Source organism: Microbacterium schleiferi (assembly GCF_020781975.1).
Taxonomy (GTDB): domain Bacteria; phylum Actinomycetota; class Actinomycetes; order Actinomycetales; family Microbacteriaceae; genus Microbacterium.
Genome location: NZ_JAJGNI010000013.1, coordinates 1 through 57671, shown reverse-complemented (window position 1 = coordinate 57671; position 57671 = coordinate 1). Strand labels below are relative to the sequence as shown.

At 67.9% G+C, this 57671-nt stretch carries 54 protein-coding genes; 27 read left to right on the top strand and 27 right to left on the bottom strand.

Translation table 11 applies throughout. From position 1 onward, the window contains the following. Positions 1–165 precede the first annotated feature (165 nt). Both purQ and purS read right to left on the bottom strand, forming a co-directional pair. Entirely contained in the window at positions 166–873 is a 708-nt protein-coding gene (purQ, locus tag LL236_RS13635) for a phosphoribosylformylglycinamidine synthase subunit PurQ (RefSeq protein ID WP_228179374.1), read from the bottom strand. Beyond that, positions 870–1118, bottom strand: coding sequence for a phosphoribosylformylglycinamidine synthase subunit PurS (gene purS / locus LL236_RS13630; RefSeq protein ID WP_228179373.1), 249 nt, complete (start codon positions 1116–1118; stop codon positions 870–872). Before purS ends, purQ begins: the two co-directional genes overlap by 4 nt. Positions 1119–1368: 250 nt before the next feature. Here purS and LL236_RS13625 point away from each other — a divergent pair, with 250 nt between their 5' ends. From LL236_RS13625 to LL236_RS13605, 5 genes are all read left to right on the top strand, one after another. After that, positions 1369–2649 (top strand): ABC transporter substrate-binding protein, encoded by a 1281-nt coding sequence (locus tag LL236_RS13625; protein WP_228179372.1) that lies wholly within the window; start codon positions 1369–1371, stop codon positions 2647–2649. A gap of 72 nt (positions 2650–2721) precedes the next feature. Further along, positions 2722–3822, top strand: a complete 1101-nt coding sequence (locus LL236_RS13620) for a carbohydrate ABC transporter permease (RefSeq protein ID WP_228179371.1) — start codon at positions 2722–2724, stop codon at positions 3820–3822. Next, entirely contained in the window at positions 3819–4727 is a 909-nt protein-coding gene (locus LL236_RS13615) for a carbohydrate ABC transporter permease (RefSeq protein ID WP_228179370.1), read from the top strand. Before LL236_RS13620 ends, LL236_RS13615 begins: the two co-directional genes overlap by 4 nt. A 1-nt stretch (position 4728) precedes the next feature. Beyond that, positions 4729–6213: a GH1 family beta-glucosidase gene (locus LL236_RS13610; protein ID WP_228179369.1), complete on the top strand. Its 1485-nt coding sequence runs from the start codon at positions 4729–4731 to the stop codon at positions 6211–6213. Between the two features lie 46 nt (positions 6214–6259). Continuing rightward, complete coding sequence (locus tag LL236_RS13605) at positions 6260–7303, top strand: LacI family DNA-binding transcriptional regulator (protein WP_228179368.1); 1044 nt, start codon at positions 6260–6262, stop codon at positions 7301–7303. Positions 7304–7328: 25 nt separating this feature from the next. On the opposite strand, the gene LL236_RS13600 is transcribed toward LL236_RS13605, so the two are convergent. Both LL236_RS13600 and purD read right to left on the bottom strand, forming a co-directional pair. Then, positions 7329–8225, bottom strand: a complete 897-nt coding sequence (locus LL236_RS13600) for a phosphoribosylaminoimidazolesuccinocarboxamide synthase (RefSeq protein WP_228179367.1) — start codon at positions 8223–8225, stop codon at positions 7329–7331. Positions 8226–8287: 62 nt separating this feature from the next. Further along, positions 8288–9553, bottom strand: coding sequence for a phosphoribosylamine--glycine ligase (gene purD / locus LL236_RS13595; RefSeq protein ID WP_228179366.1), 1266 nt, complete (start codon positions 9551–9553; stop codon positions 8288–8290). 34 nt (positions 9554–9587) lie between these two features. On the opposite strand from purD, the gene LL236_RS13590 reads away from it, so the two are divergent. From LL236_RS13590 to purF, 5 genes are read left to right on the top strand one after another with little or no spacing between them, the layout of a single operon-like run. Then, entirely contained in the window at positions 9588–9941 is a 354-nt protein-coding gene (locus LL236_RS13590) for a sterol carrier family protein (RefSeq protein ID WP_228179365.1), read from the top strand. Beyond that, positions 9938–10483, top strand: a complete 546-nt coding sequence (locus LL236_RS15070) for a hypothetical protein (RefSeq protein WP_308017285.1) — start codon at positions 9938–9940, stop codon at positions 10481–10483. The genes LL236_RS13590 and LL236_RS15070 overlap by 4 nt, the downstream gene beginning before the upstream one ends. Positions 10484–10507: 24 nt before the next feature. Then, positions 10508–10912: a hypothetical protein gene (locus tag LL236_RS13580; RefSeq protein WP_228179364.1), complete on the top strand. Its 405-nt coding sequence runs from the start codon at positions 10508–10510 to the stop codon at positions 10910–10912. A 23-nt stretch (positions 10913–10935) separates the two neighbouring features. Further along, positions 10936–12060, top strand: coding sequence for a phosphoribosylformylglycinamidine cyclo-ligase (gene purM / locus LL236_RS13575; RefSeq protein ID WP_228179363.1), 1125 nt, complete (start codon positions 10936–10938; stop codon positions 12058–12060). Positions 12061–12066: 6 nt separating this feature from the next. Next, on the top strand, positions 12067–13527 hold the full coding sequence (gene purF, locus LL236_RS13570; RefSeq protein WP_228179362.1) for an amidophosphoribosyltransferase: 1461 nt from the start codon (positions 12067–12069) through the stop codon (positions 13525–13527). A 30-nt stretch (positions 13528–13557) separates the two neighbouring features. Here purF and LL236_RS13565 read toward each other — a convergent pair whose 3' ends face one another. Then, the gene (locus LL236_RS13565; protein WP_228179361.1) at positions 13558–13743 is read right to left on the bottom strand and encodes a DUF3073 domain-containing protein; all 186 of its coding nucleotides are present in this window, start codon (positions 13741–13743) and stop codon (positions 13558–13560) included. A 175-nt stretch (positions 13744–13918) separates the two neighbouring features. Between LL236_RS13565 and LL236_RS13560 the strand changes: the two genes are divergently transcribed. Next, positions 13919–14461 carry a universal stress protein gene (locus LL236_RS13560; RefSeq protein ID WP_228179360.1) on the top strand — a complete coding sequence of 181 codons (543 nt, stop codon included), beginning with the start codon at positions 13919–13921 and terminating at the stop codon, positions 14459–14461. A gap of 99 nt (positions 14462–14560) precedes the next feature. Here LL236_RS13560 and LL236_RS13555 read toward each other — a convergent pair whose 3' ends face one another. Beyond that, a complete protein-coding gene (locus LL236_RS13555; protein WP_228179394.1) occupies positions 14561–15175 on the bottom strand; it encodes a PadR family transcriptional regulator in 615 nt (204 codons plus the stop codon). Continuing rightward, complete coding sequence (locus LL236_RS13550; protein ID WP_228179359.1) at positions 15175–16026, bottom strand: DUF4097 family beta strand repeat-containing protein; 852 nt, start codon at positions 16024–16026, stop codon at positions 15175–15177. The genes LL236_RS13555 and LL236_RS13550 overlap by 1 nt, the downstream gene beginning before the upstream one ends. Before the next feature lie 139 nt (positions 16027–16165). Between LL236_RS13550 and LL236_RS13545 the strand changes: the two genes are divergently transcribed. Then, positions 16166–16939, top strand: coding sequence for a MerR family transcriptional regulator (locus tag LL236_RS13545; protein WP_228179358.1), 774 nt, complete (start codon positions 16166–16168; stop codon positions 16937–16939). Positions 16940–17016: 77 nt separating this feature from the next. On the opposite strand, the gene LL236_RS13540 is transcribed toward LL236_RS13545, so the two are convergent. Beyond that, positions 17017–17178 (bottom strand): hypothetical protein, encoded by a 162-nt coding sequence (locus tag LL236_RS13540; protein ID WP_228179357.1) that lies wholly within the window; start codon positions 17176–17178, stop codon positions 17017–17019. A gap of 176 nt (positions 17179–17354) precedes the next feature. On the opposite strand from LL236_RS13540, the gene LL236_RS13535 reads away from it, so the two are divergent. The 3 genes from LL236_RS13535 to LL236_RS13525 all read left to right on the top strand — a co-directional run bounded on the left by LL236_RS13535 (position 17355) and on the right by LL236_RS13525 (position 21908). Further along, complete coding sequence (locus LL236_RS13535; protein WP_228179356.1) at positions 17355–17756, top strand: fluoride efflux transporter FluC; 402 nt, start codon at positions 17355–17357, stop codon at positions 17754–17756. Then, on the top strand, positions 17753–18127 hold the full coding sequence (locus LL236_RS13530) for a CrcB family protein (protein ID WP_228179355.1): 375 nt from the start codon (positions 17753–17755) through the stop codon (positions 18125–18127). Before LL236_RS13535 ends, LL236_RS13530 begins: the two co-directional genes overlap by 4 nt. 103 nt (positions 18128–18230) lie before the next feature. Beyond that, positions 18231–21908, top strand: a complete 3678-nt coding sequence (locus LL236_RS13525) for an efflux RND transporter permease subunit (RefSeq protein ID WP_228179354.1) — start codon at positions 18231–18233, stop codon at positions 21906–21908. Here the strand turns inward: LL236_RS13525 and LL236_RS13520 are convergent. Further along, entirely contained in the window at positions 21896–22816 is a 921-nt protein-coding gene (locus LL236_RS13520; protein WP_228179353.1) for an aldose 1-epimerase family protein, read from the bottom strand. The genes LL236_RS13525 and LL236_RS13520 overlap by 13 nt on opposite strands. 296 nt (positions 22817–23112) lie before the next feature. Between LL236_RS13520 and LL236_RS13515 the strand changes: the two genes are divergently transcribed. Further along, positions 23113–25245 (top strand): DEAD/DEAH box helicase, encoded by a 2133-nt coding sequence (locus LL236_RS13515; protein ID WP_228179352.1) that lies wholly within the window; start codon positions 23113–23115, stop codon positions 25243–25245. 139 nt (positions 25246–25384) lie between these two features. Here the strand turns inward: LL236_RS13515 and LL236_RS13510 are convergent, their stop codons facing one another. Further along, a complete protein-coding gene (locus tag LL236_RS13510; protein WP_228179351.1) occupies positions 25385–27499 on the bottom strand; it encodes an intein-containing Rv2578c family radical SAM protein in 2115 nt (704 codons plus the stop codon). 236 nt (positions 27500–27735) lie between these two features. Here LL236_RS13510 and LL236_RS13505 point away from each other — a divergent pair, with 236 nt between their 5' ends. Further along, positions 27736–28899, top strand: coding sequence for an acyl-CoA dehydrogenase family protein (locus LL236_RS13505; protein ID WP_228179350.1), 1164 nt, complete (start codon positions 27736–27738; stop codon positions 28897–28899). Between the two features lie 161 nt (positions 28900–29060). Here the strand turns inward: LL236_RS13505 and LL236_RS13500 are convergent, their stop codons facing one another. From LL236_RS13500 to LL236_RS13480, 5 genes are all read right to left on the bottom strand, one after another. After that, positions 29061–29885: an energy-coupling factor transporter transmembrane component T gene (locus LL236_RS13500; protein ID WP_228179393.1), complete on the bottom strand. Its 825-nt coding sequence runs from the start codon at positions 29883–29885 to the stop codon at positions 29061–29063. A gap of 14 nt (positions 29886–29899) precedes the next feature. Then, the gene (locus LL236_RS13495; protein WP_267189877.1) at positions 29900–31612 is read right to left on the bottom strand and encodes an ABC transporter ATP-binding protein; all 1713 of its coding nucleotides are present in this window, start codon (positions 31610–31612) and stop codon (positions 29900–29902) included. 196 nt (positions 31613–31808) lie between these two features. Further along, on the bottom strand, positions 31809–32354 hold the full coding sequence (locus LL236_RS13490; RefSeq protein ID WP_228179348.1) for an ECF transporter S component: 546 nt from the start codon (positions 32352–32354) through the stop codon (positions 31809–31811). 39 nt (positions 32355–32393) lie between these two features. Next, complete coding sequence (locus tag LL236_RS13485; RefSeq protein WP_228179347.1) at positions 32394–33389, bottom strand: pirin family protein; 996 nt, start codon at positions 33387–33389, stop codon at positions 32394–32396. Then, complete coding sequence (locus tag LL236_RS13480; protein ID WP_228179346.1) at positions 33386–33709, bottom strand: GNAT family N-acetyltransferase; 324 nt, start codon at positions 33707–33709, stop codon at positions 33386–33388. The genes LL236_RS13485 and LL236_RS13480 overlap by 4 nt, the downstream gene beginning before the upstream one ends. A 105-nt stretch (positions 33710–33814) precedes the next feature. On the opposite strand from LL236_RS13480, the gene LL236_RS13475 reads away from it, so the two are divergent. The 4 genes from LL236_RS13475 (at position 33815) to LL236_RS13460 (ending at position 41270) form a co-directional block, all read left to right on the top strand. Next, positions 33815–36424, top strand: coding sequence for a DEAD/DEAH box helicase (locus tag LL236_RS13475; protein ID WP_228179345.1), 2610 nt, complete (start codon positions 33815–33817; stop codon positions 36422–36424). A 53-nt stretch (positions 36425–36477) separates the two neighbouring features. Beyond that, a complete protein-coding gene (gene recQ / locus LL236_RS13470; RefSeq protein ID WP_228179344.1) occupies positions 36478–38433 on the top strand; it encodes a DNA helicase RecQ in 1956 nt (651 codons plus the stop codon). Between the two features lie 65 nt (positions 38434–38498). Next, a complete protein-coding gene (locus LL236_RS13465) occupies positions 38499–39050 on the top strand; it encodes a gluconokinase (protein WP_228179343.1) in 552 nt (183 codons plus the stop codon). A 168-nt stretch (positions 39051–39218) separates the two neighbouring features. Beyond that, entirely contained in the window at positions 39219–41270 is a 2052-nt protein-coding gene (locus LL236_RS13460; RefSeq protein WP_228179342.1) for an acyl-CoA dehydrogenase family protein, read from the top strand. 37 nt (positions 41271–41307) lie between these two features. On the opposite strand, the gene LL236_RS13455 is transcribed toward LL236_RS13460, so the two are convergent. Further along, positions 41308–42009 carry an alpha/beta hydrolase gene (locus LL236_RS13455; protein WP_228179341.1) on the bottom strand — a complete coding sequence of 234 codons (702 nt, stop codon included), beginning with the start codon at positions 42007–42009 and terminating at the stop codon, positions 41308–41310. 89 nt (positions 42010–42098) lie between these two features. Here LL236_RS13455 and LL236_RS13450 point away from each other — a divergent pair, with 89 nt between their 5' ends. Together LL236_RS13450 and LL236_RS13445 are read left to right on the top strand one after the other, a co-directional pair. After that, complete coding sequence (locus tag LL236_RS13450; protein WP_228179340.1) at positions 42099–42872, top strand: AraC-like ligand-binding domain-containing protein; 774 nt, start codon at positions 42099–42101, stop codon at positions 42870–42872. A gap of 2 nt (positions 42873–42874) precedes the next feature. Then, positions 42875–43468: a DNA-3-methyladenine glycosylase I gene (locus tag LL236_RS13445; protein ID WP_292727389.1), complete on the top strand. Its 594-nt coding sequence runs from the start codon at positions 42875–42877 to the stop codon at positions 43466–43468. Between the two features lie 17 nt (positions 43469–43485). On the opposite strand, the gene LL236_RS13440 is transcribed toward LL236_RS13445, so the two are convergent. From LL236_RS13440 to LL236_RS13415, 6 genes are all read right to left on the bottom strand, one after another. After that, positions 43486–43974 carry a recombinase family protein gene (locus LL236_RS13440; protein WP_228179339.1) on the bottom strand — a complete coding sequence of 163 codons (489 nt, stop codon included), beginning with the start codon at positions 43972–43974 and terminating at the stop codon, positions 43486–43488. Between the two features lie 58 nt (positions 43975–44032). Beyond that, on the bottom strand, positions 44033–45787 hold the full coding sequence (locus LL236_RS13435; RefSeq protein ID WP_228179338.1) for a cation:proton antiporter: 1755 nt from the start codon (positions 45785–45787) through the stop codon (positions 44033–44035). Next, positions 45784–46794 carry a malate dehydrogenase gene (locus LL236_RS13430; RefSeq protein WP_228179337.1) on the bottom strand — a complete coding sequence of 337 codons (1011 nt, stop codon included), beginning with the start codon at positions 46792–46794 and terminating at the stop codon, positions 45784–45786. Before LL236_RS13430 ends, LL236_RS13435 begins: the two co-directional genes overlap by 4 nt. A gap of 52 nt (positions 46795–46846) precedes the next feature. After that, positions 46847–48529 (bottom strand): GMC family oxidoreductase, encoded by a 1683-nt coding sequence (locus tag LL236_RS13425; protein ID WP_228179336.1) that lies wholly within the window; start codon positions 48527–48529, stop codon positions 46847–46849. Then, positions 48526–50271 carry an aldehyde dehydrogenase family protein gene (locus LL236_RS13420; protein ID WP_228179335.1) on the bottom strand — a complete coding sequence of 582 codons (1746 nt, stop codon included), beginning with the start codon at positions 50269–50271 and terminating at the stop codon, positions 48526–48528. Before LL236_RS13420 ends, LL236_RS13425 begins: the two co-directional genes overlap by 4 nt. Positions 50272–50361: 90 nt before the next feature. Beyond that, a complete protein-coding gene (locus LL236_RS13415; RefSeq protein ID WP_228179334.1) occupies positions 50362–50628 on the bottom strand; it encodes a glutaredoxin family protein in 267 nt (88 codons plus the stop codon). A 226-nt stretch (positions 50629–50854) separates the two neighbouring features. On the opposite strand from LL236_RS13415, the gene LL236_RS13410 reads away from it, so the two are divergent. After that, the gene (locus tag LL236_RS13410; protein WP_228179333.1) at positions 50855–52006 is read left to right on the top strand and encodes a glycosyltransferase; all 1152 of its coding nucleotides are present in this window, start codon (positions 50855–50857) and stop codon (positions 52004–52006) included. A 29-nt stretch (positions 52007–52035) separates the two neighbouring features. Here the strand turns inward: LL236_RS13410 and LL236_RS13405 are convergent, their stop codons facing one another. Then, positions 52036–53160 carry a polysaccharide deacetylase family protein gene (locus LL236_RS13405; RefSeq protein ID WP_228179332.1) on the bottom strand — a complete coding sequence of 375 codons (1125 nt, stop codon included), beginning with the start codon at positions 53158–53160 and terminating at the stop codon, positions 52036–52038. 122 nt (positions 53161–53282) lie between these two features. Between LL236_RS13405 and LL236_RS13400 the strand changes: the two genes are divergently transcribed. Both LL236_RS13400 and LL236_RS15065 read left to right on the top strand, forming a co-directional pair. Next, a complete protein-coding gene (locus LL236_RS13400; RefSeq protein ID WP_228179331.1) occupies positions 53283–53681 on the top strand; it encodes a (deoxy)nucleoside triphosphate pyrophosphohydrolase in 399 nt (132 codons plus the stop codon). 9 nt (positions 53682–53690) lie between these two features. Continuing rightward, a complete protein-coding gene (locus LL236_RS15065; protein ID WP_228179330.1) occupies positions 53691–54203 on the top strand; it encodes a glycine cleavage system protein R in 513 nt (170 codons plus the stop codon). Positions 54204–54223: 20 nt separating this feature from the next. On the opposite strand, the gene LL236_RS13390 is transcribed toward LL236_RS15065, so the two are convergent. The 3 genes from LL236_RS13390 to nrdI all read right to left on the bottom strand — a co-directional run bounded on the left by LL236_RS13390 (position 54224) and on the right by nrdI (position 55975). After that, positions 54224–54532, bottom strand: coding sequence for a hypothetical protein (locus LL236_RS13390; RefSeq protein ID WP_228179329.1), 309 nt, complete (start codon positions 54530–54532; stop codon positions 54224–54226). Positions 54533–54580: 48 nt separating this feature from the next. Further along, on the bottom strand, positions 54581–55432 hold the full coding sequence (locus tag LL236_RS13385; protein WP_267189869.1) for an oxygenase MpaB family protein: 852 nt from the start codon (positions 55430–55432) through the stop codon (positions 54581–54583). 102 nt (positions 55433–55534) lie between these two features. After that, positions 55535–55975, bottom strand: a complete 441-nt coding sequence (gene nrdI, locus LL236_RS13380) for a class Ib ribonucleoside-diphosphate reductase assembly flavoprotein NrdI (RefSeq protein ID WP_228179327.1) — start codon at positions 55973–55975, stop codon at positions 55535–55537. Between the two features lie 130 nt (positions 55976–56105). On the opposite strand from nrdI, the gene LL236_RS13375 reads away from it, so the two are divergent. Next, on the top strand, positions 56106–56888 hold the full coding sequence (locus tag LL236_RS13375) for an alpha/beta fold hydrolase (RefSeq protein WP_228179326.1): 783 nt from the start codon (positions 56106–56108) through the stop codon (positions 56886–56888). Between the two features lie 7 nt (positions 56889–56895). Here LL236_RS13375 and LL236_RS13370 read toward each other — a convergent pair whose 3' ends face one another. Beyond that, entirely contained in the window at positions 56896–57435 is a 540-nt protein-coding gene (locus tag LL236_RS13370) for a YaeQ family protein (protein WP_228179325.1), read from the bottom strand. Between the last annotated feature and the right edge of the window lie 236 nt (positions 57436–57671).

The window sequence follows — 57671 nt, the reverse complement described above, 5'->3', positions numbered from 1 at the left end:
CGCAGTCCGGCGCGATTCGGTAGCGCCGATGTGTGGGTCCTACGGTGCTCGACCCGCAGCATGACGCGACTGAACGATGGACCTCCAGTTTCGGTCGCGTCGTTGTGCGAGTTGCCCGGTGTGGGAGCCGCAGGAAGGCGCGACTGAAGCTCCGACGGACCGAGCTCAGGCCGCGGCGTTGACGACTGCCGAGATCGCCGAGGTGAAGAACGTGAGGCCGTCGGTGCCCGAACGCATCGCCGCGCGGGTGTCGGGGCCGAAGCCGGGCTCGACGGCGTGTTCAGGATGCGGCATCAGGCCCACCACGTTGCCGCGCTCGTTCGTGAGCCCGGCGATATCGTCGAGAGAGCCGTTCGGGTTGACCCCGAGGTAGCGGAACGCGACCAGGCCTTCGCCCTCGATGCGTTCGAGGGTTTCGGTCGAGCAAATGTAGCCGCCGTCAGCGTTCTTGAGCGGGATGACGATCTCTTGGCCCGCCTCGAAGCCGCTCGTCCATGCGGTGTCGGCGTTCTCGACGCGCAGCCGCTGATCGCGACGGATGAACTGCTGGTGCGCGTTGCGGATCAGGCCGCCAGGAAGCAGGTGAGCCTCGACGAGCATCTGGAAACCGTTGCAGATGCCGAGGATCGGCATCCCCGTCGCCGCGGCATCCGCGACCTCGCGCATGATCGGCGCGTGGGCCGCGATAGCGCCGGCACGCAGATAGTCGCCGTAGCTGAAGCCGCCGGGAAGCACGAGGGCATCGACGCCCGCGAGGTCGTGGTCGCCGTGCCAGAGCGCAACGGGCTCGCCGCCGGCGACACGGATGGCGCGCTGAGCGTCGCGATCGTCGAGCGAACCGGGGAACGTGATGACCCCGATGCGAACGGTCACTCGATGACCTCGATCCCGACGACATCCTCGATCACGGAGTTCGAGAGGATCTCGTCGGCGATTCGCTGAGCGGACTCGAGGAGAGCGTCGTCGACCTCGCCCTCGACCGTCAACTCGAAGCGCTTGCCGATGCGCACACCGGCGAACCCGTCGATTCCGAGCCGGTTCAGGGCGCCGGCGACGGCCTTCCCCTGGGGGTCGAGCAGCTCGGCCTTGGGCATGACGTCGACGACGATGGTCGGCATGGGGCGCTCCGGATGTCGAGGGAGGGGGCGCTCTCAGTCTACCGAGGCGCCTGGATGCCGCGCTGACGCGCCGTGATCAAACCGTTACCCGATCATTTGGGAGCGCTCCCTTGACCTCGTGGGAGCGCTCCCGTACCGTGTTCCGCAGTCGTGGGAGCGTTCCCACGATGGCCAGGGTCCCGCCCTCCCTCGGTACCCAGGCACAAGCCAACGGGTGCCCGTCCGGCATCCATCACACAAAGGAGTGACTGTGTCATCACGTGCCTTCCGTCGGAGCGCGATCGTCGCCGCCGCTTTCGGCGCCTCCGCGCTCGTCCTCGCCGGCTGCTCGGGCAGCGGCGGGGGATCGGAAACCGTCAACCCCGACGAGCCGATCACCCTCACCATCTCGACCTTCAACGACTTCGGGTACACCGATGAGCTCCTGCAGGAGTACATGGACGAGAACCCGAACGTCACGATCGTCCACAACATCGCCGCCACGTCGAACGACGCTCGCGCGAACTACTTCCAGAAGCTCGGCAACACCGGCCTCGCCGACATCGAGGCGATCGAGGTCGACTGGCTGCCCGAGGTCATGGAGTACTCCGACCTGCTCGCGCCGGTTCCCGCCGACCTCGAGAGCCGCTGGCTCGACTGGAAGGTCGAGATGGCGACCGACCCCAACGGCGCACTCATCGGTTACGGCACCGACATCGGGCCCGAGGCGGTCTGCTACCGCACCGACCTGCTCGAAGCCGCCGGCATGCCGACGGACCCGGATGCCGTCGCTGAGCTCCTCACGGGCGACTGGGACACCTACTTCACGGTCGGTCAGCAGTACGTCGACGCGACCGGCAAGGCCTGGTTCGACTCGGCCGGCGCCACCTACCAGGGCATGATCAACCAGGTCGAGGCAGCCTACGAAGACCCGGAGACCGGCGAGATCATCGCCACCACCAACCCCGAGGTCCAGGACATCTACAACGCCGTCCTCGACGCCAGCTCGACGCAGTCCGCTCACCTGCAGCAGTGGGGCGACGACTGGTTCGCAGGGCTCGCCAACGGCGACTACGCCACGATGCTCTGCCCCGGCTGGATGCTCGGTGTCATCTCGGGCAACGCGCCTGACGTCACCACCTGGAACGTTGCCAACGTCTTCCCGGGCGGCGGTGGCAACTGGGGCGGTTCGTACCTGACCGTTCCCGCCAACGGTGCAAACGTCGCCGCAGCTCAGCAGCTGGCCGACTGGCTGACCGCTCCGGCGCAGCAGATCAAGGCGTTCGAGAACGCCGGCACCTTCCCCAGCCAGGTCGAGGCTCTCGCCGACCCGATCCTGCTGGACTCCACCAACGAGTACTTCAACAACGCGCCCGTCGGTTCGATCTTCACCGATCGCGCCAACGCCGTTGACGTCGTGCCGTTCAAGGGCCAGTACTACTTCCAGATCAACGACGCCATGCAGCAGGCGCTGACCCGTGTCGAAGACGGCACGCAGAACCCGCAGCAGTCGTGGGACCAGTGGGTGTCTGAAGTCGACCTGATCGGCTGATAAACCCCGCCGCGGACCCGGCGCCCTTCCGCCGGGTCCGCGGCACCTCCCCCTCGATCTCAGGAAGCTCTCGTGACCAGCACACTCGCTCGCCCGGCATCTGACGCCCCGGCGAAGAACCCCGACCGGCCCCCGCGCCGCATCGGTTTCGGGCACCGCCTCAGCCGGTGGGACCTGAAGCTCTCGCCCTACCTCTACATCTCGCCGTTCTTCATCCTCTTCTTCGTGGTCGGACTCTTCCCGATCGCCTACACGGCAGTGATCTCGTTCATGGACTGGGATCTGGTCCGCAACTCCGGCGAGTTCATCGGCTTCGAGCAGTACACGTGGGTTCTCTCGAACCCCAAGTTCTGGATTGCTCTGCGCAACACCTTCAGCATCTTCTTGCTCTCGAGCGTGCCGCAGCTGATCATCGCGATCTTCATCGCGGCGATGCTCGACCAGAACATCCGCGCCAAGACGTTCTGGCGCATGGGCGTTCTCGTCCCCTACGTCATGGCCCCGGTCGCGGTGGCCCTCATCTTCAGCAACATGTTCGCCGACCAGTACGGCCTGGTGAACAACTTCCTCGCCTCGATCGGTATCCCGGCGGTGCCGTGGCACTCGGATGCCTTCGCCAGCCACATCGCAATCGCCACAATGGTTAACTTCCGCTGGACCGGGTACAACACCCTGATCCTGCTCGCCGCGATGCAGGCGATCCCGCGGGACTACTACGAAGCGGCGACCGTGGACGGTGCCGGACGCATCCGTCAGTTCTTCTCCATCACGGTGCCGAGCCTGCGACCGACCCTGATCTTCGTCATCATCACCTCGACGATCGGTGGCCTGCAGATCTTCGACGAGCCGCGCATGTACGACCAGTACGGCACCGGCGGTGCGAACTCGCAGTGGCTGACGATCACCCTCTGGCTTTACAACATCGGCTGGGGTGAGTGGAACTTCGGTCGTGCGGCAGCTCTTGCCTGGATCTTGTTCATCATCATCCTCGTGATCGGTGTCATCAATCTGCTGGTCACCCAGAGCGTCGTGCGCACCGAAGGCAGCCGCGGCGAGCTGACGCGCCGACAGCGCCGGGAACAGAGCCGCGCTGCCCGCGAACGGCTCGCGGCCGAATCCGCCGCAGCCCGGTCATCCGAGGCAGCATCGACACCCAAGGAGGACGTGCGATGACCGCCGTCGAGCCGATCCCGGTAGCCCCGCGGGACGAATTCCCGCCCGAGGAGCGCAAACCGCGCCGCCGCCGCGGGATCCGCGGTCAGCGTCCCGGCTGGGTTACCTACGCCGTGCTGGGCGTCTTCCTGCTCGGATGCTTCTTCCCCTACTACTGGTCGATCCTCATCGGCTCGGGGGATTCGAGCACCATCCGAGACCCCAACATGTCGTGGATTCCCGGCGGCAACTTCTTTGCGAACGCCGCTGCCGTGGTGTCCAACCCCGCGGTGAACTTCTGGCTGGCCCTGTGGAACAGCATCTGGAGCTCGGTGGTCATCGCGGCATCCGTGGTGTTCTTCTCGACACTCGCCGGGTGGGCCTTTGCGAAGCTGCGTTTCGCGGGAAGCCGCTGGCTGCTGGTCTTCGTGATCGCGACCATGGCAGTTCCCACGCAGCTCGGTGTCGTGCCGCTGTACATCCTGTTCGCCGACCTCGGATGGACCGGCCAGATCGGCGCGATCATCATTCCCGCGCTCGTGACGGCGTTCGGGGTGTTCTGGATGACGCAGTACCTGCAGCAGGCGGTGCCCGATGAGCTGATCGAGGCCGCCCGTGTCGACGGTGCCAGCTCGTTCCGCACGTTCTGGACCATCGGCATCCCGGCGGCCCGTCCCGCCGCCGCGATGCTCGGACTGTTCACGTTCGTGACGGCCTGGAACAACTTCTTCTGGCCGTTCATCGTGCTCGACCGGCAGAACCCGACCCTTCCCGTCGCGCTCTCGCTCTTGCAGTCCAACTACTTCGTCGACTACTCGATCGTTCTCGCCGGAGTGATCCTCGCTACGATTCCGCTCCTGATTCTCTTTGTTTTCGCGGGCAAGCAACTCGTGAGCGGCATCATGGCAGGAGCAGTGAAAGGCTGAAATGACCACTGATTTCTCGACCGAAGCCGTGGCTACGGCATCCGCGTCGGCGCGCCCGTTCCCGACCAACTTCCTGTTCGGTGCAGCGACCGCGGCCTATCAAATCGAGGGCGCTGCCCACGAAGACGGGCGACGCGATTCGATCTGGGATGCCTTCAGCCGCGTCCCGGGAGCGGTGATCAACGCCGACAACGGCGACGTCGCGTGCGACCACTATCACCGGTATCGCGAGGATGTCGCGCTGATGCGCGACCTCGGGCTGCAGACGTACCGCTTCTCGACCTCGTGGTCGCGGATCCGCCCCGACGGCGGCGCGATCAACCCCGCGGGGCTCGACTTCTACAAGCGCCTGGTCGACGAGCTGCTGGATGCCGACATCCTGCCGTGGCTCACGCTCTACCACTGGGACCTGCCGCAGGCGTTGCAGGAGCGTGGCGGTTGGGCCGCGCGCGAGACCGCTGACCTGTTCACCGAGTACGCGCTTGACGTGCACGATGCGCTCGGCGACCGCGTCAAGGTCTGGACCACCCTGAACGAGCCGTGGTGCTCGTCGTTCCTCAGCTACACCGCCGGCATCCATGCCCCCGGTCGATTCAGCATCGCCGAAGGGATGCTCGCCTCGCACCACCTGCTGCTCGGTCACGGCCAGGTCGTGCGGGAATTGCGCGCGCGCGATGAGTCGCTGAACCTCGGGATCACGCTGAACCTCACCGTTGCCGAGCCCGTCACCGACGCACCAGCCGACCTCGACGCCGCCCGTCGGATCGACGGCCAGTTCAACCGGTGGTTCCTCGACCCGATCTTCCGCGGTTCGTACCCGGCCGACATCGTCGAAGACATCCGTGCCGTCGACGGGGCCGCGGTAGCTGAGTGGGAGGGGGCTGTCTCGGATGCCGACCTCGCCGTGATCTCGACACCGATCGACAGCCTCGGGGTGAACTACTATCACGGCGAACTCGTCGGCGGCACTCCTCCCGTGGTCAGTCCCGGCGGCGGCGAGGCGCCCACCGAACGCGAGACGGCATCGCCGTTCCCCTCGCACGAGGACATCTTCTGGCACGATCGGGGCCTGCCTCGCACGGCTATGAACTGGGAAATTCAGCCCTCGGGACTGACAACGCTCCTGCGGCGGGTGTGGGACGAGTACGCCGAGCCCGCGGGTGTCACGCTGTATGTCACCGAGAACGGAGCGGCCTTCGACGACGTCCGCGTGGAAGAGAACGGCGTCCCGCACGTGCATGATGCGGCCCGCACCGCCTTCCTCGAGAACCACCTCGCGGCGATCCTCGACGCCGCGGCTGCCGGCGTCGACGTGCGCGGGTATTTCTACTGGTCGCTCATGGACAACTACGAGTGGGCGTGGGGATACGAGAAGCGGTTCGGTATCGTACGAGTCGAGTACGACACGCAAGAGCGGGTCGTCAAAGACAGCGGTGCCCGGTACCGCGAGATCATCGCATCGCGGGCGCTCCCCGAATCGCCCTAGGCGAAGCGCCCCGTCGAGGGAGGATACCCACGTGGACGGTGGAACGATGAGCGAGGCCGTCGTGGGCGAAGAGCTTGTGCGGGCTACTCCGTATCGCGGTGCTGTGACGATCGAAGAGGTAGCTGCGGCCGCCGGTGTGTCGCGATCGACGGTCTCGCGCGTTGTGAATGGCTCGACTGCCGTGAGCCCCGCGGCGCTGGATGCCGTCAACCGCGCGATCGCCGAGTTGAACTATGTGCCCAACCGCGCCGCCCGGTCGCTCGCGAGCAGGCAGACGCGTGCGCTGGCACTGGTCGTGCCCGAAGACACGACCCGCTTCTTCGGGGACCCGTTCTTCGCGGCCATCGTCTCGGGGATCAACGCGGGGCTGCGCTCGTCCGACTACGTGCTGAACCTCTTCATCGCGAGCGACGACCCGGGCGACAAGACGACGAGCTACCTGCGGTCGGGAAGCGTCGACGGCGCCCTGATCGCATCCCACCACACGAGCGACACGTTCATCGATCGCATCGCAGCCGCCGTGCCCGTCGTCTATGGTGGCCGCCCGGTGCGTGAGCGTGCCACTGACTACTACGTGGATGTCGACAACGTCCGGGCCGGATACGACGCCACCCGGTACCTCATCGAGCGGGGATACACCGACATCGGCACGATCACCGGCCCTCTCACGATGCCCGGCGGTGTGGACCGCCTCGCCGGATACCGGCGAGCGCTCGCGGAGGCCGGCCTTCCGGAGGGTGCGCACGCCGACGGCGGGTTCACCACCGACGGTGGCGCGAGCGCGATGCGCCGCATCCTGAGCGCCGGGCCCGCACCGCGCGCGCTGTTCATCGCGAGTGACCTCATGGCCCAGGGTGCAATCTCGGTGCTCGCCGGCGCGGGGCTGAAGGTGCCGGCGGATGTCGCGATCATCGGCTTCGACGACTCACCGGTAGCCGAGACCGTGGACCCGCCGCTCACGACGATTCGTCAGCCGTCGTTCGAGCAGGGAGAACACATGGTGAGTGTGCTGCTCGACCTGCTCGCCGGGGGCACGCCGCCGCACGCGACGATCCTCGAAACGAAACTGATCGTTCGCGAAAGCTCTTAGCCCCAGCGTCGGAGCCGCGACCGGGTCAGGCGAGTGTCAGACGGTCGATGAGCTCGCGGTACTTCTCGGCAGTCCGCTCGACGACCTCGGCCGGCAGCTCGGGGGGCGTGCCGGTCTTGTCCCAGGCTGCAGCGAGCCAGTCGCGCACGATCTGCTTGTCGAAGCTCGCCATGCGCTCGGCGGGGGTCGTTCCGGTACGCCAGGTTTCGGCATCCCAGTACCGGGATGAATCGCTCGTCAGTACCTCGTCGGCCAGCGTGATCTCGCCCTCGCGGATGCCGAACTCGAACTTCGTGTCAGCGAGGATCAGTCCGCGCGCGGCGGCGGTGTCGGCGGCGCGGCGGTAGGTCTCCAGCGACAGGTCGCGCAGCTGTGCCGCACGGTCGGCGCCGACGAGTTCGACGGTCTGATCGAACGTGATGTTCTCGTCGTGCTCGCCGAGCGGCGCCTTGTAGGCGGGGGTGAACAGGGGTTCGGGAAGTCGGTCGCCATTGCTGAGGCCGTCGGGCAGTGGGATGCCGCACACTGTCCCGCTCTCGGTGTACTCCGCCCAGCCGGAGCCGGTGAGGTAGCCGCGAACGACGCATTCGACGGGGAGCATCTCGAGGCGGTGCACGAGCATCGCCCTGCCGCGCACGGCATCCGGAACTTCTCCCTGATCGCCCGCGAGATGATTCGGAACCGGCGCGCCGCCGTCGGCTCCCGCGAGTTGCTTGAACCACCAGAGGCTCAGCGTGGTCAGCAACGTCCCCTTGCCGGGGATGCTCGGCTCAAGCACATGGTCGAAAGCGCTGACGCGGTCGCTCGCGACAACCAGCATTCGGGGATCGGTCTGGTCGTCAGGGCGGTAGAGGTCACGGACCTTGCCCGAGTAGACGGAATGCCATCCAGGCAGCGAAGCGGGAACGCCGTGATCTGTCACCCGAGCATTGTCGCAGGTCCCCAACCGGCCCCGCGGTATCCACCGCGAGCCGCGCGATCGAGCTAGCTGACGCGTGCGGCGATGTCGGTGCGGAACTGGCCGCCCTCGAGCGTGATCCGCAACAGCGCCTCATAGGCACGCGCGCGGGCCTGGGCGAAGTTCTCACCGGTTGCCACGACGTTCAGCACGCGACCCCCGGTAGCGACGAGGCCCTCCGGGCCGTGGGCCGTGGCGGCGTGCGCCAGGTGCACGCCCTCGATGGATGCCGCGGCATCCGTTCCCGTGAGGGGTCGGCCCACCTGGGGAGCTGACGGATAGCCCTCGCTCGCGAGCACGACGGTGACCGCCGCGGTGTCGCGGAAGGTCGGCTGCGCCACATCCTCCAGGTTCCCGGAAGCCGCCGCCAGCAGAAGCCCTGACAGCGGCTCGACCAGGCGCGGCAGGACGACCTGCGTCTCGGGGTCACCGAAACGCGCATTGAACTCGATGACACGCACGCCCCGGTCGGTCAGGATGAGGCCCGCGTAGAGCAACCCGATGAACGGGGTGCCCTCGGCATCCAGCTGACGGATGACGGGCTCGGCGACCTCGCGGGTGACCTGCTCGACGAACGCGGCTTCGCCGCCCCAGCCCTCGTCGAGCCAGGGGAGGGGTGAGTAGGCGCCCATGCCACCGGTGTTCGGTCCCTCGTCGCCGTCGCGCAGGCGCTTGAAGTCCTGCGCCGGGCTCAGCGCGCGCACGGTGTCGCCGTCGCTGAGGAAGAAGAGCGACACTTCGGGTCCCGACAGGAACTCCTCGACCAGTACGCCACCGGTGCCGAGGTATTCGGCAGCGTGGGCGAGGGCTGCTTCGCGGTCGTCGGTGACGATGACGCCCTTGCCCGCCGCGAGACCGTCGGCCTTTACGACGTGTGGAGCGCCGAACTCGTCGAGCGCTGCGGCAACCTCGTCGAGGGTGGCGGCGTGGGTTGCGCGTCCGGTCGGGACGCCGGCTGCCTGCATGATGCGCTTGGCGAACGCCTTGGATCCCTCGAGCTGCGCGGCGGCCTTGCCCGGACCGAACGTCGGGATGCCGCGCTCGCGCAGCGCATCGGCGACACCGGCGACAAGGGGCGCCTCGGGTCCGATCACGACGAGTCCGATCGACTCGGTCTGCGCGAACGATGCCACCGCGACGGGGTCATTCGGATCGAGCGCGACAACCGTGACGTCCTGGGCGATGCCCGCGTTTCCGGGGGCCGCGAAGATCTCGTGCGCCTCCCCTTCGCTTCGCAGCGACGTGATGATCGCGTGTTCACGGGCACCGGAGCCGAGGACGAGGATTCGCACCCGGTCAGCCTACCGACCGGCGTAGCGTGGGACCGTGCCTCCCAGAATCACGACCGAAGCCGGACGCGCCGCTCTCGGAGCCGTCGCGGAAGGGACCGCCGGCCGGCCCGAGACCGCGACGGCCGTGCGCTACTTACTTCAGTTGCTCGCCGAGAAGGCGCCGGGCGCGACTGTCGAGGTCCGCGTTCCCCCATTCGGGGCGACACAGATCATCGAGGGGCCACGTCACACCCGCGGGACCCCGCCCAACGTCGTCGAGATGGATGCCGCGACCTTCATCGACCTCGCGACGGGGGTGCGCGGGTGGTCGGATGCCGAAACCTCCGGGGCGCTGCGGGCCTCTGGCGTCCGCGCTGATTTCTCGCACCTCCTTCCCCTTCGGCCATGAGCGCGGCATCCGCGCCGACCTGGGCCGACTACCGGGGATCGATCGGCGTTCGGTCGTCCCTCTTCGCTGCTCTGGCCCAGCGCTGGCCGATCGAGCGGTGCTCGTCGCCCGTCGCCGCGGGTCGGATGCCGCGCCGGGCGCCCACAACGACTGAGGCATCCCGCTCTCGCACCCTCTCGCCCGCGGACCGCGCTGGGCGAGAGGGTGCGAGAATGGAGATCATGTCCCCGACGAGCGATGACCACCTCGAGCAGGTGACGGTGCGGCGCAGCCCGAAGTACTCCGTCTTCCTGCTGCTCGGCGGTGCCGTCGGCCTGCTCGTCGCCATGATCCTGACGTTCCTGTTCGACGGGACGACGCAAGAGAGCCCCAACACGGGCCTGGTCTACTCCCAGATGCAGGTCTTCGGGTTCCTGCTGCTGATCTTCGTTTCGATCGGCGTCGCCCTCGGCGGAGCGGTGGCCCTCATCTTCGACCGGGTCTACGCGCGCCGCGCCCGCACGCTGCGGGTCGAGCACGACCGCATCATCTCGGCCGACTGAGCGGAACCGGGTGAGGGCAGTCACATGGCAGTCCGGCAAGAGCCATCCTCACCCGATCCCCACGAGCACGTCATCGACGTTCAGGTGCAACGCGTGTTCGTGCGCCGGTCGCCACGATACGGACGCATCCTCGGCGCCGGCATCACCGTCGGCCTTGTCATCGCTGCAGCCCTGACCACATTCGGCGCCGTCTCGGGCGACGGTGTTGCTTCTTCCGGCGAAGCCGGGGTCGTGTGGGCCTTCGGGCTGAACGCCATGGTGTCGGTGGCGGTGTGCCTGTTGATCAGCGCCAGCATCATCCTCATCGCCGAGCGACGCACCCTCCGCCGCATCCGTGACGCCCGCGCCGCGCAGGAGGTCACGTTCGTCGACGACCTCGCGCGGCCGATGACCGATCAGCCGCCTCCCTGGATGCGCGACGAGAGCTGAGGGCGCGCCGGTAGTCTGTTCGGGTGGACTCCCACAACGCCCCCAGTAATCCGTACACCGCGGCCGGTGTCGACACGGCAGCGGGTGACCTCGCCGTCGAACTCATGAAGGCTGCGGTCCGTCGCACCCAGGGCCCCGAAGTCCTCGGCGGTGTCGGTGGCTTCGCCGGCCTGTTCGATGCATCCACGCTCCGTGCCTACCGGCGTCCGCTGCTCGCGACAAGCACCGACGGTGTCGGTACCAAGGTCGCGATCGCGCAGGCCATCGACAAGCACGACACGATCGGCCAAGACCTCGTCGGCATGGTTGTCGATGACATCGTCGTCGTCGGTGCGCGACCCCTGTTCATGACTGACTACATCGCGTGCGGCAAGGTTGTACCCGAGCGCATCGCCGACATCGTCGCCGGCATTGCGCGCGGCTGCGAAGAGACCGGGACTGCGCTGGTCGGCGGCGAGACCGCCGAGCATCCGGGCCTGCTCGGGATCGACGACTACGATGTCGCGGGCGCGGCCACCGGCGTCGTCGAAGCCGACGCCGTGCTCGGCGCCGATCGTGTCGAGAACGGCGATGTCGTTCTCGCGCTCGCCTCGAGCGGACTCCACGCCAACGGCTACTCGCTCGTTCGTCACATCGTCTCGTCATCCGGTTTGTCGTATACGGATGCCGCGGCCGAGTTCGGTGGCGCCACCTGGGGCGAGGTTCTGCTCGAGCCCACCCGCCTGTACACGGCGCCGCTGCTGCGGCTGATCGCGCAGTCCGGCGGCGGGGTCCATTCCCTCAGCCACGTCACCGGCGGGGGGATCGCGGCAAACCTGGCGCGGGTGCTGCCCGCTGGCACGTGGGTCGATGTCGACCGCGCGACGTGGACGCCGCCGACAGTGTTCCAGACGCTCGCCGCCCGCGGCGGTATTCCCCTCTCCGATACAGAAGGAACGTGGAACCTCGGCATCGGCTTTGTCGCGGTCGTCGCGGCAGACCGGGCAGCGGATGCGGCATCCGCCCTGACCGCCGAAGGTATCGCCACGTGGCAGGTCGGCGTCGTCTCGGATGGCCCGAGGCCGAACGGCGACTATGTGGAAGGGGCGAAGGGCGTTGACGGCGGTGCCGTGCGCCTGGTCGGATCGTTCGCCGAAGGAGCGCAGTAACACCCCATGTGTGGAATCGTCGGCATGGTCGGGCGGGGCTCGGTCAACCAGGAGATCTACGACGCGCTGCTGCTGCTGCAGCACCGCGGGCAGGACTCGACCGGAATCGCCACAGCGGAACCGAGTGGCGTCTTTCACATCACCAAGGCGCGGGGGCAGGTCCGTGAGGCGTTCCGCACGCGCGACATGCGGTCGCTGCTCGGCACGATCGGGCTCGGTCACGTCCGGTACGCCACCAAGGGCACGGCATCCAGCGAAGAAGAAGCCCAGCCCTTCTACGTCAACGCGCCCTACGGCATCGTGCTGGTGCACAACGGCAACCTCACGAACACCCGCGAACTCACCGACGAGCTCTTCCACAAAGACCGTCGCCACCTGAACACGAGCTCTGACACCGAACTCCTGGTCAACGTCCTCGCCGGAGAGCTGCAGGCGACGGTATCGGGGCTCGACCTCGAGCCCGACGAGATCTTTGAAGCCGTCTCCCGTGTCCACGCTCGCGTGGAGGGCTCGTACGCTGCCATCGCCCTCATCGCGGGCCACGGCCTGCTCGCGTTCCGCGACCCGTTCGGCATCCGCCCCCTGATCTTGGGGACGCGCAAGGCCCCCGACGGATCGTACGAGTGGGTTGTTTCGTCCGAGTCGCTCGTGCTCGAAAACGGCGAGTTCGAGGTAGTCCGCGACGTCATGCCGGGCGAGGCGGTGTTCATCGACCTCGACGGACACCTGCACACCAAGCAGTGCGCCGAGGCTCCGCAGCTCGTGCCGTGCTCGTTCGAGTACGTCTATCTCGCCCGCCCGGACTCGATCATGAACGGGATCTCGGTCTATGAGGCGCGGCTGCGCATGGGCGACCGCCTGGCCGACACCATCGCGAAGTACACGCCCGCAGGTGCCATCGACGTCGTCATGCCCATCCCGGATTCATCCCGGCCCGCCGCGATGCAGGTCGCGCGCAAGCTCGGCATCGAATACCGCGAGGGGTTCTACAAGAACCGCTACGTCGGACGGACATTCATCATGCCGGGTCAGTCTGCCCGCAAGCGCAGCGTGCGTCAGAAGCTCAACGCGATGTCGAGCGAATTCAAGGGCAAGAACGTGCTGCTCATCGACGACTCGATCGTGCGGGGAACTACCTCGAAGCAGATCATCCAGATGGCCCGGGATGCCGGCGCGACATCCGTGACCTTCGCCTCCGCTGCCCCGCCGGTGCGCTACCCACACGTCTATGGCATTAACATGCCGACCCGGCACGAGCTCGTCGCGCACGGCCGATCCATCCCCGAGATCGCCGAAGAACTCGGTGCCGATTACGTCGTCTATCAGGAGGTAGCCGACCTCAAGGCTGCGATCCTCGAAGGCTCGGATGTCGACGACCTCGACATGAGCTGCTTCGACGGACGCTACGTCACCGGAACAGTGACGGAAGAGTATCTCGACTGGGTCGAGAGCAGTCAGGAGTCCTGAACGGGAGCGCGGTGAAGGGACGAGCCGCGCTCAGGCGGTCTCGTCTAGTTCGTCATCCTCGTCGTCGAACTCATCGGCCCACTTGTCGACGTACAGATCATCGTCGGACGGGTGACCCAGTTCCTTCTCGAGCGCCGCATAGTTGACGCTCGGGCTGTAGGACTTGAGTTCGCGGGCGATCTTGGTGTGTTTCGCCTTTTGACGGCCACGCCCCATGCGAGACCCCCTCATTTCTGACCCGCGGGCTGAAGCGCGGGTCTCCGCACTCCGCAGCCCGTGCATTCACGAATCCGGTCTTTCGCCGGGAAGAGTAGCATTCAGAATATCACGGAGCCCTCGAGGGCCCGCGGCTGTGCGCCCCTCGGCTCCGCATGTCGAGGAGGGAATCCAGATGGCGGACGAACGACCGGAGCTCACAACGGCACCCCTGGACGCGGAGGCGGTCCGCGGCGCGGTGATCGTCGGGGTCGTCCCCGACCAGAATCCTCGGGTCGTGAAGGAAGCCGCGAAGTACGCCGCCATGATGAAGGCCCCCCTCGTTGTGGCGCACGTCGATGTCACCAGGTTCGTCACGTACGAGGATCCCGACGGATACGTGCACTCCGCACCGATCGATGTGAACATCGCTCCCGGTGAGGCCGACTTCGACCTCGTGCGCGCGTCAGTCGCTCACGCGCTGGAGGGAATCGACGTCGAGTGGCGTATCCATCAGCTCGTCGGCGACCCGGCGCTGGCCCTCAAGCATCTTGCGGAGCAGATCGATGCCCGGTTGCTCGTTGTCGGAACCCGCAAGCGCGGCATCGGCGAGTCGATCCGAGAGTTCTTCACGGGATCGGTCGCTGCCCGCCTCGCGCATCGGCAGGCGCGCCCCATCCTCGTCGTTCCGCTGGGGGAGCCGGCGCCTGACGACGAGGACCTCTGGCCGACCAGCTGACCGGCCCGAACGCAGGATCGACCGGCCTTTCACGGCCCCCCACGCGCGGGGAGGCGGATTCATCCTGCAAGCGGGTCGCGTGCGCTGCCCCTGTGAGCTTCAGCCGCGGAGTGAGCGGGTGATGGCGCGGGTCACCTCGTCGAGGCCGGTTGCCAGTTCGTCGACGACGGATGCCGTGAGGGTGCCGCCCTTGGCGACGTGCGTCCGCAGATCGGTTCGTACCTGGGCGCGGAACTCGCTGATGGCAACCTCTGCGCGGTGCAGTTGCTCCCGCGAGATCGAACGCAGGTCGTCGGTGACATCCCGCACCTGCTCGCTGCGGTCCTGCCGCTCGGCCCGGCTTGCGGCGGCGAGGTCGGCGCGCAGGCTCTTCATCGCCTCGCGTACCGATCCGCGCACCTCGTCGGCGATCAGGCGCACCGAATCGGCAAGCCCCTCCTCGATGCTTCTGAGGTCACCGGCGCGGGAGGCCACCTCGGCGCGGCCGGCATCCGTGATCTCGTAGATCGTCTTGCGACCGTCGACGGTCTTGGTGACCAGACCCTCTTCCTCGAGCTTCGCGAGCCGCGGATAGACGGTGCCGGCGCTGGGTGTGTACGTCCCACCGGTGCGATCCGACAAGGCCTGCATGATGTCGTAGCCGTGCCGCGGCCCCTCGTCCAGGAGCGAGAGCAGGTACAGGCGCAGGTCGCCGTGAGAGAAGACCGGGGCCATCACAGGCCCTCCGCCTCGCTCGCGGCATCCGCCGGCTCCGACGCGGCGGAACGGCGCAGCACCGTGAGTCCGCCGGCAACGGAGTTCGTGCGCACATCGACGAACGACCCGCTGAGCTCGCCAGTCGAGCCGCTGTAGTTGGTCACGCCGCTTCCCGACCGCATGACGCCATCGATCTGGACGCGACCGCTCACGCTGCGCACGACGAAGTTCGCCGGCAGCCCCTCATCGAGCCGAATGGTAGCGCCGCCGCTCACCGTGTTGAGACTGATGGCGTGCGCATTGCCGGTCGTGTCAACGAGCATGTCGCCCGAGACCGTGTCGATCGTCGCCTTGCGGATGCTGCCGGTCGCAGCGACATCTCCCGAGACACTGTTCGCCGACAGGGTGCCCGTGAGGTCCCGGATCTGGACATCCCCCGACACTGCGTTGACCGTCACGTCGCCGCTGAGGCCATCGACGATGATGTCGCCCGACACCGTGTTGAGGCGAGCCCCGGCCTCGAGACCGGATACGAGCGCGCTCGCGTTCACGACCCCGAGGTTCAAAGCCACCGATCGGGGGACAGCGACGCTGACCTCTGCCTTCGGGCCGCCGGAACCGAAGTTGCGAAACGCCTCGAGGAAGTTGTCCCAGCGCAGCTGTGGATGGTCGATCTCGACGAGGTCGCCGGTTGCTTCGATGCGCAGGTCTTTGACGGTCACCCCGTAGACCTCGATTCGCACCCCGGGTTCGTCGTGGGCGACGACATCAACCTGGCCACCGACGAGGCCGATCTTGAGGGTGCGCACGTCGTCGAGGTCGATGACGCGCGTCTCTCCCGGGTGAATGAGCCACTTCTCAAGGGTCACGGTCCGCTCCGTTCAGGGTCACATGAAAGATCAAACGCGATATAACGCGATTTGAGAATAACGCGTTATATCGCGTTGCACAAGTGTCCACGAGCGACGAGTTGACATTGACGCAACGTCAACTTCTACCGTGGATGCCATGACGGAATGGAGCATCCACGAGGTAGCACAGCGGTCGGGCGTGACGACGCGAACCCTGCGGCATTACGACGCCATCGGCATCCTGTCTCCCACGCGCACGGGAGCGAACGGATACCGCTACTACGGACCCGAGGCGCTCGTGAGACTGCAGCGGATTCTGCTTCTGCGAGACCTCGGTCTCGCGCTCAGCGACATCGCCGAGGTGCTTGACGCGCAACAGGACCCCGCGGAGGCATTGCGCACCCACATCGGGTGGCTCCGTTCCGAGCAGGAAAGGCTCGCGCGGCAGATCGCCGCGGTGGAGTCCACGATCACGGCATGGGAGGGAGGTGAATCGATGATGAACGACGACATGTTCGACGGCTTCGACCACACCGTCTACAAGGACGAGGTCGAGCAGCGCTGGGGCGCGGAAGCGTATTCGCGCTCAGACTCATGGTGGCGCTCGCTCGGCACTGAGCAGCAGGCTGCGTGGAAGAACACGAGCGCCGAGCTCGCCGGGGACTGGGTTGCGGCGGCTGAGTCTGGCATCGAGCCAGGCTCGACCGAGGCACAGGCTCTCGCGGAGCGCCATGTTGCATGGTTGCGCGCCATTCCCGGCACCCCGGCCCATCAGGGCGAAGCCGGGCTGAAGCCCTACGTCCTGGGGCTCGCGGAGATGTATGTAGCCGACCCCCGTTTCGCGGCCAACTACGCGACATCCGGCGGCGGAAACGGCGGAGCCGAGTTCGTGCGAGACGCGCTGGCGGAGTACGTGAACTCCCGCCTGTAGACGTGCACGGCCGACACGAAAAACGGATGCCGCTCCCCTCCCCCGAGGAGCGCGGCATCCGTTTTCGGGCTACGCGGTCAGCTTCTGCCGCCGCTGATCACCCTGAAGAGGAAGGCGATGAGAGCGATGACGCCGACGATCAGGGCAACCCACAGCAGCCAGCTCAGGGCGCTGTTGAGGCCGCCGACGATTGCCAACACGACAGCAATGATGATGACAAGGAGCAGTGCGATGTTCATGGGGCACCTTTCGTTAGACGTCCGGGAGCATGCCCGACGCGTGTCGGGCGCACTCGCCACGCCGTGACGATTTCACTGTCGCGGCCGCACCACAATGGGGTTGTTTCCCGGCGGCGAACCCGGTATGGACGCCCTGCGGAACGTGACACGACGCGGGGGAGCGTTAGCCTGGGCCGATGGCGACCAGACCGCGCTTCTCGGGGGTCCACCTCTGGCTGGTGTTCGCCGGGGGCACGATCGGAACTGCGGCGCGACTTGCCGTTCTGCTCGTCGAGGATCCGTCGATCCAGTGGCTCTCCATCCCTCTCATCAACATCGTCGGCTCGTTCCTGCTCGGGGTGGTCACCGGCATGGCAGAACGCCAGGCCGACCCCGCCCGCGCCACGAGGATGCGCACCTTCTGGGGCGTGGGCGTCATGGGAGGGTTCACGACGTACTCGAGCTTCGCCGTGCTTGCGGTGGACCCGGCATCGCTGCCGCTGGCGGTGGTCACCGTGCTCGCCGGGCTTGCGGCTGCCGCCGCGGGACTGTGGATAGCCCGCCCCCGGCCGACGTCAGCGCATGGACACTCAGTATGAGTCCGCTCCTGCTCGCTCTGGGCGCGCTCGCCGGCGGCGTCGGCGCGGCGCTGCGCTACAGCGCTGACGTCGCCATCCTGCGCTGGTGGGGACCGCCGTGGGGTGTGTTCATTGTCAACGTCGTCGGGTCGTTTGCTCTCGGCATCCTCACCGGCTCTGCCGCCCCCGCTGATCTGCAGTTCGTGATCGGCGGAGGTCTCCTCGGAGGCTTCACCACCTTCAGCGCCGTCTCGGTCACGACACTGCTGCTGGCCGAAGAGCGGCGGGGGCGGATGGCGATCGTCAATGTCGTCGGAACGTTCGTGCTCGCGCTCGCCGCCGCCGCGGGCGGGCTTGCGCTCGGCGGAGCGCTCGCTGCCGCGTCGAGCTGATCGGGACTTTTCGGGATATCCCCCGGAATCACCGTGCGAAGATGGGGACGATACACCCGCGTATCGTCGCGTCCCGACCGCACCGAGCACAGCAAAGGCCACCGTGTCGAAACTCGCCGTCCTGAGCCTGAAAAACCGCGCCCTCATCGCGCTGGTCACGATCGTCGCTGCCCTGTTCGGCAGCCTCGCGTTGACCAACCTGAAGCAGGAACTGATCCCGTCTATCGAGTTCCCGGCCCTCATCGTCGTCACGACCTACCCGGGAGCCTCCCCCGAAGTCGTCGCCAACGACGTGTCGACGCCGATCGAGACCGCCATCCAGGCCGTCCCCGGCCTCGAGTCGACGACCGCGACCAGCACGACCAACGCCTCGATCGTGCAGGCGTCGTTCACCTACGGCACCGACCTCGGCACTGCCGAGCAGAAGATCACGCAAGCGATCAACCGGATCTCGTCGCAGCTGCCCGAGAACGTCGAACCCAACGTGCTCTCGGCGAGCATCGACGACTTCCCCGTCATCCAGATCGCCGTCACGGGCTACGACGACCAGCAGACCATCCAGGCGACACTCGAGTCCGTCGCGATCCCCGAGCTCGAGGATGTCGACGGCGTCAACGCCGCGCAGATCGTCGGTGGCACCGGCCAGCGCGTCACGATCACGCCTGACCCGGCAGAGCTCGCCGCGACCGGCTACACGCAACAGGCGATCCGCGACGCTCTCGACCAGAACGGCGTGCTCTTCCCGGGCGGTCAGATCACCGAGAACGAGCAGACCCTCACGGTGCAGACCGGCTCGAAGATCACCTCCGTCGATGCGGTAGCGGCGCTACCGCTCGTTCCCACGGATGCCGAGCAGTTCCAGGCCGGAACGGTCACGATCGCCGACGTCGCCACCGTCGAGCAGGGCCAGGACCCCGTCGCGACGATCTCTCGCGTGAACGGCGAGCCGGCGGTGACGATCGCGATCACGAAGCTCCCGGCAGCCAACACCGTCGATGTCTCGCACGGCGTGCTCGACATCCTGCCCGACCTCGAGCAGCAGCTTGACGGAGTCACCCTCACCGTTGTCTTCGACCAGGCGCCCTACATCGAGCAGTCGATCGAGACTCTGGCCGTTGAAGGTGGATTCGGCCTGCTGTTCGCGGTGCTCGTCATCCTGCTCTTCCTGCTCTCGGTCCGCGCGACGCTCGTGACCGCGATCTCGATCCCGACGAGCGTGCTCATCACATTCATCGGGTTGCAGGCGTTCGGGTACTCGCTGAACATCCTGACACTCGGGGCCATCACAATCTCGATCGGCCGGGTCGTGGATGACTCGATCGTCGTGATCGAGAACATCAGGCGCCACTACGTGGGCAAGGCCGACAAGCTGACCTCGATCGTGCGGGCTGTCAAGGAAGTCGGGTCGGCGATCACGTCCTCGACCATCACGACGGTCGCCGTCTTCTTGCCCATCGCCTTCGTCGGCGACGTCACCGGAGAACTGTTCCGGCCGTTCGCGCTCACCGTGACGATCGCACTGCTCGCCTCGCTGCTGGTCGCGCTCACGATCGTGCCCGTGCTGGCCTACTGGTTCCTCAAGCCCGGCAAGCCGCTGCTCGATGAGGACGGGCGCGAGATCGACCCCGAGAACCCGGCAGCTCCTCTCGATCGGCTCCAGCGCGGTTACACCCCGATCCTGCGATGGACGCTACGGCACTCCTGGGTCACCCTCGGTCTTGCCGTGCTCGTTCTCGTCGGCACCATCGCCGCCGCGCCCCTGATGAAGACGAACTTCCTCGGTGATTCCGGGCAGAACACGTTCACGATGACCCAAGACATCGGTCCGGCGCCGAGTCTCGAAGCCGAATCCGCGGCCGCTGAGCCGGTCGAAGAGGCTCTGCTGGGCATCGAGGGCATCGAGACCGTGCAGGTCTCCATCGGCTCCAGCGGCAATGCGCTGCGCGATGCCTTCACCGGCGGCGGCAGCGGAATCACCTACTCCATCACGACCGAGGAAGGCGTCGACCAGGTAGCCCTTCGTCAGGAAGTACAGGACACCGTCGAGGCGATTCCCGATGTCGGTGAGATCACCGTGGCGGGAGGCAATGGCGGCTTCGGCTCGACCGACATCGAGGTAGACGTCACGGCTCCCGACGCGTCAACGCTGCAAGAGGCGACGGATGCCGTGGTCGCAAGCCTCAGCGACCTCGACGACGTCAGCCAGGTCACCAGCAACCTGTCAGCATCCCTGCCCTTCATCTCGGTCCGGGTCGACAGCGACAAGGCAGCGTCGCTCGGCCTGTCGGAAGTCGCTGTGGGCGCGATCGTGTCGAGCACCATGCAACCGCAGAACATCGGCAGCGTTGAGGTCGACGACACCTCGCTGACGGTTTACCTCGCCGCGAACGACCCGCCGACCACGATCGACGAACTGCGCAACCTGCAGGTGTTCACCGCCCAGGGGCCTGTGCCACTGTCGGATGTCGCAGTTGTCGAAGAGGCCCAGGGGCCGACCTCGATCACCACCGAAGGTGGCACGCGCACCGCGACAGTCACGGTCACGCCGGCTACCGACAACCTCTCGCAGGCGACGGCATCCGTCACGGAAGCGATTGACGCGGCTGACCTGCCCTCGGCCGCGCGCGCTAGCCTCGGCGGTGTCGCAACCGACCAGGCTGACGCTTTCAGCCAGCTGGGGCTCGCGCTGCTGGCGGCCATCCTGATCGTGTACGTCGTCATGGTCGCGACCTTCAAATCGCTGCGCCAGCCGCTGCTGCTCCTCATCTCGGTGCCGTTCGCGGCGACCGGAGCGATCCTCCTGCAGATCGTCACCGGCATCCCGCTGGGTGTCGCCTCGCTCATCGGTGTGCTGATGCTCATCGGCATCGTCGTCACGAACGCCATCGTTCTCGTCGATCTCGTCAACCAGTACCGCGAGAAGGGCCTGAGTGCCCACGATGCGACGATCGCCGGTGGTACGCGGCGTCTTCGCCCAATCCTGATGACCGCGCTGGCCACGATCCTCGCGCTCACTCCCATGGGACTCGGGATCACCGGCACGGGCGGATTCATTTCGCAGCCGCTCGCGATCGTCGTCATCGGCGGACTCATCTCGTCCACCGTCCTGACGCTGCTCGTCCTGCCGACGCTCTACAACCTCGTCGAGGGCGCGAAGGAGCGGCGGCAGGCAAAGCGCGCGGCGAGGCCGGGGCAAACGGATGCCGAGGGCGCACTCGCGCTCGCGGGGGTAGCGGGCGCTGCGGGCGGTGCTGGCGCGGGTGGTGCCGAGGACGTGCCGCTGACGCGCCGTGAGCTGCGCGAACGTGAAGCCTTGCGGACCGGCCAGATCCCGATCCAGGCGCCGGCGGAGCCCGACGAGGTGAGCGAGGCCGCGACCGACACACCTGAGACAGATGGCGTACCGACCTCGGCTGACTCGGATGCCGCGGAGGAGGCCGTCGACGGCGCTGAGCCCGCGTCCGGCGATGCTGACCGCTCAACTACTGACGTCGGCGAGGACAACGTGGATACTGTCGCTCCCGACGCCGGTGAGCCGGAAGCCGTCGAGGCCGAAGCCTCCGAGCCCGAAGCCGCCGACGCGGAGTCTGGTGAGCACGAGCCCGACGACAACGTGGCAGCCGATAGGCACACCGCAGAGTCCGAGGCTGCCGCCGACGGTGATGATGCGGCGTCCGCGGATGCCGAGCCAGCGTCGCCGGAGTCAGCCGACGGCGCTGAGCCGACCGATCCCGCCGCCGAGAACACGGACGACGACGAGAACGGTCGTCAGCCCGAGTAGGAGACTCCCCAGCTCACGGTCCAGGTCTCGCCCGGCGCCAGCCAGCGCAGACCTCGACCGGAGTTGAGGGCGTCCGGCACCGCGCTCATCGGTTCGATAGCGACAGCCAACTCGCGGTTCGGGTAGCGGTCGGTTGTGTACACCTGCACGTAGTCGAGGTCCGGGCCCTGCCAGATCGTGACGGTCCGGCCATCCGGCGCGCTGAGCCGATGGCGCAGCATCCCGTCGGCGTCGCGAGCGATGTCGGTGTAGCAGGTGTTGAGCGAGACATCCCCGAGGCGGGCACCGCTGCGCAGGTCGGATGCCGCATCCACCGGCACCTCGTCGATCGGGATCAGCGCGTCATCGAGCACGAGCATCTTCGCGCCCGGCGAGGTGAGCATCAGGTCGGCTGTCGGTACGTCGCCGAGCGTGAAGTACGGGTGGGTGCCGAGGGCTGCCGGTGCGGCATCCGTGCCGACGTTCTCGATGACGTGGGTCACCTCGATGCCGTCGGCAGTGAGCGCGTAGGTGACTGTCGTGTCGAGCTGGAACGGGTAGCCGCTCTGGGGAAAGACTGTGGCCGCGAGCGTGAGCCGGTCGCCGGACTGCTCGGCCACCGTGTACGGCATGAAGCGCAGCAGCCCGTGCGATGCGCCCCCGACCGACGGGTCGGTGATCCACAGCTGGTAGGTGGTGCCGTTGTGGCTCCACTTGCCATCGCGGACGCGGTTCGGCCACGGCACGAGCACGGTTCCGGATGCCGCGGGCGCCGGCATCCCCTGCGGGTACGGTGCGATGAGGTCTACGCCATCGACGGTGAGCCCGCGGATCGTCGCACCCACCTGGGTGAGGTGCGCGGTCACGCGACCGTCGGCACTCGAGAGGTGGAACTGCTCCCCGGTGGGGTCGTGGCGGATGTCGGGCATGGGTCCTCCTCGGCGGGCGTCGTGCCCATGCTAGAGGCCGTGGGTGATGCATCCGACCTTGCCTGCCGTGGTTGCCGCGGCGCGGGGGTTTCCCAGGGTGAGCCTGTACGCTGGATAGGTCGGCTCTGGACATTGCCATGTATGGCGAGTGGGTTTGTGAGTCCTTGGGGCCGATGGTGAGCGCCGATCGGCGTGCATGACCATCACATGAATGGCCCCCGGCCAAGAGAGTCCGGGCCTGTCGAGCGCGTCTCGACTGCTGTTCTCGTGCGAGAGAACCCAGGAAGAACACACCCATGCCCAAGAGCAAGAAGCCGGCCGGCGGCCGCGCAGCCAAGAACTTCGAACCGCGCTACGGCGAGAAGACCGCGTATCAGGACCGCAAGCGTCGCCCTGGCACGTCGTCGGCCGGAAAGCCCGGCAGCAAGAGCCCCAGCCACCGCGGCTACCGCCCCGAGACTGCAGAGTCGGACGCGGCGCCCAAGCGTCGCTGGACCGCGCAGGAGCGCGCAGGTCGCGATGAGGCCCGCGCCATCCGTACCCACGCCCGGGACGATCGTCCGCGCCGCGATGACCGTCCCGCACGCGATGACCGCCAGCGCTCCGGTGGCTATGGCCGCAGTTCGCGCGATGACCGTCCGCGTCGGGACGACCGTCCGTCGTACGGTGACCGTCCGCGTCGGGATGACCGCCCCTCGTATGGGGATCGCCCGCGTCGGGATGACCGCCCGTCCTACGGTGACCGTCCGCGTCGGGATGACCGCACCGGCTACTCGGATCGTCCCCGTCGTGACGACCGCCCCGCCTACGGCGACCGTCCGCAGCGTGAGGGTCAGGATCGTTACTCGGAGCGTCCGCGTCGGGATGACCGTGCGCAGCAGGACCGCTACTCCGATCGTCCGCGTCGGGACGATCGCCCCGCCTACGGTGAACGTCCGCGTCGGGATGACCGCGGTGGTTATGGCGACCGCGCGCGCCGCGACGACCGTCCGCAGCGCGAGAGCCAGGACCGCTACGGAGACCGTCCGCGTCGCGATGACCGACCCTCCTACGCAGACCGCCCCCGTCGTGACGACCGCGCCGGTTACGGGGATCGTCCACGTCGTGACGATCGTCCGCGTCGCGACGACCGTCCAAACCGCTCCGACTGGAACGCTCCGACGCGCACGGCTGCCCACGAAGAGCACGTGGATGTCGTCCACGAGCGTCTGCAGGCCGAGGCCGTTCAGGCTGACGCTGTCGAGGGCGTCGGTTTCGGTGACCTGGGGCTCGGCGAGAACATCGTCCGTGTGCTCGCCGAGCTGGGGGCGGCATCGCCGTTCCCGATCCAGGCTGCGACCATCGCTCCGATCCTCGAGGGACGCGACGTGCTAGCCCGCGGCCGCACCGGCTCGGGCAAGACCATCGCCTTTGGCGCCCCGCTCGTGGAGAGCATTCTGCGTTCGCAGGCAGGAAGCCGTCGTGAGTTCGGTCGCTCTCCCAAGGCTCTGGTTCTCGCTCCCACGCGTGAGCTCGCGCTGCAGATCGACCGGACGATCCAGCCGATCGCCCGCAGCGTCGGCCTGTTCACGACGCAGATCTACGGTGGCGTGCCGCAGGCGCGCCAGGTCGGTGCCCTCAAGAAGGGCGTCGACGTCATCGTCGGCACGCCGGGCCGCATCGAAGACCTCGTCGAACAGGGCAAACTCGACCTCTCCGAGGTTCGGATCGCGGTCCTGGATGAAGCCGACCACATGTGCGAGCTGGGCTTCCTCGAGCCGGTGCAGCGTATCCTGCGCCTCACCGCGGACGGCAGTCAGAAGCTGCTGTTCTCGGCGACGCTCGACCGTGAAGTTGCCGCGCTCGTCGACGAGTTCCTCGTCGAGCCCGCCGTCTACGAGGTTGCTGGCGAGGACCAGGATTCGAGCACCATCGAGCACCGTGTTCTCGTGATCGACCACCGCGACAAGGCAGAGATCCTGACCTCGCTCGTCGACCGCGACGGCAAGACCCTCGTGTTCGCCCGCACGCGTGCGTACGCCGAGATGCTCGCGGAGCAGTTCGACGACGCCGGCATCCCGTCCCTCGCGCTGCACGGGGACCTGAACCAGGCCAAGCGCACGCGGAACCTCGAGAAGCTGACCTCGGGGCGGGTGCGGGTGCTCGTCGCCACGGATGTCGCCGCGCGCGGCATCCACGTCGATGACATCGACCTGGTAGTTCAGGCCGATGCTCCCGACGAGTACAAGACGTACCTGCACCGCTCGGGTCGCACAGGGCGGGCCGGTCGTGAGGGCCGCGTTGTGACGCTCATCACGCGTCAGCGTCGTCGCCGGATGACCGAGATGCTCGACCGCGCCGAGATCGACGCGCCGTTCGAGGACGCGCGCATCGGCGACGACCTGCTCGAGGAGATCGCGGGCCGTCAGCTCGCCGACGTCGACGCCTGACGCGCCGCACCACTCCCGGCACTCCCGCGCCTCTGGCACCCTGCGCTAGGTAGGAAATATCTCCGAGGTAGGACGAATCCCCACCGGATCGTCCTACCTCGGGTATTTGTCCTACGTCGAAGAGGAGTCGTCAGCGGCGTCAGAACAGCATGGCGGCGGCGTCAGCCCGCCTGCCGCGCGAGGTCGTGACGACGGATGCCGCCGCGCGGCGCGCAGCCAGACCGGGGACCGGCTCGCGTGGGGGAGCTTCTTCTTCGGCGTGGCCGGTCAGTCCGTGCACCCGCAGCAGCGGACGGACGCGCTTGGCCAGCCATTGCCGGTAGGCCTTCGGCGCGTAGGCGGAAGCGCCCGGATAGAGTCCGCGATACGAGCCGACCAACTCCGGATGCTCCCGCTCAAGCCATTGCCAGAACCACTGCTTCGCCCCCGGCCGCAGGTGCAGCGCGCCGAAGACCACCCGGTGTGCACCGGCTGCGCGGATGCGCCCCAGTGCGTCATCGAGCGTGGCGATCGAATCCGTGAGGTGGGGGAGGATCGGCATCAGGAACACAGTGACGCGGAATCCGGCATCCGTCGCTGCGCGGACGGTCTCGAGCCGCGCCGCGGCGCTCGGGGTCCCCGGCTCGAGGGTGCGCTGTAGTGCATCGTCGAAGACGGCGATCGACATCGCGAGCGAGATGTCGACCTCACGGGAGGCTTCCGTCAGAAGCGGAAGATCGCGGCGCAGCAGCGTGCCCTTCGTGAGGATCGAGAACGGGGTACCGGCATCCGTCAGCGCCTGAATGATCCCGGGCATGAGTCGGTACCGTCCCTCGGCCCGCTGATAGGGGTCGGTGTTCGTGCCGAGCATGACTGGGTCGCCCGTCCAGGAGGGTCGCGCGAGTTCCGTGCGCAGCACGTCGGCGACGTTGACCTTCACGACGATCTGCGAATCGAAGTCGCGCCCGGCGTCCAGCTCGAGATACTCGTGCGTGCCTCGGGCGAAACAGTTGTGACTGATGACGCCGTTCGCGATGAAATCACCGGTGCCGGTCGTGATGTCGACCATGTCGATGCTGTGCCCGAGGTCTTCGATTCCGACGACGCGGAGGTCACTCGATGTCTTCACCGCACCGTCGACGATCGAGAGCTTTCTCGTGATCGCGGGCCGTGAGATCTCGAAGAAACGCATTCGCGAAGCCAGCCCGCCCGTGACCCGGATAGCGCTCACCCCGTTCGGCCGCGGCCCCTCGGTGACGGCAGGGATATCAAAGCACGCAAGTGCCTCGCGGACCGTACCGAGCACGTCCTCGTTCTTGTTGCTGATTCTCAGCACACCCCGCGAACAGGAGCCTTCGGCGTCGAAGATCCCGCCCAGGTATCCGGCCAGCCATTCCTCGCTCGGGTCTGTAGGTCGCTGGATAAGGGCCTCAATTGCGGCCACCGCCTCTTTGCGTGCTGTATGGATAGCGAGCATGGCGCGCCGCTGCTCGGTTGCGGCTGTAAACGGCCTGACGTTGGTGGGGATTCCCTCGAGCGCCAATAGCGCCTGGGTGCGTTCGAGAGCCTCCGTGTCCGCGAGAGCGAGCCGAAAGGCGTGAATCGCGCCGGTGCGACCCCCACGCGGGTATGTCTTGTGCAGAATCATCCCGTCGCCCTTAATCATCCCCGCAAGGTAGCCCAGCCGCCACCATCTGTCGGTGGCGTCGTGCCCTGTGACTCTCGCCGCTCCAATCCCGAAACCCATCAGCCGGTTGTTAAAAGTTAGGTAGGGACGCTGCTCCGGTCCACTCATCGCTCCCGTCACGTGCTTCCAGCCTCGCTCGGTCAAGAAGCGGTGATCGGCGCTTGCGACGAGCTCTGTCCCATCGGCGAGGGTCACGCGGTGTGCGCGTCGGACCGTCGCCCACTTCGCGCGCACCGTTGTGGCAACGTACCGGCGGTACTCTCCGCGGCGTTCGGTGCCGATGATCGATTCTCCGACTCGAAGATCGCCGAGGGCGCGGGTGCGGCCGTCGGCGAGCAGGATCATGGTTTCCGGAGCTAGGCAGTACGAGCAGGCATGACTGCATCCCCGGTAGGGGTTCACTGTCCAGTCGAACGGCATCCCCGAGGCGCCGGGCACGTGGTTGAGGGCGCTCTTGGCGACGACCTCGTGAAAGGTCATCCCCGCGAACTCGGGTGTCGTGACCGAGCGGACGAAGCCGCCGAGGTGCTCCATTCCGGGCAGCGCGTTGCCATCGCTCGCGCCGATCGTCTGCCCGTTCCATCGCATGCGCACAGTCGAACAAAAATACGATCAACTGTCAACCCGCGGGTCAGATCAGCCGAACTGGATGCCGAACCTGGAGGCATCCTACAAACGCGAGACGCAGTACCGCCCGACGTGAACCGCAATCCCACACGGGGTTCGAAGCCGCACCGGCATGCGGGCATAGAATCGCGTCGGCGACGGGGCCGATCCGCCGATTCCGGGAGGCCCGCGCCATCGATGTGGAAGGAAGGGCTCACATGGAGCGCGAGATCTACGACGAAGACCACGAGGCGTTCCGCGACGTCGTCAAGGAGTTCGTCAAGCGTTACGTCACGAACGAGGCGATTGCCCGGTGGGATGCCGAAGGCGAGATCGACCGCGAGACGATGAAGGCCGCCGGTGAGTCCGGGCTTATCGGCCTGTCGGTGCCGGAGGAGTTCGGCGGCGCCGGGATGCTGCAGGACTACCGTTTCCGCGCGATCGTCATGGAGGAGGTCATCGCGGCAGGCTCGGGATCGCTGGCTGGTGCTTTCGGCATCCAGGATGACCTGGCCGTTCCCTACCTTGTGCACATGGGTACCCAGGAGCAGAAGGAGAAGTGGCTCCCTGGTATGGCCACCGGCGAGGTGATCGGTGCGCTCGCCATGACCGAGCCCGGCGCAGGAAGCGACCTTCGCGGCATCAAGACGACCGCGAAGAAGGTCGACGGCGGCTACGTCGTCAACGGCGCGAAGACCTTCATCTCCAGCGGCAAGACCGCCGACCTGGTGGTCACCTTCGTCAAGACCGGCGAGGGCAACCGCCCGGATGCCTTCAGCCTGCTGCTCATCGAGAACGGTATGGAAGGCTTCGACCACGGCAAGAAGCTGCACAAGATGGGCTTCCACGGCCACGACACCGCCGAGCTTTCGTTCAGCGACGTCTTCGTTCCCGAGGAGAACCTCATCAGCGGCCGCGAGGGCATGGGCTTCGTGCAGCTCATGATGAACCTGCCCCTCGAGCGCATGTCGATCGGTGTCGCGGGTGCCGCCGCGGCTCAGGCGGCCCTGGACTGGACCTTGGCCTACACGAAGGACCGCGAGGCCTTCGGGGAGCGGATCGCTGACTTCCAGAACACCCGATTCCGGCTTGCCGACATGGCTGCCGACGTCGAGGCGCTGTGGGCATATACCGATCGGGTTATGCGCGCGTACGCCGACAAGAAGCTCTCGGCCGAGGAGGCCGCGAAGTACAAGTTCTGGGCGACCGAGCGAGAGTGGGCGGTCCTTGACCTCGGGGTCCAGCTGCACGGCGGGTACGGCTACATCACGGAGTACCCGATCGCGCGCGCGTTCCTCGACGCTCGCGTCCACCGCATTTACGGCGGTACCAACGAGATCATGCGCGAGATCGTCGGGCGTGACCTCGCTGGCAAGCGCTGATCACACCTGCGACAGGATGCCGCGACACCGCCCTCTCAGGAGGCGCGGGTCGCGGCATCCGTCGTTCGGGGTGCCTTGGCGCGGGACAACTCGGCTGGGTGAAGGACAACTCGGCTGGGTGAGGGACAACTCGGCTGGGCGAGGGACAACTCGGCTGGGGGCTAGGAGAGTGTCCAGGGGAAGAAGAGGGCGAAGAGGGCGGCGGAGGCTAGCCAGAAAGCGGCGATGAAGACGACGTCGCGGGCGCGGAACGGCACGAGGTGTCGCTCGGTGCGATCGGGGTAGGCGCCGAAGGCGCGGGAGTCCATCGCGAGGGCCACCCGCTCGGCATGACGGATCGCGCCGGCAAGCAGCGGCACGAGATAGCTGGCCCAGCGGCGCAGACTCGCGATCGGTCCGCGCCCGCGGTGCGCGCCGCGCACGCGGTGGGCCTGCCGGATGATTTCAAGCTCGTGACCGAACCGGGGCACGAAGCGGAACGCGGCCAGGGCTGTATACCCGATCCGGTACGGGACGCGCAGCTGCTGCACGCAGGCCCGCACGAGATCGGGACCGGTCGTGCTGAGGCCCGGGATGAGCGAGAGCGCGAGGATCGCAGCGAGCCGCAACCCCGTTGCGAGTCCGATCTCGAGAGCGCCGCTGTAGAGGGTCCATGCCCCGATCTGCAGCACGGGCGGGGTGTCGGCGACGAGTGCGGCATCCGTCCAGAGCGCGAAGCCGAAGCCCAACACCGCTATGGCGCCGGGTATCGCCAGTGCGAGAAGGACGGCGGCTCGGATGCTGAGACTCACGCCGACGAGCAGCACGAGGTACGACAGCGCGAGAAACGCCACCGGTGTCGCAAGATCGCGCACGAATACGAGCAGCACGAGCGCCGGAAGGACCGCTGCCATCTTCGCAAGCGGGTTCAGCCCGTAGAGGAAGCGCACCGCAGAGGTGCGCCGCACGGCGGCGTACGGGTCATCGGCAACGGATGCCGGGAGCATTGTCGGCGCCGTCGTCACGACCCACCCCCGGGAAGGTCACCAACGCGGGTGACCGTTCGCAGTTCCGGGTGCGTGGCGAGCGGGGCGAGGGCGCGCGCGAGCGGCGGGACCCGCAGGCCCGCGCGGGCGATGAGCTCGGCATCCGCGAACACCTCGCCCGGCGCTCCGCAGGCCGTGAGGCGTCCCGACTCCATCACCGCCACGCGGTCGGCGTACTCGGCGACCAGCTGCATGTCGTGGGTGACGACGATGATGGTCGTGCCCTCACGGTTGAGGTCGCGCAGCAGACCGAGAAGTTCGTCTGCTCGGGCGCGATCTTGTCCGAACGTCGGCTCGTCGAGGACGAGCACGCGAGCGCCGGCGACAAGGGCGGTTCCGACCGAGAGGCGCCGCTTCTGGCCCCCCGAGAGCAGGAACGGATGAACGTGCGCGCGCCCGCGCAGCCCGAAGCGGTCGAGAAGATCGAGGGTGCGCCGCTCGATTTCCGCCTCGTCGAGGTGCTGGCGTCGCAGGCCGTGCGCGATCTCGTCGAACACTGACGCCGCGATGAACTGATGCTCGGGGTTCTGGAACACAAACCCGACGTGCGTAGACAGAGCCCGGTCATCCAGGCGGGCAACATCGAGGCCGTCGATCCGGACGGTGCCCCGGGGCGGCGTGAGCACCCCGGCCAGAGCCTGGATCAGCGTCGTCTTACCCGCCCCGTTCGCACCGACGATAGCGAGGAAATCGCCGTCGCGAACCTCGAGCGAGACATCCGTCAGAACTTCCGTCTTCTTGCGGCGCAGCGTGAGTCCGCGCACCTCGATGCGCGTGCCGGATGCCGACACCCGTGTCTCGGTCGCCGCACCCGCACCCGCCCCCGCCTCGCGTGTAGCGGCAGGAGCGGACTGACGATCGAGTGCCGCGCGCAGTTCGTCGGGACTGATCGGCAGCGTGTCGAAGCGGTACCCGGCCTCCCGCAGGCGCAGAGCCGCGAGCGTCGAGGTCGGCAGCCACACGCCGAGGTCGTGCAGTTCGGCCGCGCGCCCCCGCAGGATCTCGTCAACCGCCCCATCGGCGATCACGACGCCCGCGGCATCCAGCACGACGACGCGGTTCACGAACGGGGCGGCGGCGTCGAGGTTGTGCTCGATGAGCACGATCCCCTTGTCGCCGGATGCCGCGAGCTCGTCCAGGGCGGCATAGACGTCATCGATCCCGCGGGGATCGAGGTTTGCCGTCGGTTCGTCGAGCACGAGAAGGGGCGAACCCATGGCCAAGGCGCACGCGATCGCGAGCCGCTGCCGACCGCCTCCGGAGAGGCGATCCGGGTTCTCTGACCGCCGTTCCCACAGCCCGACCCGACGCAGCGCGCTCTCGGCGCGGGCGAGCACCTCGGCTGCCGGCAGACGTAGGTTCTCGGGCCCGAACGCGACCTCGTCGAGCAACGTGCCAGTGACAAGTTGCGCGTCGGGGTCCTGGAACACGATCCCCACCTGGGTCGACAGCTGCGCGACGGAGTGCGTCGCGGCATCCATCCCGGCTACCTCGACGCGGCCCGTCAACGCGGCGGGAACGGCGTGCGGGATGAGCCCGTTCATGGCGAGGGAGAGCGTCGACTTGCCCGAACCGCTCGGCCCGAGAAGCAGCACGACGTCGCCGCGCGATACCTCGAACGACACGGATGCCGGGGTCGCGGCATCCTCACCCTCGTGTGTGATCCCGACCTCGCGCAGCTGCAGCAGCCGCGCGTGTTCCCTGCCGTGGGTCGGCTTCGGTGTCGCCGTCTCGCCGGGAGCGGGGGCGACGGAGGCCGAGCGTGCGGCGGAGTCGGGGGGAGCGGTCACGGGTCCTCGTCGGAAGGGAAGTACGCCCTAACTTAGCCGAACCTAACTCCACGCGCCCCGAGATTCCGGTTTCGCGAGGAAGCCGCGTGGAGCGTCACGCGCGCCGCGCGACGCCAGCGCGCCGCAGCGAGACGCCGATTCCCAGACCCGCAGCAGTCCACGCGACGGGGCCGAGCACGGCCACGATGAGGTAGATGATCTGGGCCAGCAGCGGAAGGGAGGCGAGGTCGGCGGCGAAGGCGACGACGACAGCGACCAGGATGCCGATGACGACGGCCGAGATGAAGAACCGCCAGGCATCCCACACCCGGTAGCGGGTGAGGGCGGCAACGAGCTCCTGGATGCCGCCGAAGAGGATCGCGGTGCCGAGGAACCGCAGCGCCCACTGGGGAGCCATGGCGCTGGCCACCAGGGCCGCGAACACGTGGCTGAGGAGCGCGACCCAGGGCAGACGGATGACCTCCTGCGCGATGATCCCCGGCAGCACGTGTGCGCCGAGAACGAATCCGTAGAAGATCGGTGCGATCCCGAGCACGAACGGCGTGACCCAGCCCGCAATACCCGCGAGGAGCCCCGTCGCGACGCCGATGGCGGCGGTCGTGAGGAGCACACGCGTCGTCAGGACGGAGGATCGGGCCACCGTATCAGCGTACTGCCGCGTCCGGGACCAAAGTCGGTCTCAGAGACGTCTGCGCCGTCGGGTCAGTCGCACTCCGGGCAGCGGCGGGGCGGGGATGCGCTCCGGGCCGTGGTCGATGACGTGACCGAATCGGGCAGCCGCGTTCTCCCAGTCCTCGCGGGCGGCGACGATCTCGTCGTGTGAGCGTCCGACGAAGTTCCACCACATCACGATCTCGTCCGGGAACGGTTCGCCCCCGAGTAGGAAGATCCGCGCGCCCCCGGTGGATCGCAGGGTGATCGCGTCGCGGTGTGTGCCGAGGTAGAGCAGGTGGTTCGTATCTAGTTCGGCGGTGTCGTGCGCCTGCCCGCCGGGTGCGCCGCTGACTGTCACGTCGCCATCGATCAGCAGCAGCGCGTGCTCCCACGCCTGTTCGAGCGGCACGAGCACGTCAGCTCCCGGCGTCAGCTCCAGTTCGGCACCGACGATCGGGGTGTGTGCGGTGGCCGGTGAGGACGCGTCGCCGAGTGTTCCGAGCACGACGGTAGCCTGCGCGCTCCCCGAGGCGGCTGGCAGGTCGAGCACCGGAAGATCCGCGTGCTGTTCGAAGGATGCCTCCCCGAACCGGGTTGCGTCGGGAAGAGCCACCCACAGCTGCAGGGCGTCGAGGTCGACATCCGTCTCGCCTACCGAGTATTCGGAGTGGGAGATCCCGGCGCCCGCCGTCATGAGGTTGAGCACCCCTCGACGCACGATCACGTCGCTGCCGACCGAGTCGCGGTGGCGCACCTCGCCGTTGATGGGCCACGTCACGGTCTGCAGGCCGATGTGCGGGTGCGGCTCGACGCGCATGGTGGTTCGCTGCGGCCCGAACCGGTCGAGAAAGCACCATGCCCCGACAAGGGGCAGGTCGCGCTGCGGGAGTGCCCGGGAAACCTGCATCGCGCGCAGTCCCCCGAGCGGCACATCCCGCATCTCGAGGTTCAGCAGGCGGGGTCCGTCGCAGTCGGCTGCACCCTCTTCGGCGACCGCTGCGTCGGAATCGAGGCGGGTCATTCCTGGGGCGCTGACCCGTGGGGCCACGCGATGTCGAGCCCGTTCACCTCGTGCTTCTGCAGGTAGCGCACCACGAACGAGCACTCCGGCACGACGGTCTCGCCGCGGGAGGCGACATCCGCCATGGCCTCCCCGATGAGTTCGGTTCCGAACCCGCGGCCCGAGAAGGCCGGATCGATCTCGGTGTGGGGAAAGACGAGGCGGCCCTGCTCGTCGGCGACGAATTCGGTGAAGCCGGCGAGAGCTCCGTCGAGGCTGATCTCGTATCGTCCCTTGGCGTCGTTGCGCACGACCTCGGGGGTCACATCCGTGTCGGTCATCAGCTGTCCTTTCGTTGCTTCCTCCCAACGTACGTGGCGGCCTCGGTGTTCCGCGAGGGTTGGCTTCTCGGGCATCGCTGCACTCCCGTCAGGCAGACTCGGGTGGTGACTCCTTCACCGACGCTCGCCGACGCGGTGACAGACGCCGCCCCGGATGCCGTCTATGACACGTTCGTTGCCTGGGCCGAGGGGCGCGGCATCCGTCTCTACCCCGCGCAAGACGAGGCTGCCATCGAGCTGGTCTCGGGTTCGCACGTGGTGCTGTCGACCCCGACCGGCACCGGCAAGTCGCTCGTCGCGATCGCTGCCCACACCGCGTCCCTGGCTCGCGGCGGCCGTTCGTATTACACCGCGCCGATCAAAGCGCTCGTGGCCGAGAAGTTCTTCGCGCTCGTCGAGATCTTCGGTGCCGAGAACGTGGGAATGGTCACCGGCGACTCGTCCGTCAACGCAGACGCACCGATCGTCTGCTGCACCGCTGAGATCCTCGCGAACGTCGCCCTGCGGCAGGGCACGGATGCCGACATCGACGCCGTCGTGATGGACGAGTTCCACTACTACAGCGACCCCGAGCGCGGCTGGGCGTGGCAGGTGCCGCTGCTGCTTCTTCCGCGCGTGCAGTTCCTGCTCATGTCGGCGACCCTCGGCGATGTCACCCCGATCGTGTCCGACCTCGAGCGCCGCACGGGACGCGAGGTGGCGCAGATCACCGGCGTCGAGCGCCCCGTGCCGCTGCACTTCTCGTATGAGCGGCGCCCGGTCCACGACGTCGTCGAGCGGTTGCTGGAGGAGGCCGAGACTCCGATCTACATCGTCCACTTCTCGCAGGCCGCGGCCCTCGAGCGGGCCCAGGCGCTCATCAACACCAAGATCGCCTCGCGCGAGCAGCGCGATCAGATCGCTGCCGAGATCGGCGGGTTCCGGTTCACGACGGGGTTCGGCAAGACGCTTTCGCGCCTGGTGCGCGCCGGCATCGGCATCCATCACGCCGGGATGCTGCCGCGCTACCGGCGCCTCGTCGAAACCCTCGCCCAGCGGGGCCTGCTCAAGGTCATCTGCGGCACCGACACCCTCGGCGTCGGGATCAACGTGCCCATCCGCACGGTGCTCATCACGGCGCTCACGAAGTTCGACGGCACCCGGATGCGGCAGCTCAGCGCCCGTGAGTTCCATCAGGTCGCAGGTCGCGCGGGCCGGGCCGGATTCGATCCCTACGGCAACGTCGTCGTGATGGCGCCGGAGTGGGAGATCGAGAACGCGGTGGCCCTCGCCAAGGCGGGCGACGACGCTGCCAAGCGCAAGAAGATCGTGCGCAAGAAGGCCCCGACCGGCCAGGTGAACTGGGGCGAGGGCTCGTTCGAGCGGCTGGTCGCCGCCGAACCCGAGCCGCTCACCCCGCATCTGCAGCTGACCGCCGCGATGCTCATCAACGTCATTGGCCGCGGCGGAGACGTCTTCGGGAACGTCCGCTCTCTCGTGTTCGACAACCACGAACCCCGCGCCCGGCAGTACGAGCTCGCGCGCCGCGCGCTTGCGATCTTCCGCACGCTGCGGACGGCAGGGATCGTGGATGTCGACGCTGACGGCATCCGTCTCACCGTCGATCTGCAGCCGAACTTCGCCCTCAACCAGCCGCTCTCCCCCTTCGCGCTCGCTGCGATCTCCCTTCTCGACCCCGACGCGAGCGCCCTGGCGACCCCTTCCGTCCCCACGAACTCCGCAGAATCGCACGAACTCCGCAGTCCTGAGCCAGAATCCTCCGAACCTGGCGCGAATCTGCGAACGTCGGGTGCCACGACCACGACTGGCACTGGCCACTACGCGCTGGATGTCGTGAGCGTGATCGAGGCGACGCTGGATGACCCCCGCGCGATCCTCTCGCAGCAGGAGTTCCGCGCGCGGGGTGAAGCGGTGGCGGCCATGAAGCGCGACGGGCTCGAGTACGACGAACGGATGGCGCTGCTCGAAGAGATCACCTACCCGAAGCCGCTGGCAGAGCTGCTTGCCCAGTCGTTCGCGGTCTTCGCGTCGAGCCAGCCGTGGGTGCTCGATTTCGAGCTCTCGCCGAAGTCAGTCGTGCGAGACATGTACGAGCGGGCGATGTCGTTCGGGGAGTTCGTCTCGTTCTACCAGCTCGCCCGCAGCGAAGGCCTGGTGCTGCGCTACCTCTCGGATGCCTACCGTGCCGTCCGCCAGACCGTGCCGGCCGAGGCGCACACTGACGACCTGCTCGATCTCATCGAGTGGCTCGGCGAGCTGGTCAGGCAGGTTGACTCGTCGCTCGTGGACGAGTGGTCGGCGCTGATCGATCCGGCGGCCGACCCCGAAGCGCCGGTCGTGCCACCCGCGCCGCCGTCCGTGCTCACGAACCGTCGCGCGTTCACGGTGCTCGTGCGCAACGAACTGTTCCGCCGGGTGCAGCTCGCGGCCCTCCAAGACGACGACGCGCTGGCAGAACTCGATCCAGGCGTCGACTGGTCGGCGGCGATGGATCGGTACTACGACGAGCACGACGAGATCCTCACGGGCGGTCCCGCGCGCTCGCCGCAGCTCTGCGTCATCGATACGACGGATGCCGACACCTGGCGGGTCGAGCAGATCATCGACGACCCCGCCGGAGACCATGACTGGCGCATCCGTGCCGAGGTGGACCTTGCGGCATCCGTCGAGGAGGGAACCGCTGTCGTTCGCGTCACTGAGGTCGTGCGGCTGTGAGCGGCGACGGTGCTGGCCGTGGCAGCGTCAGCGGCGCCGGATACGGTGGAGCGGTGAGCACGCCCGAAGACCCCTACGCCGATCTGGTGTGGGATCCGGACGATCTCGCGCCACCTCCCGACGGCGAGGAGCCGCCCGAGGACTGGGCGCCGGCCGCCGCCGGCATCCAGGCCGCACCTGCGGCTCCCGCCCGCTCGTTCGCAGGTGCAGATCCGCTCGCCGTGCTGGGCGAGGTGTACGGGTACGACGCCTTCCGCGCCGACCAGGCCGACATCGTCGACCATGTCACCGCGGGTGGGGATGCCGTCGTCCTGATGCCGACCGGTGGCGGCAAGAGCATCACGTACCAGGTTCCCGCGCTCGTGCGCGAGGGCACGGGCCTGGTGATCTCGCCCCTCATCGCCCTCATGCACGACCAGGTCGAGGCGCTGCGCGCCAACGGCGTACGAGCTGCGGCGCTGAACTCCACGCAGTCAGCGCCCGAGCGCGCCGACACCGAGCGCGCGTACCTGAGCGGTGAGCTCGATCTGCTCTACGTGGCACCCGAGCGCCTGTCGGGGGCTGCGACGACGGCGCTGCTGCAGCGGGGGCGGCTGAGCGTCATCGCCATCGACGAAGCCCACTGTGTGTCGCAGTGGGGCCACGATTTCCGCCCCGACTACCTGGCTCTCGGTGATCTCGCCGAGCGCTTTCCCGGTGTCCCCCGCATGGCGCTCACCGCTACCGCAACGCGTGAGACCCACCGCGAGATCACCGATCGGCTTCGCCTTCCCGACGCCCGACACTTCGTCGCGAGCTTCGACAGGCCCAACATCCAGTACCGCATCGAGCCCAAGACCGACGTGCGCCGCCAGCTCACCGCGTTCGTGCGCGCCCAGCCCGCCGGTGCATCCGGCATCGTCTACGCCCTGAGCCGCAAGAGCGTCGAGCAGACCGCCACCTACCTGCGCGGCCAAGGCATCGACGCGCTGCCGTACCACGCGGGGCTGGATGCCGGCATCCGTGCCGCGAACCAGCAGCGGTTTCTGCGCGAAGACGGCGTCGTCATGGTCGCGACTATCGCCTTCGGGATGGGCATCGACAAGCCCGACGTCCGGTACGTCGCCCACATCGACCTGCCGAAATCGGTCGAGGGCTATTACCAGGAGACCGGTCGGGCCGGCCGCGACGGTGAGCCGTCGGTGGCGTGGATGGCGTACGGCCTCGCGGATGTCGTGCAGCAGCGGCGCCTCATCGACGGCGGCGAGGGCGATCTTGCCCGCAAGCGCCGCCAGCATCAGCACCTGGATGCCATGCTCGCCCTCTGCGAGACCGTCGAGTGCCGGCGGGTGAACCTGCTGGGGTACTTCGGCCAGCCCGCCGAGGCGTGCGGCAACTGCGACACGTGCCTCGAGCCGCCCCAGACGTGGGACGGACTCGTCCCGGCCCAGAAGCTGCTCTCGACGATCGTGCGCCTGCAGCGCGAGCGCGGCCAGGCCTACGGCGCTGGGCAGCTCATCGACATCCTGCGCGGCGCCGACACCGAACGGATCCGCCAGCTCGGTCACCAGAGCCTCGCGACCTACGGCATCGGGTCCGACCTGTCAGACCAGGACTGGCGCAGCGTCGTGCGCCAGCTCCTTGCCCGGGGCATCCTGGTCGCCCGCGGTGAGTACGGCACGCTCGCTCTCGGCGAGGCGGCTGGCCCCGTGCTCAAGGGCGAACAGGCGGTGCCCCTTCGTCGCGATGTCGCTGGACGCGTGGGATCGGCGCGCGTGCGCAAGACGGCGGCTGCGGATGTCGCCCCGGCTGACCGCGACCTCTTCGAGGCGCTGCGGGCGTGGCGGGCCGAGACCGCGCGCGAGCAGGGAGTGCCCGCCTACGTCGTCTTCGGCGACGCGACCCTGCGCGCGCTGGCCGCCACCCGCCCGACCTCGGCCGCGGGACTCGAGGGGATCACCGGCATCGGGGCGAAGAAGAAGGATGCCTACGGCGACGCCGTCCTCGCCGTCGTCGCCGCTCACGCCTGACTCGACAACCCGGAGGCGTTCAGTCCCGCAACGAGCCAGTGCGAGGCGCCCCGTAGGCTGGCCCCATGACCCGACCCGGCACCGCGATCGTCGTCATGGGAGTCAGTGCGAGCGGCAAGTCGGTGGTCGGGATCGAGATCGCCCGGCGCCTCCACCTCCCGTTCGTCGACGCCGATGACCTGCATCCAGCCGAGAACGTCGCGAAGATGTCGCAGGGTATTCCGTTGACGGATGCCGACAGGATGCCGTGGCTCGACCTGGTCGGCGACCGGCTGGCGCTGCGCTCCACGGGCGGAGAGGTGCCCGACAGTGCCGTCGCAGAGGCGCCCGGTGTCGTCGTCGCGTGCTCCGCGCTGAAGCGGTCGTATCGGGATCGCCTGCGCGCACGTGCTCCTCACACGGTGTTCGTCCACCTCACCGGTGATCCGGAGCTCCTCAGCGCCCGGGCGCTCGCCCGCACCGGACACTTCATGCCCCCGGCGCTGCTGGCCTCGCAGCTGGCCACGCTCGAACCGCTCGGTGACGACGAGGCGGGCGTGGTGGTCGATGTCACCGAGGCTGTGGCAACGGTCGCCGAGCGCGCCGTGGAGTGGGTGCAACGCGAGGGGAGCGAGTGAGGCGGCATCCGGCTGGAGGCTTCCGGAGCGCCCTGTCGCAACACCACAACCATCCGGTCCGACGTCGTCGACCCTTGTTGTAGGCATCGTGAAGCGATTTGAGCCGTCTTTGTGGGATGCCTACCGTGGACCCTGACGTTCTCTTCCCCCTCATCGAGAGGTGATCTCATGGTCGACGCTGCTGTCCGTCCGTCCGAAACACCCACCGCCGAACCGCACATCGACGCCGAACTGGTCACGCGGATGCTGCTTGGCACGTGGGCTGACACCCGGCGCGAAGCCCGCGAGATGATCAAGGACCCGGCGTTCTGGCAGATCAACGGCCTGTCTATGCAAGAGCACCGCGAGCGGGTCCTCAGCCAGCTGCATCTGTTGGTTGACGCTGGCGGATCCCGCCGCGCATTCCCCAAGAAGTACGGCGGGCTCGAAGACAACGGGGCCAACCTCGCCGGCTTCGAGGAGCTCGTGCTTGCCGACCCGAGCCTGCAGATCAAGTCGGGCGTGCAGTGGGGGCTCTTCGGCTCGGCGATCTATCAGCTGGGCACCGAGAAGCACCACGACAAGTGGCTTCCCGGCGTCATCTCGCTCGACTTGCCCGGGGCTTTCGCGATGACCGAAACCGGGCACGGATCGGATGTCTCGGCGATCGGCACGACGGCGACCTATGACCCCGAGACCGAAGAGTTCGTCATTCATACTCCCTTCCGCGGAGCGTGGAAGGACTACCTCGGCAATGCCGCGCTGCATGGCAAGGCGGCGACGGTGTTCGCACAGCTGATCACCGGCGGCGTGAACTACGGCGTGCACTGCTTCTTCGTGCCGATCCGCGACGACGAGGGCACCTTCCTGCCGGGTGTCGGCGGCGAGGATGACGGCGTCAAGGGCGGGCTCAACGGCATCGACAACGGTCGCCTGCACTTCGACCAGGTCCGCATCCCGCGCGAGAACCTGCTGAACCGCTACGGCGATGTCGCGCCCGACGGCACCTACTCCAGCCCGATCGACAGCCCCGGCCGACGCTTCTTCACGATGCTCGGCGCGCTCGTGCAGGGGCGCGTTTCGCTCGATGGCGCCTCGACGTGGGCATCCGCCCTCGCGCTCACGATCGCGGTGACGTACGGCAATCAGCGTCGTCAGTTCGACAACGGTGCTGGAACCCCCGAGGTCACACTCCTGGACTACGGCAAGCACCAGCGTCGGCTGCTGCCCCGGCTCGCGCAGGTCTACGCGCAGGCCTTCGCGCACGACGAGCTCCTGCAGATGTTCGACGGCGTCTTCAGCGGTCGCACCGACACTCCCGACGAGCGCGAGGATCTCGAAACGCTCGCCGCGGCGCTGAAGGCGCTCTCGACCTGGAACGCACTCGACACGATTCAGGAGGCGCGCGAAGCCTGCGGCGGTCAGGGCTTCCTCGCCGAAAACCGCCTCACCGCGCTGCGCGCCGACCTCGACATCTACGTCACCTTCGAGGGCGACAACAACGTGCTGCTGCAGCTGGTCGGCAAGCGGCTGCTGTCGGACTACGCCAAGCAGTTCAAGGGCAAGGATGCCGCATCCCTCGCCCGCTTCGCCGTGGGTCAGACTGCCGGCAACGTCGTCCACGGCGCGGGTCTGCGCCAGTTCGGCCAGGTCGTCACCGACTTCGGCTCTACCGCTCGCGCTGTCGAGCGCGGGCTTCGGGGCGACCAACAGCACGAGCTGCTCGGCGACCGCGTCCAGCAGATGGTTTCCGACATCGCAGGGCGGCTGCGCCCGGCTTCCAAGATGTCGAAGACGGATGCCGCGGCCCTGTTCAACGAGAACCAGGCCGAGCTCATCGAGGCCGGTCGCGCCCACGGTGAGCTGCTGCAGTGGGAGGCGTTCACGGATGCCGTGAACCGCATCGAGGATGCCGACACCAAGCAGGTGCTCACGTGGCTGCGTGACCTGTTCGGCCTGACCCTCATCGAGAAGCACCTGTCGTGGTATCTCATCAATGGGCGCCTGTCGAACCAGCGAGCCGCTGCAGTCACCCGGTACATCGACCGGCTGCTACGCCGGCTGCGGCCCCACGCCCAGGAACTCGTCGACGCGTTCGGGTACGAACCCGAGCATGTTCGCGCACCCATCGCGTCCGGTGCGGAGCAGGCGCGTCAGGACGAGGCTGCCGACTACTACGCGCGCCAGGCAGCCGACGGGTCGGCACCGATCCCCGAGAAGGTCGCCAAGTCCGGTCGGTGAGGCGCGGCGCTCGCGCGCAGCGCCCCACCTCGCCGCGCTAGGCGACGCTCTGCGCTGCCTTCTCGATCACATCGGCGACGGCATCCGGCTGCGACAGGAACGGCGAGTGGCTCGAGGCAAGGCGCGCGGTCTGCGATCCGGCCCGTGCTGCAAGGGCTTCCTGCGCCACCACCGGGAAGACCGTGTCGTCCTCGGTGATCAGATAGGTGGTGGGCCGGTCGCGCCAGGCCACCTGGGTGAGCGTGTCGGAGAACGGCTGCACCGCCTGCGAGAGCAGTCGCGAACTCGCGCGGTCAGCCTCGTCCTGGCTCATGTCGTTGAAGAAGAGCGTGTGCGGGGGTAGCTCGTCGTTGCCGGCCGTTGACAGTGGGCCATCGATGACCCACCAGTCCGGCGCGACCCCGCCGACCGCACCCAGCAGTGACTCGCCCTCGTCCAGCGCGAAGGCCGCGATGTAGACGATGTGGGCGACCTTCGGGTCGGTGGCGCCTTGCGTCGTCGGAACACCGCCGTACGAGTGCGCAACGACGACAACCGGGCCATCGATGCTGTCGATGGCTGCGGCGACGGCATCCGCGTCATCCTGCAGTGTGAGCATCGCCTTGTCGTCGGCGTGCACGGTCGGCAGATCAACGGTCTTCACGGTCCAGCCGCGATCGATCAGGATGCTGGTCAGCGGTTCGAAGGCCCAGGAGCCGTGCCAAGCGCCGTGGACCAGGAGCAGAGTAGGGCGGGACATCAGTGTCCTTTCTCGAGGGATCGGGTTAGGGTCTCAACGTATTCGCGAGTGTCCGCGCGGGCAGTGGCGCCCGGTGCGAAGGAGTGGCGATGGCTGCAGAGTGGGGCCCGACGATCCAGGGATCCACCAGAGGGATGCCCGGATGGAGCGGTCACGACCTGTTCTGTGATGCCATCGCGGAGGTCTACGTGGGCGTCCTGCCGCGGCGCCCCGAGCGGCCGAGCTTCGACGCCGACTTCGCGACGTACGACCTGGGTGATGCATCGCTCGGGATGATCGACACGCCGGCAGTGTGGGCCGACCGCACGCGGAGTTCGATCCGCCACGTGCCCGACGACGCGCTGTTCATCAATCACAGCACGACACCCTGGGGGTTGCAGCAGGGTGGCCGGGAGTGGGCTACCGGGGCGGCATCCGCCCTCGTCTTGGACAACGCTCAGCCGTTCACGGTGACGGTGGGCGAGAACCGGCGGCTGCGCCTGTCATCGCTGCGTGTTCCGCAGTCCCTCGTGGGGCGTCGTCTCGCCGAGCCCGAGGCTCTCAATGACGCCCTGAGCCGTGGCGGTGTCGGCGCCCTCCTCGGGACCCAGATGGGCATGCTCGCGGCTGCCACGAGAGCGCGCCTGGCAGGCGCCGCCACCGCCATGGTCGACACGGTTTTGGAGCTGCTCGACGCGGCATCCCGCGGCGTCGCTCCGCCTGACCGGGTGGCGACCATGAAGGCCTATGTGGAGAGCCGGCTCGCTGATCCCCGACTCGGGGCGGCGGAGGTCGCCCGCGCGTTCGGGTGCTCGGTTCGGACGGTCCACGAGCAGTTCGGGCGCGACGGCACCACGCTCAGCTCGGCGGACCCTAGCCTGTGAGCATGAGTTCCGAGATGGTCCGCACCGATCTGGTCATCGAGGACGACGGTCTTGCCCGCTGCGGCTGGGTCGGTGCTGATCCGGAGTACATCCGCTATCACGACGAGGAGTGGGGCCAGCCGCTGCACGGTGACCGCGCTCTGTTCGAGAAGATGAGCCTCGAGGGCTTTCAAGCGGGGCTGTCGTGGATCACGATTCTGCGCAAGCGCCCGCGTTTTCGCGAGGTGTTCGCGGGGTTCGAGCCCGAGGCCGTCGCGGCTTTCGACGAGCACGACATCGCGCGCCTCATGACGGATGCCGGCATCGTGCGCAACCGGGCAAAGATCGAGGCGACGATCTCTAACGCAAGGCTCGTGACGGAGATGGCGCCCGGGGAGCTCGACGCGCTGCTGTGGTCTTTCGCTGTGCCAGGCGATGAGCGGCCACGCCCCACAGGGCTGAGGGAGCTGCCCGCCACCACCGCGGCATCCGAGGCCCTGAGCCGCGCGCTGCGGCGCCGCGGGTTCCGATTCGTCGGGCCGACGACGATGTACGCCCTCATGCAGTCGGCCGGGATGGTCGACGACCACCTCGACGGGTGCTGGCGAGCCGCCTGAATCCGGCTCTGGAGCCGCTACCGCGGCGTTTCGGCGTCGGGGTCTGTCAGCTCAGGTGTGGCAAGCGCGACTCCCGTTTCGATCAGGTGCGGGGCGTCATGGTCGACGACCTTCACGATCACCCCGCGGCGGCGCAGCTCAGCCACGGTGCGGATCTCTTCCCCGACATCTCGCCCCAGAGCGTGCACCGTGGCAACCACGACGACATCACCGCGGCGCAGGCGCCCGAACAGGCGGGCCAGTCGGTCCTCCCACGACTCGAGGGTCTCGGGCGACGGATGGCGAAAGTTCTCGATGGGAACACCGAACCGCGTCAGCGCGTCGCGCTGGCTCACCACCGGCGGCATCCCCTCGCGGGAGACCACGACACCGACCAGGCGCGCGTCGGAGGGGCGCGCTCGCCACCACGCGCTGTCGGCGCGTTGCGGGGCGAAGCACGTCGGACACTCCGCCGCCTGGTGCGCGCCGGGGGATGCCGCAACGGGCCCGCCGTGATCGTCAGTCATGGAGGCCTCCACGGCTATTGTGCCTGACGGTGTCGACACTGGCGCCACTGGTGTCGTATCAGTCCGCGCTCTCCAGTCGCAGTTCGACGTTCAGCTGCGAAGCGTCGAGCTCGGCAAGGGCCCGACGCAAGGCTGCGCTGCCGAACTGGCCGCCGCCGCTCAGCTCGATGAGTCGCCCCCGGCGCACCCTGATGAGGGCGAGCCGCAGCTCGAGGATGTCGCGCGCTTCCTCATCCTCTGCTTCGCCGGACTGCAGGAACAGGGGCCCGACCCGCTCGGTGAACTCCGCCGCGAACGGCGAACCGTCGCGGCGCGTGAGTGACCCGTCATCGGCAGCCATGAGTGCAGCCTGGTGCATCTCGCGCGCGAGCCGCTGCTGCTCGGATCGCACGAGGTTCTCGTCGTCTTCGTTGGAGACGCGGAGGAGTCGCACCAGGGCCGGGAGAGTGAAGCCCTGCAGCATGAGGCTGGTCAGCGCGACGGCGAACGCGACGAAGATGAGGAAGTGTCGGGAGGGAGCGTCGGCGGGCAGTGTCTGGGCCGCCGCGAGGGTGACGACGCCCCGCATCCCCGACCAGACGATGATCGTCCCGTGCTTCCATCCGAGGGGTGCGGCTCGGTAGTAGTTCAGGTCGGACATGGCGCGAGAGATCCGACGGCGGAAGCTGGCGAGGCGACGGTTCCAGCCGGCCTCGGTGATGTGGCGGCCGCGGTCTCCATACTGCTCGGGACCGCCGGCTTCGATCTCATCGATCCGGTCTGAGATGGCGTTCAGTCGCTGGGTGCGCCTGGGATGCAGCCGCCGCCCCTGCCCCCAGACCAGCAGCGCGACGTATCCGGTCCGGACGACGAGCAGGATGCCGAAGGCCGCCCCCGCGATCCACAGGCCGTGAGCGATGCCGTGGATGCCGTTGGCGGTGCCCGTGACGATCTCGCTCATTTCGAGACCCATGATGAGGAAGACGCCTCCCTCGAGGAGGAGTTCGACGGTATGCCAGGTGACGCGGTCGGACATGCGCTGTTCGGGCGTGAACCAGCGAGCCGCGCCCTGGCCTGTGACGATTCCCGCGACGACGGCGGCGACGAGTCCCGACCCGCCCAGCTCTTCAGTGGGGAGGTAGGCGACGAAGGGAACGATGAACCCGGCTGCCGTCGTTGCTGCCGAGCTACGCAGCCATGATCGCAGGCGGAGGTTCGCGTAGCCGACGATCGCGCCGATCACAATCGCGATGAAGACTGCCCAGAAGAACCCGCCGACCGCGTCGATGGCCGGCGGAGCCTGGCCGGTCGAGGCGATCATGACGAATGCGGCCACTGCCGAGTTCAAGATCACCAGTGCGCTCGCGTCGTTGAGCAGGCTCTCTCCCTCGAGCATCGTCACGACCCGTCGGGATACGCCCAGTCGCTTGGCAACCGCCGTGGCGACGGCGTCCGTGGGGCTGAGGATCGCACCCAGAGCCAGCGCCAGGGGATACCCGAGATCGGGGATCGCGAAGTAGAAGAACGTGCCCAACACGAACGAGCTCACGAACACGAGCACGACCGCAAGGCCCGCGATCGGGAGGAGGTCGCGGCGGAACTCGACAGCGGGGAGCGAGACAGCCGCCGAGTAGAGCAGCGGTGGCAGCACGCCCACCAGGATCCATTCCGGGTCGACGCTGATGTCGGGCAGGAACGGGAGGTAGCTTGCGACGATCCCGACCAGCACGAGAAGGAGCGGCCCCGCAACCTTGATGCGCGGGGCGACGCGGGCTGTCATCGCGACGACGAGAACCCCGCCGATGACGAACAGGAACGCGTCTCGTGTGGTCACAGCAGCCCTCGTGCGGCGACAGCGTCGCGCTCCGAGACCAGCTCGGCAACGGAGGCATCGATGCGCGCCCGTGCGCGCGCATCGACCTCGAGCCCCTCGATGATCCGGTATCCGGCGCCATCCGATGACACCGGGAACGAGCAGATGAGGCCCTCCGGGACGCCGTACTCGCCGTGGGAGACGACCGCGGCAGAGGTCCACGCGACTCCCGCGGTCTCGTCCCGGACGTGGTCGATCGCGGCAGCCGCGGCGGATCCCACCGAGGAGGATCCGCGGACGTCGATGATCTCGGCGCCGCGCTTCGCAACCCGGGGGATGAAGGTGTCATCCAGCCAGGTCAGCGCCGCATCCTCTCCGCCGAGTCGCGCAGCCAGGGCGGCACGTGCCGGCATCCCGTCGACGAGGGCATGGTCGACGTCGGGGAACTGTGTCGCCGAGTGGTTGCCCCAGATCGTCATCCGCTCGATGCTCGCCGCCGGCCGGTCCAGGGCACTGGCGACTTGCGCAACGGCACGGTTGTGATCCAGGCGGGTGAGCGCCGCGAACCGCTCGGCCGGGACGTCGGGCGCGGATGCCGAGGCGATCAGCGCGTTGGTGTTCGCCGGGTTTCCGACCACGAGCACCCGCACATCGTCGGCTGCCACTGCGCCGATAGCGGCGCCCTGCGGCCCGAAGATCCCGGCGTTGGCTTCGAGGAGGTCAGCGCGTTCCATGCCCGCCGTTCGCGGGCGCGCCCCTACAAGGAGCGCGATGTTGCAGCCGTCGAAGCCGGCGTGAGCATCGTCGGTGACCTCGACGTCGGTCAGGAGCGGGAACGCGCCGTCCATGAGTTCGAGCGCGGCGCCCTCGGCGGCCCTCATCCCCTGCGGAATCTCCAACAGTCGCAGCCGCACCGGCCGGTCGGGCCCGAGCATGTCGCCGGCGGCGATGCGAAACAGCAGCGCGTAGCCGATCTGGCCGCCTGCGCCGGTGATGGTAACTGTCGTGGGCGTCGCGTCGGGAGCCATGACCCAGAGCGTAGTCGTCGGCCTCGTCTCAGGTTGGTCCGATGGTCCCACTTCAGGGAACGCGTGAGGTCCTGCCGGGGTTCTCCCGGCGGAGGAGATCGGCCGCGATCTCGCCGATCACCATGGCCGGGGCGTGCGTGTGACCGCGGATGATCGTCGGCATCACCGAGGCATCGGCCACGCGCAGGCCCGAGACGCCGCGCACGCGCAGCTCCGGGTCGACAACGGATGCGGCATCCGTCCCCATCCGGGCCGTGCCGACGGGGTGGTAGAGCGTGTGCGAATAGCGGCGCATCGACAGCTCGATCCGCTCGGCGCTGGTCATGCGCTCGCCGCCCTCGGGCTGCACCCAGCTGCCCGTGGTGACGGCGCCCAGCGCCGAGGTCGCGATGAGTCGCTCGCACACCTCGAGGCCGGCGTACAGTGTCGCGGCATCCGTGCCCTCGGGGTCGCTGAGATAGGCGGGGTCGATCAGCGGGTGCGTGTGAGGATCGCTAGAGGCGAGACGGATGCTGCCGCGACTGCGCGGGCGCAAGAGAATCGCACCGACAGTGATGCCCTCGCCCGGGAGGGGAACGAGGCCCTCGCCGACGTAGGGCGCGGCGGCGAAGATGATCTCGATGTCGGGGAGGCCCTCGGGCATCCCTGCGTGGGATGCGACATCGGTGCGCACGAACCCGTACGCCTCCGCGACGTTGGAGGTGAGCATGCCGCGTCGGGTGGCGAGGTAGCGCAGGAGCTCCGATGGGCGCTCGGCGCCGTACAGCGTGCCGGCTATGGCGGCAGGGGCGAGCCCCGCCACGAGGTGGTCCTGCAGATTCTTGCCGACCTCGGGGGAGTCCACGAGGGTACGGATGCCGACCTCGGCGAGCTCATCTGCCGGCCCGATGCCCGAGAGCATCAGGGTCTGCGGGGTGTTGATGGCGCCACCGCAGAGGATCACCTCCCGGCGGGCGCGGGCGTGGCGGGTCGTGCCGGCGATGTCGACGTAGACCCCGGTGGCCCGTGGCTCGCCATCGCTGGCGTCCGCGAAAGTCACGCGACGGACGTGAGCGTTCGTGACGACGCGCAGGTTCGGCCGTGCCGCGGCGGGCCGCAGGTAGGTGTCGGCTGTCGAGGCGCGGGCGCCGCGATGCTGGGTCACCATCGTCTGCGAGAACCCCTGCCCTGTGGGGAGGTTCGCCTCGGTGATGTCGTATCCGAGTTCGCGAGCGGCTTCGAGGAATGCTGCTGTGTGGGGTCGCGGGTCGCGCTGTCCTTCCACCGTTTGCGGACCAGACCGCCCGAGCGAGGAGTCGACGGCATCCTGCACGTTCTCGATGCGGCGCAGCACCGGCAGTACGGCATCCCACGACCAGCGCTCGCCCGCGGCCTCGGCCCACTCGTCGTAGTCGGCGGCGAACCCGCGCACCCACATCATCGCGTTCAACGACGATGAACCGCCGAGGGTCTTGCCGCGGGGCCAGAAGATCCGGCGACCCTCGAGTTCAGGCTGAGTGACAGTGTCGTAGCCCCAGTCGTAGGCACTGCGGAACAGCTTCTTGAAGGCTGCCGGAACGTGCAGCTCCAGGGCGCGGTCGGGGCCTCCCGCCTCCAGCAGCAGCACCGTGACGCGGGGATCCTCGCTCAGGCGAGCGGCGAGGGTAGCTCCTGCAGAGCCTGCGCCGACGATGATGTAATCGGCCTCCAACTCGCCGCCGCGTTGCGGCGCGCGCCGCGGGCGCCCGCCGGTCACGACCGGAACGCCGACTCGAGGATGCCGAGCAGAGTCGTCAGGCGCGGACGGATGCGGAACCGCGTGAGCAGTCGCCCCCCGTCTGCCGCGCCGGGGCTCGTGACGAACCAGGGTGGGCGGGGAAGCGCCGAGAACGTGCCGGGTCCGATTAGCGCACCGGTCGAACGGGGGAACGGTCGGAACGGCCCGCGCATCACTCCCCGTTCAACGTCATCCAGCAGCAGTGCATTGTGGACGACGCCGATGCCGCTTTGGACGTCTTCGAGGGTCCCGCCGGGATACGCGCCCCACGGCATCGTCGGGATGCCGAACGCGACACCGGTCCAGGTGTTGATCGCCACCGTGCCGTAGCGAAGCTCCGCGACCGCGTGCTCGAACCCGTCGCCGAGGGCTGCCTCGGTGTCGGGATCGATGAGGAGGTTGGCGCCGAGGGTCCCGGTCAGTCGCGCGTTCGCGTACTCGACAGCAGCGTCGAGGAACTCCTGGCCATTGCCGGGAAGCGTAACGACGCCCAGGGCCGGTACGAAGTACTCGGTGGTCTCCATGGGTGTCGGGTCGGCATCCGTGCCCACCTCGATGACCGCGCGGGTGTGGCCAGACGACCAGCGCGCACCCGGGTATTCGTCGGCCACTTCGGCCAGACGCGCCTGCGCTCCGGGGTACCACACGGGCCGCTGCGGTGCGCGGGACATCGCCGCCTCGACCTCGGCGAGGAATCGCTCGCGCTGGGCCCAATCCGCGCTGAGGATCACGACCTGCCCGGCGACGCAGTTGTGACCGCTGTTGTGCAGGCGCATTGTCGCGACGTGCTCGGCCTGGAACCGCAGGTCAGCATCCGACCACTTCCCGGGAACGACGATGATCGGCGATACACCCCCGAGTTCGGCGGTGATCGGCACCGATAGTCGGGGGCGGGCGCGCCGCTTGCCCGTCGCAGTGCGGCCGAACACGACCGTCTCGAACGTGCGAGCTGCTCCCGTGATATGGACGTGATCGATCCCGGCGTGCTCGGTGAGGGCAGCGCCGACCTCGCCGCCTCCCTGCACGATGCGCAGCAGCCCGAGCGAGATGAGAGGCGCCAGGGCGCGGCCGAACACCGGAGCAAGCGGGTCCTGTGTCGGGTTGATCTTGAGGATGCTGACCCGGTTGTGGGCGATGAGCTCGTAGAGGACGTCGAGTACCGGGATCGAGGTGATGTTGCCTGCGCCCAGGACTAGTCCTACCCCGCCGGAATCATTGGGCAGGAGCTGGCCAAGACCCGCCTTCCGCTGCGCGTCAGCGAGGGTCACGCCCGGGCGCAACCACACTTCGCCCGAGAAGCCGGAGACGAGTAGGCCATCGACAGCGCTTGTCGGGAAGGCGTGGACGCGAACGCGATCCCCGGGAGCGGTGTCGACGCGCACATGATCGAGCGGGCTGGCGCCGACCCGCAGACTCGTGAGCGTCTCGATGTAGGCATCGATCGCGACGACTGTCGCGTACGGCCCGGTCAGCCATTCCTCGCCAACCAACGGGCTATCGAGATCGAGGCCCTTCGCTCGCGCCGCGGTGAGCGCCCAGTCCTCGGCTTCAGTGGCAACGGTGGCACGGATGCTGCGAAGCAGCCGGATCCGTTGGCTGAGGGTCAGCGCGCTCCAGGTGCGGGATCCCGCGCGCAACTCTTCGATGGCTGCGTCGAGCGACGGGATGACCGAGGCGGCATCGGCCACGGTGTTCGCTGCGGGACGAACGGATGACGGCATGGGCGCGCTCCTTCGGACGTGCCTCCAGCATATGTCCGCGGCACCGCGTGCCACCCGAGGTGGAGCGCCGTCTCACGGCGCGGTCAGTCCCTACGAGATCAGTGCGAGTTCGCGCAGCTTCGCCTCGACGTCGGCGTTGCTCGGCTCGACGTGGTGCGTCGCGTCGGGATAGACCACGACGGGAATGTTCGTGCGGCCAGAGATATCGCGCGCGACATCCGCAGCTGCCGGGTCAGCCTCGAGATCGACGTACTCGTACGCAACGCCCAGGTCGTCGAGCTGCGCCTTGGTGCGACGGCAGTCGCGGCACCAGTCAGCGCCGAACATCGTCAGGGTGCCAGAAGTTTCCGAAGTCATGCATCCAGGGTACGACCGCCACGCAGCCGTCGGCCCCTCTTCGCGAACCCACACCTTCCCGCCCCAACCCACATCATCCGCGCGCCAATTGGTGTGGGTTCGGCGCGGAAGGTGTGGGTTCGGCAGGAGTGGCCGGGGCCCGGGCCGCACGGAGAGTCTGTGGATGCGCTATGGATCGGTGGACAGCTGTACGGCGATTTCGCCGCGGCATGCCAGCATTGACCCCATGGATCTATCCATCGTCGTGCCGACGTACAACGAGGCGCCCAACATCGCGGAACTCGTGACTCGGGTAGCGTCGGCGACGAGCGGCATCCGTGCAGAGGTTGTCTTCGTCGATGACAGCACCGACAGTACCGCTGATGAGATCCGCCGGGTAGCTGCGGAGGCGGCGATTCCCGTTCGCCTCATTCACCGCGACATCCCCACGTGCGGCCTCGGCGGCGCGGTGATGGTGGGGTTCGACGCGGCGGCTTCCGACATCTGCATCGTCATGGATGGCGACCTTCAGCACCCGCCTGAGGACATCCCGCGCCTGTGGCGCCGCTACGTGGTGGGCGATGTCGATGTCGTCGTCGCCTCGCGATACAGCGGTGAGGGAACCAACGGTGGACTCGCCGGGGCATCCCGGATCGCCGTGTCCAAGTCGGCGACCCTGCTGACAAAAGCGATGTTCCCGGGGCGACTCAAGGGCGTCACCGATCCGATGACCGGCTTCTTTCTGATCGATCGTCGCCGCCTCGACCTGCGCACGCTCAAGCCGCGCGGATTCAAAATCCTTCTTGAGATCCTCGCGCGCACAAACCTGCGCGTCGCCGAGGTGCCGTTCGATTTCGCCGACCGCAACGCCGGTGAATCGAAGGCGTCGTTCCGGCAGGGGGTGCATTTCCTCGCGCAGCTCACGATGCTGCGGTTCGGCAAGATGTCGATGTTCGCCGTGATCGGCGGCCTCGGTGCCGTCGCCAACATCGCGATCGTCTGGCTCCTCACGCGGTGGGGCATCGATGACATCCCTGCGATGATCGTCGCCGCCGAAACGACCATCATCGCCAACTTCCTGCTGCAGGAGCGGTTCGTCTTCCAGGATGTGAAAGACGAGGCATCCGGCGTGTGGACGCGGTTCGCGAAGTCGTTCGGCTTCAACAACGCCGAGGCGATCCTGCGGATCCCGCTCACGGCGCTCCTGGTCTCGACGTGGCACATCTCGGTGGTCATCGCGACCGCGATCACACTCGCGCTGGCGTTCGTTGCGCGATTCCTCTTCCACGCGCTCGTGGTCTACGCGCCCTCGCGCAGCCGGCGCAAGGGTGTCAAGACCCGCACCCGCGAGGTGCTCGAAGAGCTCGACGAGCAGGTGATGGCACCCGGCGAACTCTGATCCGCCGGACCTGATTCAGGCGATCGGATTCAGCCGATCTGCCTCGCAAGGTCGCCTACCGACATCCCGTAGTTCATGCGGATGACCGGGAGCGCGAGCTTGTCGGTGCCGATGTGCACGTACCCGTAGTCGATCGTGCGGGCCAGCTCGAACCCGGCAGCAGCAACGCCGGCCTTGGCGGTGTCGTTGTAGTGGCCGAACGGGTAAGCGATGACTTCCTTCGCGCCGATGTACGCGGCGGAGGCTTCCAGGTCCGCAGCGATCACATCGGCGGGCTCGTTGACCATTCGTCCCTGGCCGTTGGCGCCGGCGCGGTGCATGTCCTCGGTGTGGGAGCGGACGATGACATAGGGCGACGGATGCAGCTCCCGCCGGTCTCGCGTGATCATGAACGAGGTAGTGAGCACATGGTGCGCGTCCACCACGGGGACCGCCAGCTGATACCAGGTGTCGTCGGCGTCGTCATCCGTCACGATTACCGAGTGGTTCGGGAGGAACAGCCGACCGTCGATGAACGCACTCAACTCGTCCCACGTGGGTTGGTAGAAGCCCTGGTCGGCGATGTAGGCCATCTGCTGCTCGAAGTCCCCGATATAGGCGTAGTTCAGGCGGAGCCAGCCCGATTCCCCCTCGGGCTTCGAGGTGAACTGGTGGTACATCAGGATCGGGATCTGCGCGTCCTCGGCGGCGTTCGCCTCGGGGGTCGTCCACGCGCCATAGAGCGTGCGCTCGCGCTCGTCGCAGTCGACGAGCTCGGACCCGTTGACCCTGTCGGCGATGCTGAGACTCTCTGCGCCGGCGGGTGAGGCGTACCACCCGGCGAAGACCGCACCGTCGCGGGAGAGAATCGGCAGCCCCGTGTACAGCTGGCCCTCGTGCTGCAGCATGGGCGGCACGTCGAGGTCGGCGCCGTCGAACGACACCGCGCAGGTGGTCGGGTCGCCGCTGTCCACCAGCATCTGCTGCGTTGCGCTCAACGGTGGCGGAGTAGCGGGCTGGGTGGGCGTCGCGGCGGGCGCTGCCGATGCCCCCGGATCCGTCAGACTGAGGGTCGCTACCGCGCCGACGATCAGTGCCACGAGCGCCACAGCCACCAGAGCCGCCCACAGCACCATGCCATGGCGCGGGCGCGCGTGCGCTGGTGCGCGATGCACCGGTTCAGCAGTCCCCTGCCCGCTCATTGCTACCCCAGTCAGACACCGCGGCCCCGAGCCGCGCACCGCGTACGGCGCGGCGTCCGACGCGCACCATCACGCGCGATAGGAGGATTGTATTCGTGAATGATGTCCCAACCATCGATGTCGTGGCCGCTGTTGTCACAGACGGTGACGAGATCCTCGTGTGCCGTCGTGGGGCCCACATCGGCCAGGCGGGCCGCTGGGAGTTCCCCGGCGGCAAGGTCGAACCGGGCGAAGACCCGATCGACGCCCTCGTACGCGAAGTGCAGGAGGAGCTCGGGGTCGGCATCCGTGTCACGGGACATCTGTCGACCGACGACACCCATGTCGGCGATCGCATCATTCGCCTCGCCTGTTATCGCGCGGAACTGGAGGGCGATCGGCCGTCGGAGAGCACCGATCACGACGAGCTGCGGTGGGTCGGGGCTGGCGACCTCGACCAGTTCTGGTGGGCTGAACCCGACCTGCCCGCTGTGCGGATTCTGACCGCGGAGTAGCATGCGAGCGTGCCTCGCTACGTGATCACCCTCGTCGGAGAGGACCGCTCGGGACTCGTCTCGGCGGTCGCGGATGCCGTGAGTGCCCACGGTGGCAACTGGGAGGGAAGTCAGCTCGCTGAACGTGCCGGCGTGTTCGCCGGGGTCGTCGAGATCTCGGTTGCTGACGAGTCTGCACAGACGCTCTTGGGCGCGCTGCTGGCGCTCGATGAGACGCTCACTGTCACGGCGCTCTCGGGAGTGGGTGCCTCCGCTGCGAACCGCCAGGTCAGTTCCCTCGTGATCTCGTTGGTGGCCAACGACCGCCCCGGAATCGTTCGCGACGTCTCCGCCGTGCTCGCCGCGCACGAGCTGAGCATCGATGACCTGTCGACCGAGGTGCGGGAGGCGGCGATGGCCGGCGGACGCATCTTCGAGGCATCCGTTCTGGCGCATACGGCCGCTGGGACTGACCTTTCCCGGGTGAAGGAAGACCTCGAGAAGCTAGCTGCGGAGCTCCAGGTCGAGATCGCCATCGGCTGACGCTCAGCGCGAAGCGCCGATCACTGGTGCGCGAGGGCGTCCCAGTTGATCTCGATGCGGCTCGGGTCGCTGCGTGAAATAAGCGCGGGCAGGGTGGACCCGACACGCGGCCAGTACTTCGCGCTCGTGACGACCTCGGTGCTGACCTGGGTTTCGGGGATGCCTGTGGTTGTCGTGACCACCTCGATCTGACACGCCTGGTAGCGAGCGCGACCGACGCGATCGGATGCCGAGACCACGCGAACCGTGCCGCGGACCGCATCGGCCAGCGGGTCGCCGGTGTACTTCTCGAGCAGCTGCGCGGCCTCTTCGACCCAGGGCTCCTCCATGCCCGAAGCCTACGGGACGGCCGTTACAGGCGTGTCACTGCGGTGGGCTCAGCTCGCCGCGGCGGGTGCGGGGCCGGATGCCTCGAGCCGGCGCAGGCGCCGCCGGGCCATGTCGTGTGCGCGGGGACCGCTACCGAGGCTCTTGCCGGCGACGAACAGCACGAACCGCGTCATCGCGACGACCGGCAGCCATGAGCGGCGCAGTCCCAGCATCCGTCGATACTCGCGGGGGATTGTCGCGACCGCGCCCGCGAAGAGCAGCCGGTAGGCCCAGCGCAGCGACCCGTCGAGCGGGACCCGGCGGAGGAACCGCACGACATCCTGCACGCGTTCATCGCCGCGCAGGATGCCGCGATCGAGGTACCCGTGCATGCGGGCGCGTAGGTCCGCGGCGGTTTCGGGCGGGTCGGTCACACCCATGAGCCGACCCGCGGTCGCCCAGTCGCGAACGTATGCGTCAGCCCCGCCGGGGATGGGACCGCCCCAGGTCTCATGACACGTCAAGAACGCGTCAGTGAAGGCGAGGTGCACCCACTCGACGAGGTCGGCATCGGCCGCTGAGTACGCGCGGGTCGCGCCGGTGCTGTCGCGATAGTCGCCTGATACGTCGGCGTGGAACCGGGCCACGCGGCCGAGTTCGGCATCCACCTGCTCTTCGGAGCCGAACGTGACGCAGATCACCCAGCGCACGGTTCCGGCGAGGCGCCCGAGCGGATCCTCGCGATAGCGCGACCAGTCATGCACCCCCGCCATCGCGCCCGGGTGCAGGGCCTGCATCAGCAGGGCACGGATGCCGGCGACCAGGGTCGGCATGCCCGCGTGCACCGTCCACGCCGGCCCGTCCTCGGCGAACAAGCCCGCGTCATCGCCGCGCTCGAGGCGCCGCACCCAGGGCGGCATCCCGTTCGGGTCCCCAGACAGGGGAACGAGCAGGCGCGCTCGAAGTCCGGGTCGCGTGCTCACTCTTTCAGGATGCCATCGCCGCGCAGCGGTGGCTCCGGATCAGGCTTCGGGGTGGGATGAAGCGAGCGCGGCATCCAGGTCGTCGAGAATCTGCGCGCAATGGGTGACGTCTTCGGGGGTGCCCGCCAGCTCGAACTCGAACAGCACGGGCCTTCCCGACTTGTTCGCGAGTTCGCGGGCAGCTGCCTGGTAATACACGCCGAAGTTGCGGTTGCCCGAGCCTATGATCCCGACCATGCGGCGCCGGTTCTCGGCGGAGCGCAGGAAGCTGCGGACGCCCGCGGGCAGGGTCACCTCATCAGCGTTGCCCGCCTTGTAGGACGGGGTCAGCAGGACCCAGGGGCCGGATGCTTCGGTGCGACGGACGCTCGCGTCGGCGAGGTTGTGCACGGCCCGGCCGGTCGTCTCGGCTAGGTGCTGCGCGAAGCGCCCCGTGAGGTTCGAGGTCGACGAATAGAAGTAGACAGGCGTCTTGTCCACGGTTCCAGTGTCTCGTTGTTGCGGCTGGCGAGGCGTGGAAGGGGCCGGGGATAACGACTCGCGCTGGGCGCAACCGTCATCTCCTTCTGAGGTCTGTTCGGTGTCGGCGGCGAGGTCTACGCTCGGCCGCATGGATACAGCCATCTCTGCGGACGGCACGCGCATCGCCTACGAAACACTCGGGTCGGGCCAGCCTGTCGTCATCCTCGGCGGAGCCTTCTCGACCGCGACCGACGGCGCGCCGCTGGCGGAAGCTCTCGCCGCGCTCGGTCTTCAGGTCGTCACGGTCGACCGTCGTGCCCGCGGAGGCAGTGGAAATACGGCGCCCTACGCACCCGAGCGCGAAGCGGAGGATGTGGCTGCCGTCGTGGATGCCATCGGCGGCCGCGCGGCACTTCTCGGCCATTCGTCGGGTGCGGTGCTCGCGCTGCTGGCGGCATCCCGTGGCGCCCACGTATCGCACCTCTTCCTTTCGGAGCCGCCGCTGGGCTTCGGGCAATCTCACGTTGCGGCCGACCTGCCCGAGCGGCTGCAGGGCCTGCTCGACGAAGGGCGCCCCGAAGAGGTGGTCACGATATTCCAGCGAGAAGCAGTGGGATTGCCCGACGCGATGATCGAGCAGATCCGCGAGAGCCCGATGTTCCCGCATCTGGTGAGCCTCGCGCAGTCGGTCGTTTACGACGCAACCCTCACTCGCGCGTGCGATTCTCCCGATGAGCGGATGCTTGGCCTTGACGTTCCGACCGCTGTGCTCTGCGGCGCCGAGACGTTCCCTTTGCTTGAGGTGTCATCTCGCGCGCTCGCCGAGGCGATGCCGGCGGCAGAGCTCGTCATCGTGCCCGAGTCCCGCGGGCATCGCCCCGATCCTGCGGCGACGGCTCGCGTGGTCGCGGAGCGGCTCGGCGGGGTCTGAGCTCGACTCAGGCGGCGAACACGGAGTGGATGTCTGACGAGAACGTCTGTCCGTTGAGCTCGAGGTACAGATGCTTCTCGGTGACCGAGACTGTCAGCGCCGTTCGGCGCTCGATACCCGACGCCGCCGACTCGAGGAAGCCGCGGTCGAAGCTGACGACGGGAATGTCTTCGCCACGGTGGATGCGCTTGCCAGCCCAGCTCGCAACGAGCTTCGTCGGATCCCGATGCGTGTACACAGCCACGCTCTCGGCCTTCATGCTGCCCTCGTGAAGTCGCGCAGCATCCGGCGCGCCGACCTCGATCCAGGCAGCCAGGGCGCCGGTCGCGTCGCGAACCACGATCGCCGGCTCATCCGTCGAGGAGAGACCTTCGGTGAAGGTGATGCCCTCTTCGTACTCCAGTGCGTAGGCGAGCACGCGCGTGAGCATGAACACGTCGGTCTCAGACGGATGCCGCGCCGCCCGCAGCGACAGATCCTCGTAGACGCCACGGTCGACATCCGCCAGCGTCACGGTGAACGTATAGATCGTCGCCCCGGCAGCCATCCCGCCAGCCTATGGCTTTGTTGCTCGGGGCTTCCTCGCAGTTCGATAGAGCGCGGCGGGGCCGGCTCTCACCAGGGAAAAGCAAAACCCCCGCGATGTAGAAGCTACGCGAGGGTTTCTGGGGCGATTGTAACGATCACCCTTGTGGCTCCGACGGGCGCGACTTGACTCATGTAAAAGGTCCGGGAACGGTGGCGTTTGCCTCAGATAGGAATGTCCGCGTAGTTCTCTGGCCG

Bases quoted from the DNA above. Each gene is read 5' to 3' on its own strand.
- purS (WP_228179373.1), bottom strand. From the start codon at position 1,118: ATGCCGACCATCGTCGTCGACGTCATGCCCAAGGCCGAGCTGCTCGAC.
- LL236_RS13415 (WP_228179334.1), bottom strand. From the start codon at position 50,628: ATGACTTCGGAAACTTCTGGCACCCTGACGATGTTCGGCGCTGACTGG.
- LL236_RS13555 (WP_228179394.1), bottom strand. From the start codon at position 15,175: ATGGCCCCGGTCTTCTCTCACGGCGACCTGCGCCTGTACCTGCTCTCG.
- LL236_RS13605 (WP_228179368.1), top strand. From the start codon at position 6,260: ATGAGCGAGGCCGTCGTGGGCGAAGAGCTTGTGCGGGCTACTCCGTAT.
- LL236_RS13515 (WP_228179352.1), top strand. From the start codon at position 23,113: ATGCCCAAGAGCAAGAAGCCGGCCGGCGGCCGCGCAGCCAAGAACTTC.
- LL236_RS13505 (WP_228179350.1), top strand. From the start codon at position 27,736: ATGGAGCGCGAGATCTACGACGAAGACCACGAGGCGTTCCGCGACGTC.
- LL236_RS13560 (WP_228179360.1), top strand. From the start codon at position 13,919: ATGGCGGACGAACGACCGGAGCTCACAACGGCACCCCTGGACGCGGAG.
- LL236_RS13420 (WP_228179335.1), bottom strand. From the start codon at position 50,271: ATGCCGTCATCCGTTCGTCCCGCAGCGAACACCGTGGCCGATGCCGCC.
- LL236_RS13445 (WP_292727389.1), top strand. From the start codon at position 42,875: ATGAGTTCCGAGATGGTCCGCACCGATCTGGTCATCGAGGACGACGGT.
- LL236_RS13440 (WP_228179339.1), bottom strand. From the start codon at position 43,974: ATGACTGACGATCACGGCGGGCCCGTTGCGGCATCCCCCGGCGCGCAC.
- LL236_RS13480 (WP_228179346.1), bottom strand. From the start codon at position 33,709: ATGACCGACACGGATGTGACCCCCGAGGTCGTGCGCAACGACGCCAAG.
- LL236_RS13580 (WP_228179364.1), top strand. From the start codon at position 10,508: ATGGCAGTCCGGCAAGAGCCATCCTCACCCGATCCCCACGAGCACGTC.
- LL236_RS13500 (WP_228179393.1), bottom strand. From the start codon at position 29,885: ATGCTCCCGGCATCCGTTGCCGATGACCCGTACGCCGCCGTGCGGCGC.
- LL236_RS13385 (WP_267189869.1), bottom strand. From the start codon at position 55,432: ATGCCGCCCTGGGTGCGGCGCCTCGAGCGCGGCGATGACGCGGGCTTG.
- LL236_RS13410 (WP_228179333.1), top strand. From the start codon at position 50,855: ATGGATCTATCCATCGTCGTGCCGACGTACAACGAGGCGCCCAACATC.
- LL236_RS13370 (WP_228179325.1), bottom strand. From the start codon at position 57,435: ATGGCTGCCGGGGCGACGATCTATACGTTCACCGTGACGCTGGCGGAT.
- LL236_RS13390 (WP_228179329.1), bottom strand. From the start codon at position 54,532: ATGGAGGAGCCCTGGGTCGAAGAGGCCGCGCAGCTGCTCGAGAAGTAC.
- LL236_RS13530 (WP_228179355.1), top strand. From the start codon at position 17,753: ATGAGTCCGCTCCTGCTCGCTCTGGGCGCGCTCGCCGGCGGCGTCGGC.
- LL236_RS13460 (WP_228179342.1), top strand. From the start codon at position 39,219: ATGGTCGACGCTGCTGTCCGTCCGTCCGAAACACCCACCGCCGAACCG.
- LL236_RS13510 (WP_228179351.1), bottom strand. From the start codon at position 27,499: ATGCGATGGAACGGGCAGACGATCGGCGCGAGCGATGGCAACGCGCTG.
- LL236_RS13565 (WP_228179361.1), bottom strand. From the start codon at position 13,743: ATGGGGCGTGGCCGTCAAAAGGCGAAACACACCAAGATCGCCCGCGAA.
- LL236_RS13615 (WP_228179370.1), top strand. From the start codon at position 3,819: ATGACCGCCGTCGAGCCGATCCCGGTAGCCCCGCGGGACGAATTCCCG.
- LL236_RS13465 (WP_228179343.1), top strand. From the start codon at position 38,499: ATGACCCGACCCGGCACCGCGATCGTCGTCATGGGAGTCAGTGCGAGC.
- purF (WP_228179362.1), top strand. From the start codon at position 12,067: ATGTGTGGAATCGTCGGCATGGTCGGGCGGGGCTCGGTCAACCAGGAG.
- LL236_RS13540 (WP_228179357.1), bottom strand. From the start codon at position 17,178: ATGAACATCGCACTGCTCCTTGTCATCATCATTGCTGTCGTGTTGGCA.
- LL236_RS13545 (WP_228179358.1), top strand. From the start codon at position 16,166: ATGACGGAATGGAGCATCCACGAGGTAGCACAGCGGTCGGGCGTGACG.
- LL236_RS13430 (WP_228179337.1), bottom strand. From the start codon at position 46,794: ATGGCTCCCGACGCGACGCCCACGACAGTTACCATCACCGGCGCAGGC.
- LL236_RS15070 (WP_308017285.1), top strand. From the start codon at position 9,938: ATGAGCGCGGCATCCGCGCCGACCTGGGCCGACTACCGGGGATCGATC.
- LL236_RS13520 (WP_228179353.1), bottom strand. From the start codon at position 22,816: ATGCCCGACATCCGCCACGACCCCACCGGGGAGCAGTTCCACCTCTCG.
- LL236_RS13375 (WP_228179326.1), top strand. From the start codon at position 56,106: ATGGATACAGCCATCTCTGCGGACGGCACGCGCATCGCCTACGAAACA.
- LL236_RS13610 (WP_228179369.1), top strand. From the start codon at position 4,729: ATGACCACTGATTTCTCGACCGAAGCCGTGGCTACGGCATCCGCGTCG.
- LL236_RS13485 (WP_228179347.1), bottom strand. From the start codon at position 33,389: ATGACCCGCCTCGATTCCGACGCAGCGGTCGCCGAAGAGGGTGCAGCC.
- LL236_RS13535 (WP_228179356.1), top strand. From the start codon at position 17,355: ATGGCGACCAGACCGCGCTTCTCGGGGGTCCACCTCTGGCTGGTGTTC.
- LL236_RS13455 (WP_228179341.1), bottom strand. From the start codon at position 42,009: ATGTCCCGCCCTACTCTGCTCCTGGTCCACGGCGCTTGGCACGGCTCC.
- LL236_RS13450 (WP_228179340.1), top strand. From the start codon at position 42,099: ATGGCTGCAGAGTGGGGCCCGACGATCCAGGGATCCACCAGAGGGATG.